This is a genomic window from Pseudomonas paraeruginosa (assembly GCF_003025345.2).
GTDB classification, from domain to species: domain Bacteria; phylum Pseudomonadota; class Gammaproteobacteria; order Pseudomonadales; family Pseudomonadaceae; genus Pseudomonas; species Pseudomonas paraeruginosa.
The window spans coordinates 1,235,535-1,291,567 of sequence record NZ_CP020560.1 but is presented as its reverse complement, the minus strand read 5'-3'; the positions used below and the strand labels follow the sequence as shown (position 1 = coordinate 1,291,567).

The window sequence follows — 56,033 nt, the reverse complement described above, 5'->3', positions numbered from 1 at the left end:
CGCCAGCGCCAGCAGGCCGAGGCCCAGCGCCAGGCGCTGACCCGCGACGGCCGGCGCATCGAAGTCGGCGCCAACGTCGCCTCGCCGCAGGAGGCCGCCGAAGCCTTCGCCAACGGTGCCGACGGGGTCGGCCTGCTACGCACCGAGTTCCTCTTCCTCGAGCGCCGCGCCGCGCCCGACGAAGAGGAGCAGCGCTGCGCCTACCAGGAGGTCCTGGACGCCATGGGCGAGCGCAAGGCGATCATCCGCACCATCGATGTCGGCGGCGACAAGCAGCTCGACTACCTGCCGCTGCCCGCCGAGGAAAACCCGGCGCTGGGCCTGCGCGGCATCCGCCTGGGCCAGGCGCGCCCGGAACTGCTCGACCAGCAGCTGCGCGCGCTGCTGCGGGTCGAACCGCTGCAGCGCTGCCGGATCCTGCTGCCGATGGTCAGCGAGGTCGACGAACTGCTCGCCATCCGCCAGCGCATCGGCGAACTGGCCGCGCAACTGGGCATCGCGCGCCTGCCCGAACTCGGCGTGATGATCGAGGTGCCTTCCGCCGCCCTGCTCGCCGACCAGTTGGCCGAGCACGCCGACTTCCTCTCGATCGGCACCAACGACCTGTCGCAGTACGCCCTGGCCATGGATCGCTGCCATGCCGGCCTCGCCGACCGCATCGACGCCCTGCACCCGGCGCTGCTCCGACTGATCGACCAGGCCTGCACCGGCGCCGCCCGTCACGGACGCTGGGTCGGCGTCTGCGGGGCGCTGGCCTCGGACCCGCTGGCGACGCCGGTGCTGGTCGGCCTCGGCGTCGAGGAGCTTTCCGTGGGACCGGGCCTGGTCGGCGAGATCAAGGCGCGGGTGCGCCAGCTCGACGCCTCCGACTGCCGGCACAAGGCCCGCTCGCTGCTGGAGCTGGGCAGCGCCCGGGCGGTGCGCGCAGCCTGCCTGCAACACTGGCCGCTGGCCTGACAAGAACAACCGGAGACCCCGCCATGCCCCCGTTCCTGATCGAAAGCCTGCAACGCCTGGGCCGCGCCCTGATGCTGCCGATCGCGATCCTGCCGATCGCCGGCCTGCTGCTGCGCCTGGGCGATGTCGACCTGCTCGACATTCCACTGGTGCATGACGCCGGCAAGGCGATCTTCGCCAACCTGGCGCTGATCTTCGCCATCGGCATCGCGGTCGGCTTCGCCCGCGACAACAACGGCACCGCCGGCCTCGCCGGGGCCATCGGCTACCTGGTGATGATCTCGGTGCTCAAGGTGATCGATCCGGGCATCGAAATGGGTGTGCTTTCCGGGATCATCAGCGGCCTGGTGGCTGGCGCCCTGTACAACCGCTTCAAGGACGTGAAGCTGCCCGAATACCTGGCGTTCTTCGGCGGGCGCCGCTTCGTGCCGATCGCCACGGGGATCAGCGCGGTGTGCCTGGGCCTGCTGTTCGGGGTGGTCTGGCCCCCCCTGCAACAGGGCATCAATGGCCTCGGCCAGCTGATGCTGGAGAGCGGCAGCCTTGGCGCCTTTGCCTTCGGCGTCCTGAACCGCCTGCTGATCGTCACCGGCCTGCACCACATCCTCAACAACCTGGTGTGGTTCGTCTTCGGCAGCTTCACCGACCCGGAAACCGGGCGCGTCGTCACCGGCGACCTGGCGCGCTACTTCGCCGGCGATCCGAAGGGCGGCCAGTTCATGGCCGGGATGTTCCCGGTGATGATGTTCGGCCTGCCCGCCGCCTGCCTGGCGATGTACCGCAACGCCCGCCCGGAGCGGCGCAAGCTGATCGGCGGGCTGCTCCTGTCGATGGCCCTGACCGCCTTCCTCACCGGCGTCACCGAACCGGTGGAGTTCGCCTTCATGTTCCTCGCGCCGCTGCTCTACCTGCTGCACGCGCTGCTCACCGGCCTGTCCATGGCCCTTACCGACCTGCTCGATATCCGCCTCGGCTTCACCTTCTCCGGCGGCGCCATCGACCTGGCGCTGGGCTGGGGCCGCTCGACCCACGGCTGGATGCTCTGGCCGCTGGGCCTGCTCTACGCCGGCATCTATTACCTGGTGTTCGACTTCTGCATCCGCCGCTTCAACCTGAAGACGCCGGGCCGCGAGGATGACGCGAGCGGCGAGGCGAGCGACAACGCCGAGGCCGAGCGCGCCCCGGCGTTCATCCGCGCCCTGGGTGGCGCGGCCAACCTCGAAGTGGTGGACGCCTGCACCACCCGCCTGCGCCTGCGCCTGGTGGATCGCGACAAGGCCTCGGACGCCCAGCTCAAGGCCCTCGGCGCGATGGCCGTGGTGCGCCCGGGCAAGGCCGGCAGCCTGCAGGTGGTGGTGGGCCCGCAGGCCGACAGCATCGCCGACGAGATCCGCCGCGCCCTGCCGTTCGCCACCCAGCCGGGCGAAGTGCAACAGGCGCGGGACAACCCCGGCGCGACCGAGGAGACCCCGCCGCAGGCCGCCGTCGACGCCACGGAAGCCCAGGCCTGGCTCGGCGCCCTGGGCGGTGCCGACAACCTGCGAGAAGTGCAGAGCATCGCCCTGACCCGCCTGCGGGTCAGCGTGGCGGACGAGCGCAAGCTGGCCAGCGAACAGTTGCGGACCCTAGGTGGCCAGGGCATCAGCTCGCTCGCCGGCGGTATCTGCCATATCCTGGTGGGCCCGCGCGCCGCGGCCCTGAGCCAGGCCCTGCAACCGCTGCTGCGGCGCTGACGGCAGGAGGGATGAACCTCGGTCAATCGGCGGATAACCGCTAAGCGGTTATTCGCGCCACGCACAGCCCCAGGTCGGGCTCTCCCCGTGAGGCGGATAACGAAAAGGGCGGCCACTGGCCGCCCTTCTTGCTTGTCCGAGGAAAGCTCAGAAGACCATGTCGGTCAGGCGCCAGACCTCGTAGGCCGGGGTCTCGTACGGATGCGCCGCCTTCAGCGCCTTGACGCTGGCGTGGATCAGTTCGTCGGCCACCACCAGCTCCACCTTCCACTCCGCCACGTGCTCGACCTGACCGACCTGGCCCAGGTAGGGACGGCTACCGTCCAGGGGGCGGAACTGGCCCTGGCCAAGGGACTGCCAGCAGCAACTGTCGTACGCCCCGATGCGCCCGCCACCCGCGGCGAACACCGCTTGCTTGACGACATCCAGATGGCTTTCAGGCACATAGAAACACAGCTTGTACATCGTTTTCTCCGCACGAATCGAATGCTGCACGAGGGCGGTCGGTGGTTGCGCGACTACCGGCGCCAAATGATGGCATTCTGCCTTGTCATGGTGAATATTTGACGCTGCCTTTACGACAGATAAGCGCAACATTTGTTCGCCCGTCACAACACCTTCGTGCGCGCTATCACAGATTTGCGTTCAGCCGCGGAACCGCCGCCATTTGCCCGTCAGCCCACTGGCGGACGGCGCGTGGCTGCCGTCGCAATACGGCAGGTCGGCGGAGCGCCCGCAACGGCACAACAGCAGCAGGCGCTCGCGAGTCGCGTGGAGCGTCAGGCCGTTGCGGCAATCGGCGGGACAATCGGGAAGCGAAGGCGAAGCCCCGCAGGTACAGAGCCGCAAGGTGTCGCCGGGGGAGACCCGGCGAACCTCGGGAAGAAGCTCGGGCGACGAGTCGGATGCGTCATCGCCCGCCATGCCGGATCAGTCCACCCAGACCCGGGCGTTGCGGAACATGCGCAGCCAGCCGCCGTCTTCCTGCCAGTCGTCCGGACGCCAGGAGTTCTGCACGGCGCGGAACACCCGCTCGGGGTGCGGCATCATGATGGTGACCCGGCCGTCGCGGCTGCTCAGGCCGGTGATGCCGCGCGGCGAGCCGTTGGGGTTGGCCGGGTAGGCTTCGGTGACCTTGCCGTGGTTGTCGACGAAGCGCAGCGACACGCAGCCGGACAGGTCGGCCTCCAGCAGCGCCTCTTCCGACTCGAATTCCGCATGGCCCTCGCCATGGGCGATGGCGATCGGCAGGCGCGACCCGGCCATGCCCTGTAGGAAGATCGACGACGATTCCTGTACCTGGACCATCGCCACCCGCGCCTCGAACTGCTCGGAGCGGTTGCGCACGAAGTGCGGCCAGAACTCGGTGCCGGGAATCAGCTCGTGCAGGTTGGACATCATCTGGCAGCCGTTACAGACGCCAAGGGCGAAGCTGTCCTTGCGCTCGAAGAAGGCTTGGAAGCCATCGCGGGCGCGGGTGTTGAACAGGATCGACTTGGCCCAGCCCTCGCCGGCGCCGAGCACGTCGCCATAGGAGAAGCCACCGCAGGCCACCAGGCCCTTGAAAGCCTCCAGGTCGACCCGGCCGGCGAGGATGTCGCTCATGTGCACGTCGATCGCGGCGAAGCCGGCGCGATCGAAGGCTGCGGCCATCTCCACCTGGCCGTTGACGCCCTGCTCGCGAAGGATCGCCACCTGCGGCCGCACGCCCTTCCTGATGTAGGGCGCGGCGATGTCCTGGTTGACGTCGAAGCTGAGCTTGGTCGACAGGCCAGGGTTGTCTTCGTCCAGCAAGGCGTCGAATTCCTGCTCGGCGCAGTCGGCATTGTCGCGCAGGCGCTGGATCTGGTAGCTGGTTTCGCTCCAGATGCGCTGCAGGATGCGGCGCTGGGCGCTGTAGACGGTCTCACCGTTGTAGTTCAGGTTGATCTCGTAGCCGTTCACCGGCTGGCCGATCACCGCCACGCAGTCGTCGAGGCCGGCGGCGCTGAACTGCGCGAGGACTTCCGGGGTGGCGCCTTCGCGGACCTGGATCACCGCGCCCAGCTCCTCGCTGAACAGCACGGCCGCCAATTCCTCGCGGCTATCGGCCAGGGCATCGAGGTTCAGCTCGACGCCGCAGTGACCGGCGAAGGCCATCTCCAGCACGCTGGTGATCAGGCCGCCGTCGGAACGGTCGTGGTAGGCGAGGATGTGGCCGTCGGCATTCAGGCCCTGGATCACCGCGAAGAAGGCTTTCAGGTCCTCGGCGTCGTCGACGTCCGGCACGGCGCGGCCGAGCTTGCCGTGGACCTGGGCCAGGATCGAGCCGCCGAGGCGGTTCTTGCCGCGGCCCAGGTCGATCAGGATCAGGTCGGTCTCGCCCTTGTCCAGGCGCAGTTGCGGGGTCAGGCTCTGGCGCACGTCGGCGACCGGGGCGAAACCGGTGACGATCAGCGACACCGGCGAGGTGACGCTCTTGTCTTCGGCGCCGTCCTGCCAACGGGTCTTCATGGACATCGAGTCCTTGCCCACCGGAATGGTGATGCCCAGCTCCGGGCACAGTTCCATGCCCACCGCCTTGACCGTGTCGTACAGGCGCGCGTCCTCGCCGGGGTGGCCGGCGGCGGCCATCCAGTTGGCGGACAGCTTGATGTCGGACAGCTTGGCGATGCGCGCGGCGGCCAGGTTGGTGACCGTCTCGCCGATGGCCATGCGCCCGGAAGCCGGGGCGTCGAGCAGCGCCAGCGGGGTGCGCTCGCCCATCGCCATGGCCTCGCCGGTATAGACGTCGAAGCTGGTCGCGGTGACGGCGCAGTCGGCCACCGGCACCTGCCAGGGGCCGACCATCTGGTCGCGGGCCACCAGGCCGGTGATGGTGCGATCGCCGATGGTGATCAGGAAGCTCTTGCTGGCCACGGCGGGATGGCGCAGGACGCGTTCGACGCTGTCCTGCAGTTCCAGCCCGGCGGCGTCGAAGTCGTCACCCAGTTCGGCCTCGCGGGTCACCGCGCGGTGCATGCGCGGCGCCTTGCCGAGCAGGACTTCCAGCGGCATGTCCACCGGCTTGTTGCCGAAATGGCTGTCGGCGACGGTCAGCTGGCGCTGCTCGATGGCCTCGCCGACCACCGCGAACGGGCAACGCTCGCGCTCGCAGATGGCCTTGAAGGTCTCGAAATCGGCGGCGTCCACCGACAGCACGTAGCGCTCCTGCGATTCGTTGCACCAGATTTCCAGCGGGCTCATGCCCGGCTCGTCGTTGGGCACCGCGCGCAGTTCGAAGCGGCCGCCACGACCACCGTCGTTGATCAGTTCCGGCAGGGCGTTGGACAGGCCACCGGCGCCAACGTCGTGGATGAAGCTGATCGGGTTGCGCTCGCCGAGCTGCCAGCAGCGGTCGATCACTTCCTGGCAGCGCCGCTCCATTTCCGGGTTGTCGCGCTGCACCGAGGCGAAGTCGAGGTCGGCGGAGCTGGCGCCGGTGGCCATCGACGAGGCGGCGCCGCCGCCCAGGCCGATCAGCATGGCCGGGCCACCGAGGACGATGAGCTTGGCGCCGACGCTGATCTCGCCCTTCTGCACATGCTCGTCGCGGATGTTGCCCATGCCGCCGGCGAGCATGATCGGCTTGTGATAGCCGCGCACTTCCTCGCCACGCGGGGTCTCGATCTTCTGCTCGAAGGTACGGAAGTAGCCGGTCAGCGCCGGACGGCCGAATTCGTTGTTGAACGCCGCGCCGCCCAACGGGCCTTCGATCATGATGTCCAGAGCGGTGACGATGCGCTCGGGCTTGCCGTAGGGAACTTCCCAGGGCTGTTCGAAACCGGGGATCTGCAGGTTGGATACGGTGAAGCCGGTCAGGCCGGCCTTCGGCTTGGCGCCGCGGCCGGTCGCGCCCTCGTCGCGGATCTCGCCGCCGGAGCCGGTGGAGGCGCCGGGGAACGGCGCGATGGCGGTCGGGTGGTTGTGCGTCTCCACCTTCATCAGGATCTGCACCGGCTCGCGGTTGGCGGCGTATTCGCGGGTCGCGGGATCGGGGAAGAAGCGTCCGGCGACATGCCCGACGATGACCGCGGCGTTGTCCTTGTACGCGGACAGCACGCCTTCGCGGTTCATCTCGTAGGTGTTCTTGATCATGCCGAACAGGCTCTTGTCCTGGGCCTGGCCGTCGATGTCCCAACTGGCGTTGAAGATCTTGTGGCGGCAGTGCTCGGAGTTGGCCTGGGCGAACATCATCAGTTCGACGTCGTGGGGATTGCGGCCCAGGTCGGCGAAGCTCTTGAGCAGGTAGTCGATCTCGTCCTCGGCCAGCGCCAGGCCCAGTTCGACGTTGGCCTTCTCCAGCGCGGCGCGGCCGCCGCCCAGCACGTCGATGGCGGTCAGCGGGCGCGGCTGGGCATGGCTGAACAGCTCGGCGGCGCCTTCCAGGCGCTCCAGCACCAGTTGGGTCATGCGGTCGTGCAGGCGTGCGGCGACCGCCTGGACGTCGCTCTCGGAGAGTTCGCCCTGCACATAATAGGCAATGCCCCGCTCCAGTCGCTCGATCTTCGCCAGGCCGCAGTTGCGGGCGATGTCGGAGGCCTTGCTCGACCACGGCGAGATGGTGCCGAAGCGCGGCACCACCAGGAACAGCCGGCCGGAGGGTTCCTGCACCGGTACGCTCGGGCCGTATTCCAGCAGCCGCGCCAGCACCTGCTCCTCGTCGGCGGTGAGCGCGCCGGTGACGTCGGCGAAATGCGCGAACTCAGCGTACAGCCCGGTGACGGCGGGCACGTGCTGGGTCAGTTGCTCGAGCAGTTTGCCGTGGCGGAAAGCGGAAAGGGCGGGAGCGCCGCGCAGGATCAGCATTGTCGGAACAGCCTCTGGAGACGGGAAGGTGTGGGGGCCGGCCGGGCCGGCCCGCAGAGGCCGTGCATTCTACCGTAAAGCGCCGTCGGCGGCACCCGCGCCGACGGCTATCGCGCGGCGCTCCATCGGATCCGTGGCGGCCCGCTTCGAAATACTTCGAGAGCGACACCGCAGCGTTCCGCGACGGGGCCTGCGAAGCGGCGGACGAACGGTATCCCGGCGTTAGCAGAGAAGGTTCCGGCTGTCGAGATATGGCGCCGTCTCGCCTTTGCGTATACTGCGCCGATGTTTGCCCTGACCGCGTACCGCTTACGTTGCGCCGCCTGGCTGTTGGCGACCGGCATCTTTCTGCTGCTTGCGGGCTGTAGCGAGGCGAAAGCCCCTACCGCCCTGGAGCGCGTGCAGAAGGAGGGGGTGCTGCGCGTGGTCACCCGCAACAGCCCGGCCACCTACTTCCAGGACCGCAACGGCGAAACCGGCTTCGAGTACGAACTGGCCAAGCGCTTCGCCGAGCGCCTGGGCGTCGAGCTGAAGATCGAGACCGCCGACAACCTCGACGACCTCTACGCCCAGCTCTCCCGCGCAGGCGGCCCGGCCCTCGCCGCCGCCGGCCTGACCCCGGGCCGCCAGGACGACGCCAGCGTGCGCTACTCGCACACCTACCTCGACGTCACTCCCCAGGTCATCTACCGCAACGGCCAGCAGCGCCCGACCCGTCCCGAAGACCTGGTCGGCAAGCGCATCATGGTGCTCAAGGGCAGCAGCCACGCGGCACAGCTCGCCGAGCTGAAGAAGCAGTATCCCGAATTGAAGTACGACGAGTCCGATGCCGTCGAGGTGGTCGACCTGCTGCGCATGGTCGACGTCGGCGACATCGACCTGACCCTGGTCGACTCCAACGAACTGGCGATGAACCAGGTGTATTTCCCCAACGTCCGGGTCGCCTTCGACTTCGGTGAAGCCCGCGGCCTGGCCTGGGCACTGCCGGGCGGCGACGACGACAGCCTGATGAACGAAGTCAACGCGTTCCTCGACCAGGCCAAGAAGGAAGGCCTGCTGCAGCGCCTCAAGGACCGCTATTACGGGCACGTCGACGTGCTCGGCTACGTCGGTGCCTACACCTTCGCCCAGCACCTGCAGCAACGCCTGCCGCGCTACGAAAGCCATTTCAAGCAGAGCGGCAAGCAACTGGACACCGACTGGCGCCTGCTCGCCGCCATCGGCTACCAGGAGTCACTGTGGCAGCCCAGCGCCACCTCGAAGACCGGCGTGCGCGGCCTGATGATGCTGACCAACCGCACCGCCCAGGCGATGGGGGTGTCCAACCGGCTCGACCCGAAGCAGAGCATCCAGGGCGGCAGCAAGTATTTCGTGCAGATCCGCAGCGAACTGCCCGAGAGCATCAGGGAGCCGGACCGCAGCTGGTTCGCCCTGGCCGCCTACAACATCGGCGGCGCGCACCTGGAAGACGCGCGCAAGATGGCCGAGAAGGAAGGCCTCAACCCGAACAAGTGGCTGGACGTGAAGAAGATGCTGCCGCGCCTGGCACAGAAGCGCTGGTACGCCAAGACCCGCTACGGCTATGCCCGTGGCGGCGAAACCGTGCACTTCGTGCAGAACGTGCGGCGCTACTACGACATCCTTACCTGGGTGACCCAGCCGCAGATGGAAGGCAGCCAGATCGCCGAGAGCGGGTTGCACCTGCCCGGCGTGAACAAGACCCGCCCGGACGACGACGAAGGCGACGGCAAGCTGTAGCTTCCGCCGCCCCCTTCCTCAATACGCCTGTTCTTCGCCCGCCAGCCAGGCGGCGTGCTCGCGCACGTCGGTCGGCCAGCCGCCGATCCGTTCGAGAAAGCCCTGGCGATCGCCGGCGAACAAGGCCCGCGTCGCTTCCTCGAAGCCCGGCAGGTCGCCGGCCATAGCGCTCATGAAATGATAGGCACGCTCCTGCGCCTGCCGTGCCCGCCCGGACTGGCTGCGGCGCGCCTCCTCGACCAGCTTGCGCAGCGCCACCGAGGCGCCCCCGGGTTGTGCGGCGAGCCATTCCCAGTGGCGCGGCAGCAAGGTCACCTCGCGCGCCACCACGCCCAGCTTCGGCCGCCCGCGCCCGCGCGGCGCGGCCTCCTCCGCCGGTTGCCGCTCGCCTGCGACGACCAGGCGCGCCAGCAGGTCCTCGCTGGAACCGCGGATATCGAGATCGACGGAGCGGCCGGTGGCATTGTCGAACACCAGCAGCGGCCCGGCAGCACCGCCGGCGACCGCTTGCTTCAAGGCCAGCGCGACCTCCGGCAGCGCCGCCGTCAGCAGCCGGCGGGTGCCGTCGAAGCAAGTGAAGGATTGGATGGATGGATCATTGGCCATGACAGGCTCCCATGGATGAAACGCCCAAATAATACCCGGATATAAATAGAACGACAATATTACCCGGATAAAATAAATCCCATGAAAAAAGGCCGCCCAATGGCGGCCTCTTCCGGCGGCGATGACCTACCAGCCGGCCGGCAGCAGGTTCATGGCGCTGCAGATGGCGTAGGCCGCGCTGGCCAGGTAGATCATCACGATCACCACCTGGATCGCCGGGTGGGCGATCCAGCCGCATTTCCAGGCCGGCTCGAAGTCTCCGCTCCGGCGCGCCGAGCGCAGCATCAGGATCGGCATGATCGACAGGATCACCCCACTGAAGGCGCCGGCGAAGTACAGCGCGTTGACGAAACCGACCAGCCCGCTGTAGGCCAGGACGAAGGGCGGCAGCGCGACGATCGCCAGCACCAGCAGGCGGGTCTTCGGCCGGCTCTCCGGGCCAAGCTTGTGGAACTTGTCGAAGATATTGGTCAGGAAGCTGCCACCCAGGCCCCAGTAGGAAGTGAGCATGGCGCACAGGGCGAAGGTGTTGGCGGTGAAGAAGGCCCATTCGCCGAGCGCCTTGCCCCAGGCCAGGGTGGCGACTTCGGACTGGTTCTCCAGGCCGGTGAGGGCGATCACCGAGAGCGGTACGACGCTGAGCAGGACGAAGGTGCTCAGCATCCCGGTGACCACCGCCTTCGGCAGGCGCTCCGGGGCATGGCTGAAGCCGCGGGCCATCTCCGGGACGATGTACTGGGCGGAGAAGCAGAACACCGCGATGTTGAATACCGGGACCATGTAGATCCAGTCGCCGTCGAGCAGGCGGGCGAACTCGGTGTTGTCGTTGAGCAGGGTGGCCGCCACCAGGATCAGGATCATGCTGACCATGCCGATGCTGATGAACTTCTCGCCCTTGCCGATGGCGCTCAGGCCCAGGTACAGCACGCCGGCGGCCGGAATGAAGAACAGCACGCTGCCCAGGGCCGGGCTGATGCCGAAGAAGGCGCTGAGAATCTTGCCGCTGCCGCTCATGTAGGCGATCAGCGCGCCGATGCTGTTGACCGCCACCGACAGGAAGATCGCCCAGGCGCCGAAGGAACCGACATAACGTTGGGCGAGGCCGCTCAACTGGTTGTGGGTGCGCGTGCGCAGCGCGGTTTCCGAGACGTAGAGCATGGAAATGGTGGTGAACAGGCCGGCCACCGCCAGCCACAGCAGCAACGGCATGAAGCCGGCCTTGCGGCTGGCGTAGGCCATGGACAGCACGCCTGCGCCGATGTTGGTTCCGACGATCATCGCCACCGCCTCGAGGAAGGTCAGGCGCTTGACCTCCAGCCCCGAGGAATCGACGGCTTGCGCCCCGGCGTGATCCTGATACGACTGGACCCGGGTATCACTCATGACAAAACTCCCTGCATTTCGAATTGGCATTGTGCGGGAGGCGGCCAGGACCGCCGTACCGATGGCCTTCTTCGAGGACAATGCAGGACCGGGAATCGCGGACGCCTCCGGACCGGCCGCGCTTTTTCGACTGCGCGGTCCGGCGGGGGTATCCGCAGGCGGGCTCGCTCTCACCTGAAGCCATGCCTGCGGGCCGCTTGCTCAAGCGGCCGTGCAAAATATCACACAATTCGACAGAGGAAGCGCACGGCGACTACGACTTTACGCCTATGCCGATCGTCTGAAATATCCGGATAAATAATTGATTCAGAAGCCTTTTGGAAGAAAGAAAAGGCGCGACCGGGCGCTTTAACGTTTCAGCCGATTCGTTCGAAAAGAGAAACGCCGTCAGTCTTCGCGAGGCTTCTTCGCCGCTTCGCGCCGCGCGCGGAAGAACGCCGAAAGCGCCTGGCTGCACTCCTCGGCCAGCACGCCGCCCTCGACCATGACCCTGTGGTTGAGATGCTCCTGCTCGAAGAATCGCCCACGACTTTCCACTGCGCCCGACTTGGGTTCGAGCGTGCCGTAAACCAGGCGCTGGATGCGCGCATGGACCAGCAGCCCGGAACACATGCCGCACGGCTCGAGCGTCACATAGAGGGTGCTGCCCGGCAGCCGGTAGTTGCCCGCCTCGGCCGCGGCCATGCGGATCGCCACCATTTCGGCGTGGGCGCTGGGATCGTGGCTGCTGATCGGCTGGTTGAAGCCGCGACCGATGATCTCGCCCTCGCGCACCAGCACCGCGCCCACCGGCACCTCGCCGAGGGCCGCGGCCTTTTCCGCCTCCGCCAGGGCCTCGCGCATGAAATGCGGGTCCCGGCTGCGATCGATGATCGGACGCACGCCTTTTACCGTCGGGTAGCCCTTGCCGTTGCTGATCAGCTTAGTCACCCGCACCAGGCCTCGCCGACCGCGATGGTCCCCATCAGGCCGGTCTCCATATGGTCGATGACGTGGCAGTGGAACATCCACAGGCCCGGATTGTCCGCCACCAGCGCGACGCGGGCGGTCTCGTTCTTGCCCAGCAGGTAGGTGTCGGTGAAGTACGGGACGATCTCCCGACGGTCCGAATCCAGCACCTTGAAGGCCATTCCATGCAGGTGGATCGGGTGCTGGTACTGCGCCATGTTGCGCAGTTCGAAGATGTAGCTCTGGCCTTCCTTCAGCTTGGCCAGCGGCGGCGCGTTGTGCTTGTGCTCCTCGCCACCTTCCCAGGCCTTGCCGTTGATCTGCCAGAACGACGGATAGGGTTTCTTGCCGCTGGTATCGGACATCGCCCCGACCCACTCGAAACGGAAACCGATCTTCTCGGCATTGGCCAGGTCCGGCTCGCTCACCGGATTCGCCGGCAACGGCTTCGGCCAGTCGCCGGCGGGAGCCTCGGCGCTGGCCACGCTGCGGATCGTCGCCAGGCGTACCGGCCCGTCGCGCAGGGACAGCTCGGTGCCCACCTCCGGCACCTTCAGCGCCAGTTCCAGGCGCATGCCGGGGCCGATCCAGTACTGCCCCTCGAACCCGCGCGGCTCCACCGGATGGCCATCGATGGCGTAGATCCTCGCCTCGCCATTAGGCAGGTTGAGACGGTAGGTGACGGTATTGTCGACGTTCAGCAGGCGCACCCGGACGATCTGCCCGGCCGGCAGGTCGATGGTCGGCACATGCTTGCCGTTGATCGTCGAATAACGCCCACGGGTGCCTTCGCGCGCGGCCTGGCGCGGCACGCTGAAGGGGGTGAAGGCGCCCTGCTCGTCCACGTGCCAGGTCTTCAGGCAGAGAATCTTCTCGTGGCGGAACCCGGTGGGTTCGCGCTCCTCGATGATCAGCGGGCCGACCAGCCCGCGGCCGAGCTGCTCGCTGCTCATCAGGTGCGGGTGGTACCAGTAGCTGCCGGCGTCCGGGGTCCTGAACTGGTAGATGAAACTCTCGCCCGGCTGCACCGGCGGTTGGGAAATGTACGGCACGCCGTCCATTTCGATCGGCAGGCGGATGCCGTGCCAGTGGATGGTGGTCGGCTCGTCCAGCCTGTTGGTGAAGCGTACCCGCAGCCACTCGCCCTGCTTCGCCCGCAGCTCGACGCCGGGGCACTGGCCGCCGTAGGCCAGCGCCGGGCTGGTGAAGCCGGGGACGATCTCCAGGTCCAACGGCGCGGCGATCAGTTCGTAGTCGTATTCCTGCGCCACCTGCGGACGCGCCAGCCAGAGGCGCGCGCCGCCGGCGCCGAGGCCGACCACCGCCAGCCCGGCGAGGCCGCCGAGCACTTGTCTACGGGTAAATGTCATGGAGCCTTCACCTTCGCGGGTACTACGGCTGGGAAATGATAGATTTTCTCATTTCCCAGCCGACAAGGCGAGCCATCGCTCCATGCAACTGCCGCTTTGCTGATCCGGAGCAAACGAAAAGGGCAGCCGAAGCTGCCCTTTACTCTGTCATCGGCGCGATCCGATCATTCCCACTCGATAGTCGCCGGCGGCTTGCTCGACACGTCGTAGGTGACCCGGGAGATACCGGCGATCTCGTTGATGATGCGGTTCGAGACCTTTTCCAGTAGCTCGTAGGGCAGGTGCGCCCAGCGCGCGGTCATGAAGTCGATGGTTTCCACCGCGCGCAGGGCGACGACCCAGGCATAGCGGCGGCCGTCGCCGACCACGCCGACCGATTTCACCGGCTGGAACACCACGAACGCCTGGCTGGTCTTGTGGTACCAGTCGAAGGCACGCAGTTCCTCGATGAAGATATGGTCGGCCTGGCGCAGCAGGTCGGCGTATTCCTTCTTCACTTCGCCGAGGATGCGCACGCCCAGGCCCGGGCCGGGGAACGGGTGGCGGTAGACCATGTCGTAGGGCAGGCCCAGCTCCAGGCCGATCTTACGCACTTCGTCCTTGAACAGCTCGCGCAGCGGCTCGACCAGTTCGAACTGCATGTCCTCGGGCAGGCCGCCGACGTTGTGGTGCGACTTGATCACATGGGCCTTGCCGGTCTTGGCGCCGGCCGACTCGATCACGTCGGGGTAGATGGTGCCCTGGGCGAGGAACTTCACGTCCTGCAGCTTGGTGGCTTCTTCGTCGAAGACTTCGATGAAGGTGCGGCCGATGATCTTGCGCTTCTCTTCCGGGTCGGCGACGCCGGCCAGGCGACCGAGGAACTTGTCCTCGGCGTTGGCGCGGATCACCTTCACGCCCATGTTCTCGGCGAACATGGCCATCACCTGGTCGCCTTCGTGCAGGCGCAGCAAGCCGTTGTCGACGAACACGCAGGTCAGTTGGTCGCCGATGGCCTTGTGCAGCAGCGCGGCGACCACCGAGGAGTCCACGCCGCCGGAGAGGCCGAGCAGGACCTTGGACGAACCGACCTGGGCGCGCACGGTGGCGATGGCGTCCTCGACGATGTTCGATGGGGTCCACAGCGCGGCGCAGCCGCAGATGTCGAGGACGAAGCGCGAGAGAATGCGCAGGCCCTGCTTGGTGTGGGTGACTTCCGGATGGAACTGCACGCCGTAGTAGGCGCGGGCATCGTCGGCCATGGCGGCGATCGGGCAGCTCGGGGTGCTGGCCAGGATGTGGAAGCCGGCCGGCATCTCGGTGACCTTGTCGCCGTGACTCATCCACACGTCGAGGCCGAGCACGCCGTCGTCGTCCACGTGGTCCTCGATACCGTCCAGCAGGCGTGCCTTGCCGACCACGTCGACGCGGGCGTAGCCGAACTCGCGCAGGTCGGAGCCCTGCACCTTGCCGCCCATCTGCTCGGCCATGGTCTGCATGCCGTAGCAGATGCCGAACAGCGGCACCTTCAGGTCGAACACCGCCTGCGGCGCGCGCGGGCTGTCGGCTTCGTGCACCGACTCGGGACCGCCGGCGAGGATGATGCCGCGCGGGGCGAAGGCGATGATCGCCTCGTCGCTCATGTCGAAGGGATGGATTTCGCAGTACACGCCGATCTCGCGCACGCGGCGGGCGATCAGCTGGGTGTACTGGGAGCCGAAATCGAGGATCAGGATACGGTGGGCGTGAATGTCTTGGGACATGGCCATCTCTCGCTACGGAATTCGAAAACGACACGGGGCTGAATCGAACAGCCCCGTGCAGCACTCATTTCAATCAGCCTCAACCAACCCGGTAGTTGGGGGCTTCCTTGGTGATCTGGACGTCGTGGACATGGGATTCGGCCATGCCCGCGCCGGTGATCCGGACGAACTGCGGCTGCGTGCGCATCTGCTGGATGTCGGCGCTGCCGGTGTAGCCCATGGCGGCGCGCAGGCCGCCCATCAACTGGTGGACGATGGCGGACAGGGCGCCCTTGTACGGCACGCGGCCCTCGATGCCTTCCGGCACCAGCTTCTCGGCGCCGGCGGAGGCATCCTGGAAGTAGCGGTCGGACGAGCCCTGGGAGCCGGACATGGCGCCCAGCGAACCCATGCCGCGGTAGGACTTGTAGGAACGGCCCTGGAACAGCTCGATCTCGCCCGGCGCTTCCTCGGTACCGGCGAACATCGAACCCATCATCACGCAGTAGGCGCCAGCGACCATGGCCTTGGCCAGGTCGCCGGAGAAGCGGATGCCACCGTCGGCGATCAGCGGTACGCCGGTGCCTTCGAGGGCGGCGGCGACGTTGGCGATGGCGGAGATCTGCGGCACGCCGACACCGGCGACGATGCGGGTGGTGCAGATCGAGCCCGGGCCGATGCCGACCTTGACCGCGTCGGCACCGGCCTCGGCGAGAGCCTTGGCGGCCTCGGCGGTGGCGATGTTGCCGCCGATCACCTGGACGTCCGGGAAGGTCTGCTTGACCCAGCGCACGCGCTCGATCACGCCCTTGGAGTGGCCGTGGGCGGTGTCCACCACCACCACGTCGACCCCGGCGGCGACCAGCGCGGCGACGCGCTCGCCGGTATCGGCGCCGGTACCGACGGCGGCGCCGACGCGCAGGCGGCCCTGCTCGTCCTTGGACGCCAGCGGGTAGGTCTTGGCCTTCTCGATGTCACGGAAGGTCACCAGGCCGCGCAGGTAGAAGTTCTCGTCGACCACCAGCATCTTCTCGATGCGGTTCTCGTAGAGCTTGGCCTTCATTTCTTCCAGCGGGGTGCCTTCGCGGGCGGTGACCAGCTTGTCCTTCGGGGTCATGATCGCGGCGACGGTATCGCCGGCGTTCGGCTTCACCCGCAGGTCGCGACCGGTGACGATACCGACCAGTTCGCCCTGCTCCACCACTGGGAAGCCGGAGAAGCCGTACTCGCGGGCCATCTGCAGCAGTTCGATGATCTTGGTGGAAGGGGTGACGGTGACCGGGTCGCGGACGATGGCGGTCTCGTGCTTCTTGACCTTGCGGACTTCCGCGGCCTGCTGCTCGATGCCCATGTTCTTGTGGATGATGCCGATGCCGCCTTCCTGGGCCATGGCGATGGCCAGGCGGGCTTCGGTCACGGTATCCATCGCGGCGGATACCAGCGGGATGTTCAGTTCGATGCCGCGGGTCAGGCGAGTTTTCAAACTCACGTCCTTGGGCAGGACTTCGGAATAACCGGGGATCAGAAGGACGTCGTCGAAAGTCAGGGCTTCTTGACTGATTCGCAGCATGGCGGGCGCTCCCAGACGGGAAAAATGGAAGCGCGACATTATACCCAGCCACGGGCTTGCGCTCAACGCAGTTGATCGCCGAAAACGGCGGATGGGCAAATATCTTGCAAGGCCAACCCGGGACCACGCCGCGCCTGTTCTATCCCGCATCTGCAGGATGGCGGCGCGGCGGCGGATGACCGGATACTGCGGATGTCACCCTGCGACCGCCGATCCGACGGGACGCCGGTTCCAAAAACTATAAAAAGTGGGACGGGGAGAGAATGAAAGGGAGCACTGACCCGCATTCGTCATCCGCAGCCTTGCTCGCGGCATTCAGCGCCGCCGTGCTGGACATCAACCGGCTGGCGCGCGACAAGACCCTGGAGCGCTTCCACCGCACCGCGTTGGAACGTCTGCAGCGACTGGTGCCGTTCCAGCGCGCCTGGTGGGGCCGCGCGGCGCTGCTCGATGGCGTGCCGGTGGAGCACAGCGCGCACCTGTTCAACCTCGAAAAGCACTATATCGAGGACTGGAAGTCGATCAGCCACGACGACATCACCGTCGGCCTGGTGCACGCCCGCCCGGGCACCGCCGTGGCCGTCGACATGCAGGCCACCGCCGGACTACGCTGGCTTGGCGCGCGTCACCACATCGGTGAATTGCTCTGCGTGATCCACGTCGATCCGATCACCCGCCTCAGCGACCATGTCGCCCTCTATCGCACGCCCGGCGGCCCGCCCTTCGCGGAACAGGAAAAACTGCTCCTCGGGCAACTCTCGGCGCACCTGGCCGCGGCCGTCTCGGCCAACCAGATCCGTACCCTGGTGGCCCTGCGCGAATCCCTCGAACGCCAGGCACTGGCCATGGCGGTATGCGACCGCTACGGCGTGCTGCATTGTGCCGAACGCGGCTTCGTCGACCTGCTGCTCGGCGCCTGGCCGGGCTGGACCGGCCCGCAGATGCCGGAGCCGACCAGCCCGCAAGGCTACCGCGACGGGCGGCTGGTAATCGAATCGCTGCCGGTCGGCGACCTCTACCTGCTCACCGCGCGGCAACCGAGCGCGATCGAACAGTTGAGCAATCGCGAAGGCGACGTCGCCCTGTTGTTCAGCGAAGGCAAGACCTACAAGCAGATCGCCCGCGACCTCGGCCTGGCACCGAACACCGTGCGCCATCACATACGCACCATCTATTCCAAGCTCGGCGTCAACGACAAGGCGAGCATCGCTCACCTGCTGCACCAGTTCCCGCCTGGCTGACAGCCCTCCACCCTGCCATCACCGCTTCGACCGCCCCGCCAAGGGCGGCTTGGGCGCCCTTTCGCCTGCGAAAAGGCGCAACCACCACCGGCGCGACGAACGCCGGGCAGACAACGACCGGGGAGACCGACACATGACCCACCGCACCGCCTCGATGGCCGCACCGCCCGCCAGCGCCCTCGCGCTGCTCGGCATCCAGCTCCTGCTGGGCGCCGAGGCCGGCGCCGCCGACCTCAACGCCCGCGATTTCTTCGGCGCCCCGGCGGGCACCACGCTCGGCGTGCTCTACCTGCCGGCGACCCGCGCCCATGAGTTCCACGGGCCGGCCGATCGCAACGGCAAGGCCGAACTGAAGACCAACGCGGTGGCCTACCGCCAGGTGTTCTTCAGCGACCTCTGCGGCCCCCTCTGCACGCCGCAGTTCATCATTCCCTTCGTCGATATCGATGCGCGCCTGCCCGGCACCGCCGGGCATACCGGCGAGACCGGTTTCGGCGATCCCCAGGTCGGCGGCACCCTGTTTTTCGTCAACGACCCGGAACGGCGCCGCTACAGCGGCCTGCTGACCCTGATCACCCTGCCGCTGGGCGAGTACCACGCGAAGAACCCCGATGTCTCGCCCGGCGCCAACCGCTGGGGCGCCACCTTCGTCTACAACTACACCCGGGGCATCGGCCGCGACTGGGTGCTGGAAGCCAACCTGGAAGCGCAGTTCTACGCGAAGAACGACGACTACTTCGGCAGCGACCTGGAACAGGAACCGCTGTATCGCCTGCAGGCCTTCGCCTCCTACGACTTCAGCCAGAGCACCTACGGCGCCCTCAAGCTGGTGCACGCCGATGGCGGCGAACTGAAGCTGCAGGGCCATACCCTCGACGACACCCACCAGCGCTACACCCAGCTCGGCTTCGAGCTCGGCCACTGGCTGGACCGGCGCAACGGCCTGATGTTCGGTCTCTCGCGCAACGTCGCCACCGACAATGCTTTCCATGGCAGCCAGGCCCTGTTGCGCCTGGTCCATGTGTTCTGAGGAGGCGCAGCCATGAACGCTTCCGACAAGACCCTCGCCAGCGCCTCTCCGGTGTCCGGCAACCTCGCGCTGCTCGCGGCCATCGTGGTGTTCGCCGCGATAACCCCGACCATCCTGATGACCGCCCCCGCCGTCGCCGCGCAACTGGCGGCCCAGTGGCAACTGAGCCCGGCGCGGGTCGGCGACCTGTTTTCGGTGGAGCTGGGCGCCATGAGCCTGGCGACGCTGCCGGCCTTCCATTGGCTGCAACGCGTCGATTGGCGCCACGCGGCGCTGCTCGCCGGCCTGCTGTTCATCGCCGCCAACCTGGCCTCGGCACTGGCCGGCAGCTACCCGCTGCTGCTCGCCCTGCGTTTCTGCAGCGCCCTCGCCGGCGGCTCGCTGATGATCCTCTGCCTGTCCAGCGCCGCCAGCACCGCCACCCCGAGCCGGGTCTACGGGCTCTGGGTGATGGGCCAACTGGTGGTCGGCGCCGTCGGCCTGGCGCTGCTGCCGGCGCTGTTCGAACGCTTCGGCCTGGCCGCCTGCTACCTGTTGCTGGCTGGCCTGATGGGCCTCGCCCTGCCGTTGTCGCGGGCCTTCCCCAGTGGCAGCCCACCGGCGGAAGCCGGCACCAGTGCCGGCGCGACTCACTCGCGACTGCGGGTCGGGCTGGGCATCCTCGCCGTGCTCACCTTCTATATCAGCCTCAGCGGTGTCTGGACCTTCATCGGCTCCATCGCCGAAGGCGCGGGGATCGGAGCCGGCGCCAGCGGCGAGGTACTCGCCGTCGCCACTCTGATGGGCATCGCCGGGGCGGCCTGCGCCTCCTTCATCGGCAACCGCCTGCCGCGCGACCTGATGCTGCTCGGCGGCTACCTGGCGATGGCCGCGGCGATCCTCCTGCTGATCGGCCAGCCGCCGCTGGCGCGCTTCGCCCTGGCCGCGCTGCTGTTCAAGTTCACCTGGACCTTCGCCCTGCCGTTCATCCTCGCCTGCCTCGCCGACCTGGACCGCTCCGGCCGCCTGATGAACGCCTCCAACCTGGTCATCGGCGGCGGGCTGGCCATCGGCCCGGCGCTGGCCGGACGACTCATCGAAAGCAGCGGCGGTTTCCTCCCGCTGCTGCCGATCGCCGCCGGCCTGGCCGGCCTCTCGTTGCTGCTGGCCCTGGCCTGCCGGCCACGCTGAAACCCTCTCCCGAACCACGGATATCCACCATGAGCCGACGTACCGCTTTCTTCTTCGACGAACTCTGCCTCTGGCACGCCGCCGGCCCGCACGCGCTGACCCTGCCGGTCGGCGGCTGGGTGCAACCGCCCGCCGCCGCCGGACACGCCGAATCACCGGAAACCAAGCGCCGGCTGAAAAGCCTGCTCGACGTGTCCGGCCTGACCGCCCGCCTGCAACTGCGCAGCGCGCCGCCGGCGAGCGACGAGGACCTGCTGCGCGTGCATCCGGCGCACTACCTGGAACGCTTCAAGGCGTTGAGCGACGCTGGCGGCGGCAGCCTCGGCCAGGACGCGCCGATCGGCCCGGGCAGCTACGAAATCGCCCGACTCTCCGCCGGCCTGGCCATCGCCGCGCTGGATGCGGTGCTCGCCGGCGAAGCGGACAACGCCTATGCGCTGTCGCGGCCGCCAGGTCACCACTGCCTGCCGGACCAGGCGATGGGCTTCTGCTTCTTCGCCAACATCGCCGTGGCCATCGAGGCGGCCAAGGCTCGCCACGGCGTCGAGCGGGTCGCGGTACTGGACTGGGACGTGCACCACGGCAACGGCACCCAGGCGATCTACTACCGGCGCGACGACGTGTTGAGCATTTCCCTGCACCAGGACGGCTGCTTCCCGCCTGGCTACAGCGGCGCCGAAGACATCGGCGAGGATCGCGGTCGCGGCTTCAACCTCAACGTCCCGCTGCTTCCCGGCGGCGGACACGATGCCTACATGCAGGCCATGCAACGCATCGTGTTGCCGGCGCTGGAGCGCTTCCGCCCGCAATTGATCGTGGTCGCCAGTGGCTTCGACGCCAACGCGGTGGACCCGCTGGCGCGCATGCAATTGCACAGCGACAGCTTCCGGGCGCTGACCGCGATGGTCCGCGACGCGGCCGAGCGGCATGCAGGCGGACGCCTGGTGGTGGTCCACGAAGGCGGCTACTCGGAAGCCTACGTGCCGTTCTGCGGGCTGGCGGTGATCGAAGAACTCAGCGGCGTGCGCAGCGCGGTGCGCGACCCGCTGCGCGACTTCATCGAGCTGCAGCAGCCCGGCGCGGCGTTCCGCGACTTCCAGCGCCAGCGCCTCGAAGAACTGGCCACACAGTTCGGCCTGTGCCCGGCACAGCCGCTTCAGGCGGCCAGGTAGCGCCCGACCAGCGCCAGGCCGCTGCACAGCACCAGCCAGGTGACCAGGCGGACGAAGGCTTCACGCGACAGACGCAGGGTCACCCGGCGACCGATCCACAGGCCCAGCGCCATGCCCGGCAGCAGGCAGGCGGCGAGCAGCCAGGGCTCGCGCGCGGCATACAGCCCGGCGAGCAGGAACAGCCCCAGGCGGACGAAGGTGCTACAACCGATCAGCGCGCTCTGGGTGGCGCGCATCTGCTCCTTGCTCGCCAGGCGTCCGTTCAGGTACAGCGAATAGAGGAAGCCGCCGCTGCCGAACAACGCGCCGAACAGCCCGCCGAAGACACCGAAGGGCAACGCCCAGGTCGCCCGCCAGCGCGGCTGGCCACGTGGCTGGAGGAACAGCGCGTAGAGCGCATGGAGACTGACGAACACGCCGAGGGCCAGCATCAGCAGCTCCGCGCGTAGCGCCAGAAGTCCGTACCCCCCCAGCGCGCAGCCCAGCAGCATGCAGGGCAGCAGACGCTTGAGCTCAGTGACGGCGACCTGCCGCCGCGCCGGCAGCCAGTTGCCGAACGATGCGCTGAAATCCAGCAGGACCAGCAGCGGAATGATCTGCGACAGCGGCAGCACTCCGGCCAGTAACGGGCCGGCAACCAGCGCGGTGCCGAAGCCGGCGATGCCGAACACCACATAGGCGAGGACGATGGCCAGTTCGACCAGCAGCCATTGCCACAGGTTGAACGGCAGGGCGGCGAACAGGACTGACGGATCGAGCGAGGACATGGCGGCTCCCGGAACGACGACCCGCGCACTCTAGCGAGCGCAACGGCGCGCCAGCCAATACAATCCGAGCCCTGTAGCCATCTCGAAAAGGCATGGGAAGTCTTCCGATGATCTCTTTGCGGCAACTCCATTATTTCGTCGAAATCGTCGAAACCGGCGGCTTCAGCCGTGCCGCCGAACGCCTGTTCGTCGCCCAGTCGGCGCTCAGCCGGCAGGTGCGTGAACTGGAGGACAGCATCGGCACCCCACTGCTGCGCCGCGGTCCGCGCCAGGTCGAGCTGACCCCGGCCGGCCGCGCCTTCCTGCCCCGCGCGCAGCGCCTGCTCGGCGACCTGGAAGCCGCCCGGCGCCTGGCCCGCGAGGTCGGCGAAGGCGGCCATGGCCTGCTGCGCCTGGGGCATTCCAGCTCGGTGCCGCTGGTGGACGGCCTGCAAGCGGCGCTGCGCGGCTACCTCGCGGCGCAGAGTGGCGTCCGCCTGGAACTGACCCAGCAATCCTCCGAGCAGCAGCTCGCCGATCTCGCCGAAGGCCGCCTGGACGTCGGCCTGCTGCGCCTGCCGGTGCTGCGCCAGCATCCCCGGCTGCACCTGCGCGCCCTGTACCGCGAGCCGTTGCTCCTGGCTCTCGCCGCCGGCCATCCGCTGGCCCGCCGTGAAACCCCCGTGGCCCTGGCCGCCCTGGCCGGAGAAACCTTCGTCTCCATTCCCCACCTGCAACGCGGCGGCCTCAGCTATCGCGCCGCCGAACTCTGCCTCGGCGCCGGTTTCTACCCACGCCCGGCGCGCGCGCTGTCGCGCAAGACCAGCCAGTTGCAACTGATCGAGGCCGGCTTCGGCGTCGCCCTGGTGCCCGCCTCGATGCGCGCCATCGCTCCGCCCGCCGTGCGCTTCCTGCCCCTGGCCGAGGCCGAGGCATACAGCGAGGTGGCGCTGGCCTGGCGACGCGACGATAGCCCCCTGGTGGAAGGCTTCGTCGAATATTTCCTGGAGAATCTGCCGAACGAAGCCAAGGATTGATCGCACATCGCGGTGCGCCGCCTTATCATGCCGCCCATGCGTAACGATCCCTTCCAACGGCTCGGCCTCGATCGCGAGGTGCTGACCGTCAGCCAACTGAACCAGCGCGCCCGCCTGCTGCTGGAAGACGTGTTCCCGCAGGTGTGGGTCGAGGGCGAACTGTCCAACCTCGCCCGACCGGCCTCCGGACATGTCTACTTCACCCTCAAGGACAGCAACGCGCAGATTCGCTGCGCGCTGTTCCGGCAGAACGCCCAGCGCGTACGCCAGGCCTTGCGCGACGGCCTGGCGGTCAAGGTGCGCGGAAAGATCTCGCTGTTCGAGGGACGCGGCGACTACCAGTTGATCGCCGATACCGTCGAGCCGGCCGGCGACGGCGCCCTGCGCCTGGCCTTCGAGGCATTGAAGGAAAAACTCGCCGGCGAAGGCCTGTTCGCCAGCGAACGCAAGCGTCCGCTGCCCGCCCATCCGCGTCGCATCGGTATCGTCAGTTCGCCCAGCGGGGCGGTGATCCGCGACATCATCAGCGTGTTCCGCCGCCGCGCGCCGCAGGTCGAGCTGACCCTGGTGCCCACCGCCGTGCAGGGCCGCGAGGCCGTCGCGCAGATCGTCCGCGCCCTGCAACTGGCCGACCGGCAAGGCTTCGACGCGCTGATCCTGGCCCGTGGCGGCGGTTCCCTGGAAGACCTCTGGTGCTTCAACGAAGAAGCGGTGGCGCGCGCCGTGGCAGCCTGCGCCACGCCGATCGTCAGCGCGGTCGGCCACGAGACCGACGTATCGATCAGCGACTTCGTCGCCGACGTGCGCGCACCGACTCCCTCGGCCGCCGCCGAACTGCTGGCGCCCAACGCCGGCGACCTGCAGCAGCGTCTCGACGGCCTGCGCCGACGCCTGGTGCTGCGCATGCGCGACCAGTTGCTGCGCGAACGCCTGCGCCTGGAAGGCGTCGCCCGCCGCCTGCGCCATCCCGGCGAACGCCTGCGCCAGCAGGCGCAGCGCCTGGACGACCTGGACATGCGCCTGCGCCGTGCCTTCGAGCGCCAGCTGGCGGTCCGCCACGAACGCCTGGTCCGCCTGGAGACGCGCCTCGCCGCGCAGCATCCGGGCCGTACCCTGGCGCTGCTCCGGCAGAAGCTCGACAGCCTCGCCGCGCGCCTGCCGCGCGCCGCCCGCGAGGTACTGAAGGATCGTCGCCGGCGCCTCGAAGGACTGGCGCAGACGCTCAACGTGGTCAGCCCGCTGGCGACCCTGGGCCGCGGCTACAGCATCCTCCTCGACGAGCGTGGCCGGGCGATCCGCGATGCCGGCCAGGCCCAGCCGGGACAGCGCCTGAAGGCGCGCCTGGCGGAAGGCGAACTGGAGGTGCGGGTCGAGGACAACCACCGGACCCCGGTCACCCTGTCGCTGCTGGACTGAGCCGCGATGATCCGCCTCAGCCAACGGGCCCTGGCCTACCTCAACGAGGTGATCCACCACGGCTCTCTACGCCGCGCCGCCCAGCACCTGAACATCGACCCCTCGGCCATCAGCCGGCAGCTCGCCAGCCTGGAGGAACATCTCGGCGTGCGCCTCCTGCAACGCACGCCGCAGGGCGTGGCGCCTACCGAGGCCGGCGAGCTGCTGGTGGCGCACTACCGCCAGCAACGGGCCAATGAAGAGGGCGTGCTGTCGCGTCTGTCGGCCCTGCAGGGGCTGCGCCAGGGCAAGGTGCGCCTGGCGGTCGGCGAAGGTTTCATCGCCGACCTGATCTCCCAGCCATTGCAGAGTTTCATCCTGCGCTACCCCGGCATCGAGCTGGAAGTGCGCATGGCCGGGGCCAACGAAGGCGTGGCGCTGGTCAAGGAAGACGCCGTCGACCTGGCGCTGGTCTACGCCCCGGTCGAGGACGGCGAGCTGGAAGTGCACGTCGACACCCGCCAGCCCCTCGACCTGATCATCCCCGCCAACCATGCCCTCGCCGGACACCGCGGCGCGGTGCCGATGCGCGCGCTGCGCAACGAGTCGCTGGCGTTGATCCACAACAGCACCGGCATGGGCCAACTGGCGGTGATCGCCGCGCAACTGGAGCGCATCGAGCTAAGGCCGAAGCTGCGCACCAACTCGGTGGCGGTGCTGACCAATTTCGTCAAGTCCGGCATCGGCGTGGCCTTCATGCCGGAACTGACGGTCAGCCACGAGATCGAGGCCGGGCACATCCGTTGCCTGCCGCTGGCCCATCCGGCGCTGCGCGACGCCCGCGCGCGGATCGTCAGCCACAAGGGCCGCGAGCTGACCGTGGCGGCGATCGCCTGCCTGGAGCACCTGCGCCGGGGCATGCGCTTCTTCAGTGGCGACGCGCCCGGCCTCGCGCAGCGCTGAGGCGTTGTCTTTTTCGCATCACGTCCGGACTTGAATAGTCAACGAGACAACGGCTAGCGTTGCTTCGCTTTCGTGCGAGCACCCGGCCCCGCGCCCCGACAAGAAGTGCCGCCGATCCCTCGACCGTTCGGACTGCCATAAGGAAAACAACATGCACACGAATCCGCGCCGCGGCCTCGCCCGCCGCTTCGCCGCCGGACTGCTGGCCGCCGCCCTGGGCCTGGGCGGCAGCCTCGCCCAGGCCGCCACTACCCTCAACCTGAGCTATAACGGCGCCGCCGACAGCGAGAAGAACCTGGTGCACCTGTTCGCCAGCAACCTCAAGCGCCTGGCCGAGGAAAAGAGCGGTGGCGACCTGCAGTTCAAGCTCTACCCCAACAGCATGCTCGGCGAAGAGGAGCAGCGCATGGAACAGGTGATGACCGGCCCCGGGCTGAACATCGCCTCTTTCGCCGGGATCGCCCCGCTGTTCCCGGAGATCTACGTCAGCGCCACGCCCTTCATGTTCAAGGACGCCGCCGCGGCCCACGCCTTCTTCGACCGCGGCAGCTACTGGCAGGCCGCCCGCGAGGCCTTCCGCGAGCGCACCGGCACCGAACTGCTGGCGGTGGTCGAGGAAGGCGGCTTCCTCAACTTCACCAACGGCAAGAAGCCGATCCACAGCCCGGCGGACTTCCAGGGCCTGCGCTTCCGCGCCATGGATCCCAGCCAGGTGGCGCTCTACGAAGCCTTCGGCGCCTCCGGCACGCCGATCCCCTGGACCGAGTTGTACATGGGCCTGCGCACCGGCGTCGCCGACGGCCAGATGAACCCGACCTCCTACATCATCCTCGGCAGCCTCTACCAGGTGCAGAAGTACCTGACCCTGGCCAACATCCAGTACTCCGACCAGTTCCTGGTGGCCAACGGCGATCTGCTCGCCGGTCTCCCCGCCAAGGACCGCCAGGCCCTGCTCGACGCCGCCGCCGAAGCCACCCGACTGAACCGCGAGGCGGTCGCCGCCCAGCAGGAACGCGACCTGGCGTTCCTCAAGGAAAAGGGCATGCAGATCATCCAGCCGTCCGCCGATGACCTCGCCGCCTTCCGCGCGAAAGGCCAGCCGTCCTACCTGGCCTGGCTGAAGACCCAGGACATCGAGCCACGCTGGACCGAGATGGCCTTCCGCGACGCCGGTCTCGCCACCGCCCCCTGACCTTCGCGCGTTGCCCCCGACGGCCGTCGCCGTCGGCCGGGCGCGCCTGTCCGACTTTCCGGAGTACCTCCCATGCCGTCATTGCTCAAGGGCATGCGCGCCGCGTTGCTGAACCTCGCCACGCTGCTGTTGCTGCTCGACCTGGCCCTGCTCATCTACGGGGTGTTCGCCCGCTACCTGCTCGGCAGTTCGCCGATCTGGATGGACGAACTGGCCCGCTACCTCATCATCGGCGCCGTGATGCTGGCGCTCGGCGCGGTGTGGATGGAAGGCGGACACATGCGCGTCAACCTGCTGGAACAGCATCTGCCGCCGCGTCTGGCGCAGGCGCTGAGGCTCTACCAGTGGCTGCTGGCGCTGGCCTTCTTCGCCTTCGCCGCCTGGTTCAGCACCCGCTACGCGCTGAACGCCGGGCGCTTCCGCAGCCTCGGTCTGGGCGTCAGCCGCACCTGGCCGTTGCTCAGCCTGCCGCTCGGCTTCGGCCTGCTGACCCTCATGCTATTGCTCCAGGGCCCCTGGCCGCGGCAGCCGGCCAGCACCACCGTCGAGGGAGGGTCGCAGGCATGATGGCCATCGCCATGATCGCGGCCTTCGTGGTCAACCTCCTGCTCGGCCTGCCGCTGTTCCTCTGCCTGCTGCTCACCGCGCTGGTGGGGTTCCTCTTCGTCGACCCGGCGCTGTTCGCCAACACCCTGCCGCAACGCTTCTTCGGCGGCATGGACATCTTCTCGCTGATGGCGATCCCGCTGTTCGTGCTGGCCGGCAACCTGATGAACCATTCCGGCATGACCCCGCGCCTGATGCGCCTGGCCAACGCCCTGGTCGGCCACTTCCGTGGCGGCCTCGGCCACGTCAACGTGGTCGCCGGGGTGTTCTTCGCCGGGGTCAACGGCTCCGCCGCGGCCGACGCCTCGGCGCTCAGCACCCTGCTGGTGCCGGCGATGGAGAAGGAAGGCTACTCGCGGCGCTTCGCCGCCGGGCTGACCGCCGGCAGCTCGCTGATCGGCCCGATCATCCCGCCAAGCATCTTCATGATCCTCTATTCCTCGCTGACCAACACCTCGGTAGGCGAGCTGTTCCTCGCCGGGGTGATCCCCGGCCTGCTGCTGGCCGCCGCCTTCATGCTGCTGAACGCGCTGTACGCCTACCGCAACGGGCTGCAGGCACGCCACGCGGCGCCGGCCTGGGGCGAGATTCTGGCGGCGCTGTCCGGTGCCCTGACCGCGCTCATCGCGCCGGTGATCATCGTCGCCGGGATCGTCCTCGGCCTGGTCACGCCCACCGAGTCGGGCGCCCTGATCGCTCTCTACGTGGCGCTGGTCGGCCTGCTCCAGCGCCAGCTGAGCCTGGCCGGGCTGTGGAACTCGCTGCGCGAGACGGTACGCCTGACCACCGCCATCTACGTGATCATCGCCGCCGCCTCGGTGGTCAACTGGCTGCTCAACTACGCCCAGGTCGCCAGCGAGTTCGCCCGGTTGCTGGAGCCGTTCGGCCACTCGCCGACCCTGATGCTGTTCATCATCAGCGCGGTCATCTTCATCTGCGGCATGCTCATGGAAGAGGTCTCGGTGCTGATGCTGCTGACGCCGATCGTCGCCCCGGTGGCGCTGGCCGCCGGCGTCGATCCGGTACACCTCGGGCTGATCTTCACCCTGAACATCACCATCGCCCTGATCACCCCGCCGATGGGGGCCTGCCTGTTCATCGTGGCGACCATCAGCCGCCTCGATATCCTGGAAATGTTCAAGGGTATCTGGCCGTTCATCCTGGTCGCCCTGGGGGTGCTGTCGCTGCTGATCCTGTTCCCGTCCCTGACCCTGTGGCTGCCACGCCTGCTCAATTGACGCCATGACCGACTTCACCCAAGCCATCCCCGTTCTCCCGGAGCCCGACTGGCACGCCGTGGCCGGCATCCCCATCGTCGATGCCGGCACGCCGCTGGAAGCGCTCGGGCTGAGCCGCGACTTCAGCGTCTGGCCGGCCTACCACAAGCTCGGCATTCCTCACGCGATCCCGGAATGCCACGCTCGCGGCGAGGTCTTCGAGCGTCTCCTGCGGGTCGCCGCCGGCCTCCCCGATGGCGTGCGCCTGGTGGTGCTGGACGCCTGGCGCCCGTTCGCCGTGCAGCAGTATCTCTACGACAGTCTGTCCAGCGCCCTCTCCGCGCACTACCCGGAGGCAGGCGAGGCAGAGCTGGAACGGCTCACCCGCCAGTTCGTCTCGCCGCCGAGCAGCCGCCGCGAAGCGCCCAGCCCGCATCTCACCGGCGGCGCGGTGGACGTCACCCTGTGCGACGCCCAGGGCCGCTGGCTGGACATGGGCAGCGCCTTCGACGAGGCGGTACCGGCGTCCTACAGCGCCTACTTCGAGCAGATCGCGCAGCCCGACGCGCGCCAGCGTCGAGTCCGCGATCATCGTCGCCTGCTCTACCACGCGATGCTCGACGCCGGTTTCAGCAATCTGCCCAGCGAATGGTGGCACTACGATTACGGCGACCAGCTCTGGGCCTGGCACACCGGCGCGGCGCAGGCGCTGTTCGGCCCCGCGCAGTTGCAGGCGATGGACGCGCTCTGGCGCCAGCAGTTGCAGAAGCGCCCTCCCGCGGACTAGGAAGCGAAGGTGCGCCGATAACCCAGCGGCGGCACGCCGAACGCAGCGGAAAACCGCTGGCGCAACGATACCGCCGAACCGAAGCCGGCCAGCTCGGCGATCGCCTGCACCGAATGCTCCGTGGTCTCCAGCAGGCGCTGGGCCAGGGCCAGGCGCTCGGCCTGGAGCCACTGGCTGACGGTGGTGCCGGTGAGCTGGCGGAAGTGCCGGGTGAAGGTCCGCCGGCTCATCAGCACCCGCCGCGCCAGGCTGTCCAGGCTGTGCGGCTGGTCGAGGTTCTGCCGCAGCCACACCAGCAGCTCGCCGAGACGGCCGTCCTGGGCGCTGTCCGGCAGCGGCTGCTCGATGAACTGGGCCTGGCCGCCCTGCCGATGCGGCGCCACCACCAGGCGCCGGGCCAGGTGGTTGGTGGTCTGCGCGCCGAGGCGCTGGCGCACCAGGTGCAGGCAGCAGTCGATGCCGGCGACGGTGCCTGCCGAGGTCAGCAGGCCGTCGTCCTCGATGTACAGCACGTCGGGCTCCACCCGCACCGCGGGGAAACGCGCAGCGAAATCGTCCGCCCACATCCAGTGGGTGGTGGCCCGGCGGCCGTCGAGCAAACCGGCCTCGGCCAGCACGAAGGCCCCCAGGCACAGACCCACCAGTTGCGCGCCGCGTGCACGGGCCGCGTTCAGCGCCTCGAGCAGCGCTTGTGGCGGACGCTCGTGTGGATCGCGCCAGCTCGGCACGATCACGGTCTGCGCCTCGGCCAGCGCTTCCAGCCCGGCCTCGGCTTCGATGGTGAACCCCACCGTGGTTCGCAGCCGGCCCGGCTCGGCGGCGCAGACACGCAGGTCGAAGGCCTGCGCGCAGGGGTCGTAGCACTCCTGGCCGAACACCAGGCAGGGCACCGACAGGTGGAACGGACTGATGCGGTCGAAGGCCACCACGGCCACGGACTGGCGGGGCATGCGCACCTCGGCGGTAACGAAGAGTTGGCCCGATTCTAGCGAAAGTTGTCTCCCAGGCCACTCACCCGCCACGCCGCGCCGGGACGAGAATCTTCCTCACCCACTCGGGAGGAAACCCCATGTCCGCACCACAACCCAAACGCGCCCTGCTGGTCATCGACGTGCAGAACGAATACGTCAGCGGCAACCTGCGCATCGAATACCCCGCGATCCAGTCGTCGCTGCAACGCATCGGCGCCGCCATGGACGGCGCCCACGCGGCGGGCATCCCGATCGTCGTGGTGCAGCACCTGGCGCCGGCGGATTCGCCGCTGTTCGCCCGCGGCAGCGAGCAGGCCGAGCTGCATGAAGTGGTCGCCTCGCGGCCCTACCAGCACAAGGTGGAGAAGGAACTGGCCAGTTCCTTCGTCGGCACCGGGCTGGCCGATTGGCTGCGCGAACGCGACATCGACACCCTCGCCGTGGTCGGCTACATGACCCAGCACTGCGACGACTCGACCATCCGCCAGGCGATCCACGAAGGCTGGCAGGTGGAATACCTGCACGACGCCAGCGGCTCGGTGCCCTATCGCAACCGCGCCGGCCAGGCCAGCGCGGAAGAGATCCACCGGATCTTCGGCATCGTCCTGCAGTCGTCCTTCGCCGCGGTCCTCAGCACCGACGAATGGCTGGAAACCCTCGCCGGCCGGCACCTGCCGGAGCGCGACAACATCTACGCCTCCAACCAGCGCGCCCTGGCCAACCGCTGAAACGGCGCCGCCCCACGCCTGCGGGGCGGCGGCCGCTCAACCGGCCAGCGAGCCGCGCGCCGGCAACGGCTTCCAGCCCGGGAACTCGCGCAGCCGCGGGTCGGGCACCGCGCAATAGGCGAATGTCCAGTTCGGCACCGGCAGGTCCAGGCGCTCCAGCGGCACGCGCGTGCCGGCGCCGGCCTGCGGCGCCTTCCAGTCCTGGGTGATATGCGCGCCGCCCTGGCTGGCCAGAAGGATGCCGCGGTTGGCGCTGGTGTCGTCCACCGTCCAGCGCGCGGCGGAGGCGTCCATCAGCACCTCCAGGTGCTCGTCGGTCACCTTGGCGCCGAACGGCGACTGCAACAGCCAGCAGTACAGGCGCAGATGCATCGCCCAGTTCCAGGCGGCCTTCTGCTCGGCCGCCCATTGCAGGAAGCCGCGCAGGATGGTCAGGCCATCCGGCGGATCGATCTTCAGCAGTTCCGGGCAGAGATCGTAGAGGTGGTGCCAGGCGCTGCTCAGGCGCTTGTTGAGCTGGTCCGGACGCAGCGTGGAATGCTTCGGCGGCAGGCCGGGGGCCACCACCAGGCCGGTCTGTGCCGGCAAGGGAGATCTGTTGCTGTTCATGCTCTGAACCTCGCACGCAAAGGCGGGGCGCCAGGCGCCCCTGCTCGACACGGCGCTCAGTGGCCGTGCTGCTCGTGCCCGCCCTGTTCGGCCGGCGCCTTGGACTCGACGACGATTTCCACCGGCACTTCGCCGGCCTTGCGGAAATGCAGCGTCAGCGGGAAGCGCTCGCCGGCCACCAGTGGCTGCTTCAGGCCCATCAGCATCAGGTGGTAGCCGCCGGGGGCGAAGCGCAGGTCCTTGCCTGGCGCGACGTCGACGCTGTCGACTTTCTGCATGCTCATCATGCCGTTCCTGTGCACATGCTCGTGCACCTCGGCGGACGCCGCGCGCGGGGTATCGGCGCCGACCAGGGTGTCGTTTTCCTTGCCGTGGTTCTGCACCACGAAATACGCCGCGCCGTTCGGCGAGGTCGGCGGCAGGGCCAGCGCCCAGGGGTGTTCGATGTGCAGCTGGCCAGCATTGTATTCGTGGGCCTGGGCGACGGCGGAAACGGCCAGCAGGGCGACGGCTGCGAAGAAGGATGTGCGCATGGGGACTCTCCAGTAGCGTATGGCCGGTCCTTTTCCGTCGGACCGGCGATTCCATGTAGGGATGTTGGAACAGGACGCCGCGACGCACCCCGGCCTCCAGGTTCAGGTTGCCGGGTGCATGGGCCTGGGCATCAGGCGACGGGAGAGGCGCGCGGATTGGCGAGGCGCCAGTAGCGCTGGGGTGGCAGGTCGGTGGCGGAGAAGGCGATACGGGCCGGGCTGGCCAGCGGCGCCAGCGGCAAAGCCGGCCAGGAGGCGACCAGTCCGGGCGTGCCGGCGGCGCCGGCGCAGCAGCAGAGGTGCGGGGCCAGGCTTTCGTGGTCGTCGGGAAGATCGATGTCCTTGAGCGCGGCGCTCAGCTTCAGGCGCAGCAGCGAGTCGGACGAGGTGCTGCAGAAGCCGCCGAGCAGCAACGAGGCGCGCTCCTGCGTCGTCAGCGCCTGCGAAAGCGGCACCACGAACAGGTTCATCAGCACGGCCAGGCTGGCCAGCCAGGCCACGGGGCGCCGTGACAGGGGCATCGTCGGTTCTCCGGAGAATGGGCCCTTTATGCCTGAGCACGGGGCAAAAGTAAAAACGCCGGGCGCGACAGAGTGCCGCAGGTGAAAACGTTTGCAACCCTTGCGGGCTTTCCCCCGCCGCGCTCTTCCGCCAGCATAGACGGCTTTGCCGCCCGACGAGTCGAGAAGCCGATGCCCCGCACCCTAGCCTTCGTTTCCACGCTGTTGCTCGCCGCCTTCTGCGCCCTGCCCGCCCAGGCCGACAGCTTCATCATGCGCCTGCTGAACAAGCCGGTGCCCGGCGGGGTGGCGGTGCTCGACCTCGGCGAGGAAGGCCCGCCGCCGCGGGCGTTCTACCAGGGCAAGCCGGTGCTGGTGGTGCGCGAGGAAGGCCGGCGCTGGATCGCCGTGGTCGGCATCCCACTGACCGCCAAGCCCGGCCCGCAGAAGCTGGAAGTGCGGGCGGCGACCGGCAACCACGAGGAAAGCTTCAGCGTCGGCAGCAAGCACTACCGCGAGCAGCGCATCACCCTGAAGAACAAGCGCCAGGTCAACCCGCTGCCGGAAGACCTCAAGCGCATCGAGCGCGAGCTCGCCGAACAGACCGCCGCCTACCGCCGCTTCAGTCCCGGCCTGCCCAGCAACCTGATGCTCGACAGGCCGGTCGACGGTCCGCTCTCCAGCCCCTTCGGCCTGCGCCGCTTCTTCAACGGCGAAGAGCGCAACCCGCATTCCGGTCTAGACTTCGCGGTACCGGCCGGTACGCCGATCAAGGCGCCGGCGGCCGGCAAGGTGATCCTCATCGGCGACTACTTCTTCAACGGCAAGACGGTGTTCGTCGACCACGGCCAGGGCTTCATCAGCATGTTCTGCCACCTATCGAAGATCGACGTGAAGCTCGGCCAGCAGATGCCGCGCGGCGGCGTCGTCGGCAAGGTCGGCGCCACCGGGCGGGCGACCGGGCCGCACATGCACTGGAACGTCAGCCTGAACGACGTGCGGGTCGACCCGGCGATCTTCATCGGCGCCTTCCAGCCCTGAGCGTTGAGCAACGCGGCGCCGACTGAGGTCAGAAGGAACAGGGGGCGCGTCGATGCGCTCCTTTCATGACCAAGGGAGACACCGCATGACTCACCCGCTTCGCCTGCTCTGGCTGTGCTCGGCACTGTTCGTGGTCCTCGGCCTGGGCTTCGTCTTCTTCCCCGGCCCGCTCGCCTCCCTGCTCACCAGCGGCGAACCGCTCACCCCCGCCGCCCTCACCGACCTGCGCGCCAGCTACGGCGGCACCAGCCTCGGCGTCGGCCTGCTGCTCGGCTATGCCGCGCTACGCCCGAAATACCTGGTGCTCGGCCTGCTCGCCGCCCTGGCGGTGATCGCCAGCAGCGGCGCGGCGCGCCTCTACGGGGTGCTGATCGATGCCTCGCCGGCGCTGGCCACCTTCTTCTGGCTGGCCGCCGAGGCGGTGCTCTGCGTGCTGTTGCTGGCGGCGCTGTGGAAGACCCGCCAGCTCGACCTCGACTGAGCGCCGCGCAGCAGGTCTCAGGCCAGGACCCGGCGAACCGCCGGCAGCCGCGACAGCACCAGCCAGTCCAGCGCCCAGACCAGCAGGAGCGAGGCCCCCACCAGCGGGAAGGCCACGCTCAGCGCCAGCATGATGGCGATGCCGGTCTTCCAGCGCGGCAGCTCGTGGCGCAACGGCGGCACGCCAAGGCGCCCGGCCGGCTTGCGCTTCCACCAGATCCACAGGCCGCTCGCCGAGCTGAGCAGGATCGCCAGGCAGGCCGCGAGCATCAGCAACTGGTTGGCCAGGCCGAAGAACTTGCCTTCGTGCAGCACCACGCCCATCTGCACGCTCCTCGCCACCGCGTTGTAGTCCTGCCAACGCACGTCGGCGAGGACCTTGCCGCTGTACTGGTCGATGTGCAGGGTGGCGTCGTGGCGCGGATCGTCGGGGAACACGGAAATCGTGTAGACCCCCTCCATCCCGCTCGGCAGGGCGATCCCGTAGCCCGCCGCCACGCCGCGCTCGCGGGCGATATCCACCACCCTTTGCAGAGGGATGCCCGCCGGCATCGGCATGTCCATCGGCATCTCGCGCCCGGCCTGGGCGGAGTGCCCGCGATGCTCGGCATGGGCGTCGGCCGCCGGCGGCTGCGAGCGCGGCAGCGGAGTGTTCTCCAGCGGCCAGGGCACCTGCTGGCGCGACGCGCTGTTGAGGCTACCGGCCTGCATGTCGGAGGTTGGCACATCGTTCCACATCGCCGCCGGGAAGCGGTTCCAGACATCGGCGAACTGCTTGCCCCAGTAGCCGGTCCAGGTCATCCCGCTGAGCAGCATGAACAGCAACAGCAGGCTGCCCCAGAAACCGGCGACCACATGTAAATCGCGCCACAGCGGTCGTCCGCGCAGGTGCAGGCGCGGCCAGAGCAGCGCGCTCGCCGCCCGGCCGCGCGGCCACCACAGATAAAGACCGGAGACCACCAGGACGATGCCCCAGCCGGCGGCCAGCTCGATCAGCCGGTCGCCGACGGTCCCGACCATCAGCTCGCCGTGCAGCGCCCGGGCCACCGCCTGGAGATTCAGTTGCGCATCCTGGCGGCCGAGCTCGCGTCCACTGTAGGGGTCGACGAACAGGTTCCACTGCCTGCCCTCTTCGCCGATCACGAATTGCGCGCTGCGCCCCGCCTCGCTCGGCGGCAGGTACTGGCTGACGGCGGCCTGCGGGTGCGCCTGGCGCACCCCGGCGAGCAACTGGTCGGCGCTGCGCATCTGCGCGCCGGCCTCGACGCGCAGCAATTGCGGGTAGAGCAGCGCATCCAGCTGCGGCTTGAACAGGTAGACGATTCCGGTCAGCGCCAGCAGGATCATGAAGGGCGCGACGAACAGGCCGGCGTAGAAATGCCAGCGCCAGGCCAGCGCGTAGAAGTCACGGCCGTTCTTTTCGTTGGGTTGCATGGATCACCTCATCGGAGCACACAGGCAAGGCGGGCCCCGCTGGGCGGGGCCTCGTTCAAGGTTCAGAAGCTGAAGTCGACCTTGGTCCAGAAGGTCCGGCCCGGCTCGGGAACCGTTTCGTTGGCGGAGAAACCGAAGCCGGCGTCGCCGGCCTTGTTCAGGTGCTCGGTGTAATCCTTGTCGAACAGGTTATCGACGCCGGCGCTCAGCTTGACGTTACGCGTCACCCGGTAGGCGCCGTTGAGCGAGAAGACGCCGAAGCCGGCGCTCTTGTCGAAGTCCTTGCCAACCACGTTGCCCTGGTCGCGGGCGACGCGGTTCTGCGGCGCGACCACCCGCCACAGGCTGCCGGCGCTCCAGTCGCCCTCCTCGTAGGTCAGGCCGAAGCGCGCCTCCAGCGGCGGGATCTGCGGCAGGGCGCGCCCGTCCGAACTGTTCTTGCCCCAGGCATAGGCCAGGCTGGCGTCGGTCTTCCAGTTGCCGGTCAACTGATAGGACGCACCGAGTTCGCCGCCCATGATCCGCGCGTCGACGTTGGTCGCCTGGGTCGAGGAGCCCATCATGCCCTCGCGATAGCTGAACAGGATGAAGTCCTGGACCACCCCGACGTAGCCGGAGGCCCAGGCCTGCAGCTTGTCGCCGTTGTACTGGAGGCCGAAGTCGAGCTGGGTGGTCTTTTCCGGCTTGATCTTGTCGAAGGCATTGACCGACCCGTTCGGCCCGCGCTTGGGCGAGAACAGCTCCCAGTAGTCGGGGAAGCGCTCGGCATGGCCGAGGCCGGCGTAGAGGGTGGTCGGCGAGTCGGCGAGGTCGTGCTCGTAGCGCACGAAGCCGCTGGGCAGGGTATCGGCGCGGGTATCGCCGGCCGTCGGGTTGGCCATGGCGTGGCCCATGTGTCCGGACTTGAGGGTCTGCCGGTAGTCCTTGACCGAGGCGCGGTCCAGGCGCAGCCCGCCGATCAGCCGGTCGCGCTCGGCGGCGAACCAGGTCAGTTCGCCGAAGGCCCCGTAGTTGTGGAACACCGCGTCCTTGCTCCAGGGGAACTGGTCGGCGTCGGTGTAGTAGTCGGTCATCATGTCGTAACTGGAGCCGCGCGCGCGATGTTCGTTGCGCATGGCGTCGACCCCGCCGACCAGCTTGAAATCGTCCCAGCGCCAGGTGGCCGCCAGGCGACCGCCGAGGGTGCGCCGGTCCACCTGGGACGCCATCGGCATCGGCATCATGCCGGACGGGTCGGGAGTGCGCAGGCGGAAGTTGTCCATGATGTGGTCGGCGTAGTTGTAGTAGACCTGCGCCTCGACCTTCTCCAGCACATCGCTGATGTTCGACTTGACGAAGCGCAGGCCCAGGCTCTCGCGCTTGAACTGCGAACCGTCCATGCCGCGCCCGGCGTAGCGTGCCTCGCCGTCGCCCTTGCCGGCGGTGAGCTCGATCAGGGTGTCCTCGTCGGGAGTCCAGCCGACCGCGACGTCGCCGTTCCACTTCTTCCAGCGCGACGGTACGGTATTTCCTGCGCCGTCCTCGTAATCGTCGGCCTGCGCGTGGTTGCCGGTGAAACGCACGTAGCCGAGCCGGTTGCCGGCGGCGGCGTCCAGCACCTTGTCGAAGCGGCCGTTGGAACCGGCCAGCAGGCTGGCGTTGACCCGCGAGCCGAGTTCGCCGAAGCGCTCCGGCTCACGCTCGAAGAGGATCGTCCCGGCCGACGCGCCCGGCCCCCAGAGCACCGTCTGCGGGCCCTTGATCACGGTGAGCTTGTCGTAGGTTTCCGGCGAGATGTAGGAGGTCGGCGCGTCCATCCGGTTCGGACAGGCGCCGAGCATCATGCCGCCGTTGGTGAGGATGTTCAGGCGCGAGCCGAACATACCGCGCAGTACCGGGTCGCCGTTGCTGCCGCCGTTGCGGATCACGGCGAAACCGGGAATGGTCTTCAGGTAATCGGCCCCATCGCTGGCCGGCACCGGCTGACGCGGTTCCTTGGGGTTGGTGACGATGGTCAGCGGCGAACTCTGGGCGACTCCGGTGACCACGCTGGGCGCCAGCTCCACGGCGTGATCCTGGTGCTGGGAGTGCTCCTCGGCCAGGACCGCCGACGGAGTCAGGGCCAGGCCGCACAGTGCGGCGAAGGCTCCCGCCCAGCGGCGGCGTTGTGCGAGACGGGCAGGGTCGAAGCTGAAAGCGGCGGTCGGGCAGGCGTTGCCGACCGCTCGTTGTTGAGTAGACATACGGTTTTCCATGATCTGTGTGACTTCCGCCCCGCCCCACGGCGAACAGGCGCGCGGCCAGGCTCGCGTCACCGGCGCGGCGAAGACGCGCCAGTGCCCCCAGGAACGGCGGCTATCGGATTGAAAGAGGTCAGGCGATCAGGAACGGCGGCGCGCGGGTGCGGGCGCCGGGAAACACCGGCGAGGCGACGAACGCCTCGCTGAGGAGGGCGACGACGGGCACCGCCGCGAAGGGCACGCAGAACAGCGCCAGGCTGGCGTCTTCGGTGAGCGGCGGGCTGTGGAACAGCAGGCTGCAATAACCGCACTTCTCCCAGAGCACGTCGCTGGCCAGGCGATTGCCGTCGCCCATCCCCGGCATGCCTGCGTGAAGGGCGGCGGAACGCTGGACGTCGGAACAATGCTCCCCGGCAGCGCCGTCCATGCCCTCGTGGGACATGCCTTCGTGGCCCATCGCCGCGCCCATCGGCATCGGATGGTCCATCGGCATCGACTGGGAGATCAGCGGGCCGACGAAGATCATCAGCATGGCGAACAACCCCAGCCATGCACCGATGCCTTGTCGTTTCAGAGTGGTCGCCACCCGCGACTCCCGCCGTCTTGAATGAGGCCCGCAGCGTATCCGGCCGGGCGGCCGCTCGCGCTAGGTCGTGTCCGAAAAGAGAAGTATGTGCCTGCCGTTATACGCTCCCGGCACAGGGAGCGAAATGATCGCACAAGGTCGGCCCGTCCTGCTGCGGCATGGGGCCGCAGAATTCTCGCTTGCGGAACACAGGCTGGCGGCGCAATCGGGACGAAGCTTTCACTTACGGCGAAGAATAAAAAGCTAAAAAAGCACTACAAATAGGAAATTCTACTAATTTTCCTTTAATGCTTGCCATTCAAATGCAGGCTCACTAGTGTGGTACGCATGAAAACGCCGCACACCCTCATTCTGCTCCGCCAACACGCCTGCCTGTGCCTGGTCAGCCCGCGACTGCGTGGCTGAGCGACGCTTCCCCTCCCCTCGTCATTGCGTTCGCCTGGCCACGCCGCCCGGGTATCGATTCCAAAGGATTAGCCCCATGAGCATGTTGAAAGACCCTTCGCAGAAATACCGTCCGTTCCCGGCCATCAATCTGCCCGACCGCACCTGGCCGTCGAAGACCATCACCGAAGTGCCGATCTGGTGCAGCTCCGACCTGCGCGACGGCAACCAGTCGCTGATCGAGCCGATGGACGCGGCGAAGAAGATGCGCTTCTTCAAGACCCTGGTGCAGGTCGGCCTGAAGCAGATCGAAGTGGCCTTCCCGTCGGCCTCGGACACCGACTTCAACTTCGTCCGCGAGCTGATCGAAGGCAACCACATCCCCGACGACGTCACCATCCAGGTGCTGACCCAGGCCCGCGAGGACCTGATCACCCGCACCTTCGAATCCCTGCGCGGGGCGAAGAAGGCCATCGTCCACGTCTACAACGCCACCGCGCCGTCGTTCCGCCGCATCGTTTTCAACCAGGACAAGCAGGGCGTCGTCGACATCGCCACCAACGCCGCCAAGCTGATCAGGAAGCTGGCCGCCGAGCAACCGGACACCCAGTGGTCGTTCCAGTACTCGCCGGAAATCTTCAGCTCCACCGAGCTGGAGTTCTCGGTCGAGGTCTGCAACGCGGTGATCGACGTCTGGCAGCCGACCCCGGAGCACAAGATCATCCTCAACCTGCCGGCCACCGTGGAGTGCGCCACGCCGAACGTCTACGCCGACCAGATCGAGTGGTTCGGCCGCCACGTCAACCGGCGTGACAGCGTGATCATCAGCCTGCACACCCACAACGACCGCGGCACCGGCGTGGCCGCCACCGAGCTGGGCCTGATGGCCGGCGCCGACCGCGTCGAAGGCTGCCTGTTCGGCAACGGCGAGCGCACCGGCAACGTCGACCTGGTGACCCTGGCGCTGAACATGTATACCCAGGGCCTGCACCCGCAACTGGACTTCTCCGACATCGACGCCGTGCGCAAGGTGGTCGAGGAATGCAACCAGCTGCCGGTCCACCCGCGCCACCCGTACGTCGGCGACCTGGTCCACACCGCCTTCTCCGGCTCGCACCAGGACGCCATCCGCAAGGGCTTCGCCCAGCAGAAGGAAGACGCGATCTGGGAGGTGCCCTACCTGCCGATCGACCCGGCCGACATCGGCCGCGACTACGAGGCGGTGATCCGGGTCAACAGCCAGTCCGGCAAGGGCGGCATCACCTTCCTGCTCGAGCAGGAATACGGCATCAGCCTGCCGCGCCGCATGCAGATCGAGTTCAGCCAGGTGGTACAGGGCGAGACCGACCGTCTCGGCCTGGAGATGACCGCCCAGCAGATCTACTCCCTGCTGGAGAACGAGTACCTGAAGGCGACCTCGCCCTATGCCCTGACCAGCCATCGCCTGCAGGAAGAGAACGGCACCAGCGCCGTCGACCTGGAAGTCACCTTCGACGGCGAGAAGCAGCACTGGCGCGGGATCGGCAAGGGCCCGCTGGAAGCCCTGGTCGCCGCCCTGCCGGTCAAGGCGGAGATCATGGACTACCACGAGCACGCCATCGGCGCCGGCGCCAACGCCAGGGCCGCGGCCTACATCGAGATCCGTCTCGAAGGCCAGCGCCCGCTGCACGGCATCGGCATCGACGAGAACATCACCACCGCCAGCTTCCGCGCCCTGTTCAGCGCACTGAACCGCGCGGTGACCCAGGCCGAGGCCAAGGCGGCCTGAGCCAGGGATGGGAATGAAAAAAGGGAGCCAATGGCTCCCTTTTTTCATGGATGCGACGTCATTCGTCGTCGCCGCTGGCGCTGACCGCTCCCAGGCACCTGAGCAGATGCGCGCCCCCGGTGCCCGCGATGCGCCAGGTGTCACCATCGGCCTGCGGCTCGGCTTCCATCACGGCGTTGTAGGAAAAACGCCAGTCGCGACGAGTGCGTCCATCCAGGCTTTCCACCGCCAGCACCCACTCCTCGCTGGCGAACGCCTGGTCGGCCTCCGCGGCCAGGTCCGCCTGGTCCAGCAGCGCCTCGTTGAGTTCGAAGCGCCAGGCATGCAGGCCGTCGATCTCGAGCATGTCGGCGGTTTCCAGTTCATCGAGCAGGTAACGTTCTGTGGTCATGGTCAGTCATCGCTGAAAAGAAGCCATGATACGGCAAAGCGGCGGTGCCTCAGGCCACCAGCATCACCACCGGCACCATCACCAGCAGGACCGCCAGCATGAACAGCAGGGCGATGCCGGCCGCCCTCCAGTTGGAAATGAAGCTGCCGCCGGCGGCCTTGTGGCTCTCCAGCGCCGGGCCGAAGGCCGACCTGGCGTAGTAGACCATGCCGATGATCTGCGCCACCGCGAAGCCGGTGGAGGGGATGTTCTCCGGCAATATCGCGCCCAGTACCAGCAGCAGGACGAACAGGCCGACGGCGACCAGCCAGGCGCGTCCGACCTCCTGCCCGCGGCCGAGGCGCCTCAGGTTCACCGCGGTCAGGAAGGCGCCAGCCAGGGGGGTGCCGATGAAAGTGCCCAGGCCGATGGCGGAAAGCCTGTACAGCGGCTCGCCCTGGGTTGCGCCCGGCTCGTCCAGGCGGGCTTCCGGCGGACGGAACGGGTTCTCGGTATCGCTGCTCATATGCGTGTGCTCCCTGCGGATCTTTACTGAAGCTTTACCAGGGCCGGCATTGGAAAATCCCGGCGACCGGCAGAGTCTATAGGACGCTGCGCGCCAGCTGAACATTCCGCGCCCGCCGGCAGTCACAGCAAGACGTGCGAACGAAAGCGCCCACACAGGACCGCACACAGGAGGGATGACGCATGAGCACACGCAAACTCGGCAACTCCGGGCTGGAAATCCCGGCCCTGGTATTCGGCGGCAACGTCTTCGGCTGGACCGCCGACGAAAGCACCTCCTTCAGGCTGCTGGACGCCCTGCTCGATGCCGGGCTGAACTGCATCGATACCGCCGACGTGTATTCGCGCTGGGTTCCCGGACACCAGGGTGGCGAATCGGAGAGTATCATCGGCAAATGGCTGAAACGCACCGGCAAGCGCGACCGGGTAGTGATCGCGAGCAAGGTCGGGATGGACATGGGCAACGGCCACAAGGGCCTCTCCGCGGCCTATATCGAACAGGCCCTGGAGGCTTCCCTGCGGCGCCTGCAGACCGACTACCTGGACCTCTACCAGTCGCATGCCGACGATCCACACACCGAACTGGAGGAAACCCTCTCCACCTACGGCGAGCTGATCAAGAAAGGCAAGGTTCGGGTCATCGGCGCCTCCAACCACGACGCCCGGCGCCTGATCCAGGCACGCCAGGTCAGCGCCCGGCTGAACCTGCCCAGCTACCAGAGCCTGCAGCCCGAGTACAACCTGTACGACCGCGCCGACTACGAAACCAACCTGGAGCCGACAGTGGAAGAACTCGGCCTTGGCGTGATCAGCTACTACTCGCTGGCCAGCGGTTTCCTCAGTGGCAAGTACCGCAGCGAAGCCGACACCGCGGGTCGTGCCCGCGGCGAGAAAGTCCGGGGTTACCTGAACGAGCGCGGCGTGGCGATCCTCGCGGCGCTCGATGAAGTGGCCGAGCAGTACAACGCCAATCCGACCCAGGTCGCCCTGGCCTGGCTGATCGCCCGCCCCACCGTCACCGCGCCGATTGCCAGCGCCACCAGCCTGGAACAGCTGGACGACCTGATCGCCGCCACCCGCCTGCGGCTCGACGAGCAGGCGATCCACCGCCTGGACAGCGCCAGCGCCTATTGACGGAGCACGGCGTCGAGGTGTCGCACAGGCGGATAACCGCAGCGCGGTTATCCGCCGGAACCCTCGAATGACGGCCGCGTGATCTCAGCTGAAGCGCGCCAGCACCGAACCGATATCCAGGTCGCCCTGCGGCGCCTGGCCATCCGGCGTCAGCTTGTTGACCAGTTCCGGCAGCAGGCTGCTCAGGTGCTCGGCCGCTTCGCCCTGGCTGACCCCGGCGGAGTCCGCCAGTTGTTGCAACTGGCCGTCGCCGAAGGCGCGGGAAATGTCCGCCGCCGACACCGCCTGGTTCGGCCCACCGCCGATCCAGGAATTCAGGGCATCGCCCAGGCCTGCGTTCTGGAGCACCTGGAACAACCCGCCGAGTCCGCCCAGGGAGCCGGCCTCCACCCCCGGCGCCTGCCCGGCACCGCCCGCGGCGCCACCGAGCAGATCGCCGAGGACGCCGCCCAGTCCACCGCTCGCAGCACCGCCGCCGGCGCCGCCAAGGATGCTGCCCAGCGAACCGAGCAGACCACCGCCATCGCCACCGCCCTGTGCCGCACCGCCCTGGCGTGACATCAGCATGGTCACCAGCCCGATCAACAGGGCCACTTTCGGATCGCGTGCACCTCCCTGTCCTTCAGAGCCACCCAGCGCCGAACCGAGAATCGAATCGAGCAGTCCCATTTGGTCTTCCTCCTGATCTGATGCCCACGGCGTATCGCCGCGGGATACGGGTAACTCCAGGCCCGGCGACGCGCCATCATGCACGGCGCCGGGTCATGGCCTCGGACATCGAGCGGAACAGGACGTTCCGGCATTCAAGGGTGGATTTCGAAGCGATCCGCATCCATGTAGGCCGGGAAGCGCTGGCGATAGGCCGCCAACGCCGCCGCGTCCAGCCGGACGCGGAACACGCCGTCGGCGTCCGCCGCGTTGAACAGGCTGTCGCCCTGGAAATCCAGGGCCTGGCTATCTCCAGCGTAGCGCAAGGCGTTGCCGTCTCCGCCGATACGATTCACCGCCACCACGTAGCAGAGGTTCTCGATCGCCCGCGCCGGCAGCAGGCGGTTCCAGTGCAGTCGACGAGGCGCGGGCCAGTTGGCGGTGTAGAGCAACAGGTCGGTGTCGTGCGGGTCGCGGCTCCATACCGGGAAGCGCAGGTCGTAGCAGATCAGCGGGCGCACCCGCCAGCCCTTGAGTTCGAACAGCTCCTGGCGCTCGCCGGGACTGTAGTGCTCATGCTCGCCGGCCATGCGGAACAGATGGCGCTTATCGTAGTGCAGCACCTCGCCGTCCGGACGCGCCCAGAGCAGACGGTTGCGGTGGCTGCCATCGGCGAGCTGGACGATCAGGCTGCCGGTGACCACCGCGCCGAGGCGGCGGGCCTGCTCCCGCAGCCAGGCGTGGGTCGGCCCCTGCTCGGGCTCGGCCTGCTCTGCCGAAGCCATGCTGAAACCGGTGGTGAACATTTCCGGGAGAATCACCAGGTCGGCGCCGGCGGCGCTTTCCAGCAGGGCGGTGAAATGCTCGCGGTTGGCCTGGGCATCGTGCCAGGCCAGGGAGGATTGGACCAGGGCGACGTCCAGGTCCGGCAGCACCGTCAGATCGCGCATAGCTTTTCCGCTGCCTGACGCAGCGTCTCCTCGCGTTTGGCGTAACAGAAGCGGACCAGGCGCAGGGCGTCCGGCGCCTTTTCATAAAACACCGAAACCGGGATCGCCGCCACTCCGTGTTCACGGGTCAGCCATTCGGCCATGGCGACGTCGTCCAGGTCCGGGCGGATCGCCGAATAGTCCACGCACTGGAAATAGGTGCCCGGCGCACGACTGAAACGGAAACGCGAGCCCTGCAGGAGGTCGCAGAACAGGTCCCGCTTGGCCTGGTAGAAGCCTGGCAACTGCCCCAGGTGCTCGGGATGGGCGGCCATGTAGTCGGCCAGCGCCCACTGCAACGGCGTGACCCCGCAGAAGTTGACGTACTGGTGGACCTTGCGCAGCTCCGCGCCGAGCGCCGGCGGCGCGACCACGTAGCCGGTCTTCCAGCCGGTGACGTGGTAGGTCTTGCCGAACGAGCTGACCACGAAGGAACGCGGATACAACTCGTCGTGGGACAGCACGCTGGTATGGGCGACGCCGTCGAACACCAGGTGCTCGTAGACCTCGTCGCTGATCAGGTAGATATCCCGGTCGCGGATCAGCGCCGCCAGGCGGTCCAGTTCCTCGCGGCTGATCAGCGCACCGCTGGGATTGTGCGGGGTGTTGATGATGACCAGCCGGGTACGCGGCCCGATGGCCTCGGCCATGCGCTGCCAGTCGATGGAGAAGTCCGGCAGCGCCAGCGGCACGTGCACGCAACGCCCGCCGGCGAGCTGCACCGACGGTTCGTAGCTGTCGTAGGACGGGTCGAGCACCACCACTTCGTCACCCGGATGGACCAACGCCTGGATCGCGCTGAAGATCGCCTCGGTCGCGCCCGGCGTGATGGTCACCTCGCTGTCGGCACTCACCCGACGCCCATAGAGCTGCTCGATCTTCTTCGCCACCTGCTCGCGCAGCGCCGGCAGGCCGGCCATCGGCGCGTACTGGTTGTGCCCGGCGGCGATATGCCGGCCTACCGCCTCGCGCAACTCCGGCGGACCGTCGAAATCGGGAAAGCCCTGGGAGAGGTTGATCGCGCCGCACTCGGCGGCCAGTTGCGACATGCGGGTGAAGATGGTGGTGCCGACATTCGGCAGCTTGCTCTGAATCATCGGGACTTCCTGCTGGGACTCGCCGGACGATAGCCCGGCCAGACGGGTGGCAGGGCAGGATAGCCGATCCGGAAGCGACGCTGCAGGGGCACGGCTTGGAAAAAAGCGCGCCCGCCGCAGGTCACGGGGGAATATGCGCCGGACCATGGCGCAGGACGAACAGCCGCCTCGCGATAATCCGCCGTCACGCCAGGGTACCGGCGGGGAACACCGGCAGCGCTATCCGCCCTACGGAGCGCAGCCAGAGCCAATGAAAAAAGCCCGACGGGATATCCATCGGGCTCTTCTTCAGCGAACGGCGCATCGCGCTCAGCGGCGCTTGTCCTTCTTCTTCTTCTCGGCCTTCTTGTGGTGCGACATCAGCCGGCGCTTCTTGTTGACCTGGCGCGCGGTCAGCGAGTTCTTCTTGCCCTCGTAGGGGTTCTCGCCGCCCTTGTATTCGATGCGGATCGGCGTACCGACCAACTTCAATACCCGCCGGTAGGTCTTCTCCAGGTAGCGCGTATAGGCCTTGGGCACCGCATCCACCTGGTTGCCATGGATCACGATCAGCGGCGGGTTGGCGCCGCCCAGGTGGGCGTAGCGCAGCTTGATCCGACGACCGTTGACCATCGGCGGCTGGTGTACCTGCACGGCGTCCTCGAGGATGCTGGTCAGGCGGCTGGTCGGCCAGCGGGTCACCGCCGAGCGGAAGGACTCCTGCACCGACTTGTAGAGGTGGCCGACGCCGGTACCGTGCAGCGCCGAGATGAAGTGGATGTCGGCGAAGTCGACGAACAGCAGGCGTCGCTCCAGCTCGGTCTTCACGTAGTCGCGCTCGGCCGCCTCCATGCCGTCCCACTTGTTCAGGGCGATCACCAGGGCGCGGCCGGTCTCGAGGACGAAGCCGAGCAGGTTGAGGTCGTGCTCGACCACCCCTTCGCGGGCGTCCATGACGAAGATCACCACGTTGGCATCCTGGATCGCCTGGAGGGTCTTCACCACCGAGAATTTTTCCACCGCCTCGAAGATCTTGCCGCGGCGACGCACGCCGGCGGTATCGATCAGGGTGTACTTCTCCTCGTTGCGCTCGAACGGGATGTAGATGCTGTCGCGGGTGGTGCCGGCCTGGTCGTAGACGATCACCCGCTCTTCGCCGAGCATGCGATTGACCAGAGTCGACTTGCCGACGTTGGGCCGGCCGATGATGGCGATCTTGATCCCGTCCTTCTCGCTGGGACCGGGAATCCGGGTCGGTTCCTCGCCTTCGGCGACCTCTTCGCTCGCCGGCTCGCCCTCGCCTTCTTCCTCCGCGTTGTCCTTGGGGAAGATCCCCAGGGCTTCCTGCAGCATATGGTTGATGCCGCGACCGTGGGCGGCGGCGATCGGCAGCGCGTCGCCCAGGCCCAGCGGGCTGAACTCGGCGCGGGCGAGGTCCGGGTCGATGGTGTCGACCTTGTTGGCGATCAGGAAGCTGCGCTTGTTCCGCTTGCGCAGGTGCTCGGCGATCATCTGGTCGGCGGCGGTCATCCCGGCGCGCGAGTCGACCAGGAACAGCACCGCGTCGGCTTCCTCGATGGCCTGCAGCGATTGCTCGGCCATCTTCGCATCGATGCCTTCCTCATCACCGGAGATACCCCCGGTATCGATGACAATGTAGGTGCGCCCCTGCCAGCGCGCCTCGCCGTACTGGCGGTCGCGGGTCAGGCCGGCGTACTCCGCCACGATGGCGTCGCGCGACTTGGTCAGGCGGTTGAACAGAGTGGACTTGCCGACGTTCGGACGACCCACCAGGGCAATAACGGGAACCATGCGGCTCTCCACGAGAATTCAGAAAACACAAAGGCCGCTGACGTCGGACGGCAGCGGCCGGACACTTGAAACCCAGTCTAGCGGATGGTGTAGGCGACGAGCTTGCCACCGTTGCCGAACACGTACATCCAGCTACCGACCACCAGCGGGCGAACCCGCACGCCGTCGCTGTCGACCCGCTCGCGACCGACGAAGCGACCGTCCACCTGGCTCAGCAGATGCACGTAGCCTTCCAGATCGCCGACCACCACGTTGCTGGAGAACACCGCCGGAGCCGACAGTTGCCGACGCGCCAGGGCGTCGTTGTTCCACAGCGAGGAGGCGCCGCGCGCATCCAGTCCTTCCACCGAACCGCTGGCCTGGCTCACGTAGATGTTGCCGAAGCCCTCGGCGACGCCGACGTAGCTGGAGGCCTCGCGTTGCCAGAGCAGGCGGCCGCTGTTCACATCCAGCGCCGCGGCGCGGCCCTGGTAGCTGACCACGTAGAGGGTGTCGCCGGACAGCAGGAGGCCGCCGTCGATGTCCACCACGCGATCCAGTTCGGAACGGCCCTGGGGGATCGCCACGCGCTGCTCCCAGATCGGCAAGCCACGCTGTACGTCGACCGCCACCACCTTGCCGCTGGCCAGGCCAGCCAGGGCCATGTTGCCGGCGATCAGCGGCGCGCCGGTGCCGCGCAGGGTCAGCACCGGCACGCTGCTTTCGTAGATCCAGCGCTGGTCGCCGCTGGCGGCGTCGAGGCCGATCAGCTTGTCGTCCTGGGTCTGCACCACCACCACGTCGCCGTTGGTGGCCGGCGCGGACAGCACTTCGCTGTTGACCCGCTTGGTCCATTTCTTCTTGCCGGTGGCCTCGTCGAGGGCGATCACGTCGCCGCGCAGGGTGCCCACCAGCACCAGGCCGTAGCCGACGCCGACTCCGCCGGAAACCGGACGCTCGAGGTCCTTCTTCCAGAGCACATCGCCGGTCTCGCGCTGGATCGCCATCACCCGCCCTTCGGCGGAAGCGGCGTAGATGGTGGAACCGTCCACCGCCGGCTCGAGCAGGTTGTAGAGGTCACCCTGGCCGTCACCGACCGAGCGGCTCCACTGCTTGCTCAGAACGACTTCCTCTTTGAAGTCGGTCAGCTCGGCGGGCGGGAGTTCCTTCTTGCTGTTGCTGCTGCAACCCACGACCGCAAGGGCCAGGGCGAGCAGCGCCGCGTGTTTCCATTGCACCATCTCAGGCCTCTCCCTTGGACAGGTCGTCGAGCTTGATCTGCAGGGCGTCGCCGGCACCGTCTTCGGGCAGCGACTGCTTGGCTTTCTCGTAGGCCGCGCGCGCCTCGTCGGTGCGCTTGAGCTGCACCAGCAGGTCGCCCTTGAGCTCCTCGCGGGTGGAGACGTAGGCCTTGTCGGCATCGCCTTCGAGCAGCTTCAGGCCTTCCTCGACCTTGCCCTGGGCCGCCAGGACACGGGCCAGGCGCTGCCGCGCCAGTTCGCCGAGGGTGGCGTCGGCCGGCTTGTCCATGACCGCCTTCAGCTCGGCAACGGCGTCATCCAGCTTGCCGCTGTCGACCGCGACCTTGGCCACGAACAGGCTGCCGTACTGGGCGTAGTGGGTACCGCCGAACTCGCTCTTCAGCTTGCCGGCCAGTTCCGCCACTTTCGCGGTGTCCGGCTGGCCAGCCGGGTTCAGCGCGGTTTCGATCAGTTGCTGGTAGACGATCGAGGCGCCCTGCGCCTGGTTGGTCTGGTACTTCTGCCAGGCCTGCCAGCCGAATACCACTGCCAGCGCGAGGATGCCGCCGGTGACCAGCGGCTTGCCGTTGCGCTGCCACCAGTCCTTGATCTGCGCCAGGTCTTCGTCTTCGGTACGCGATGTCACCCCAATCACTCCTATTCTTTATGTTCTCAAGCCTGTGCCAGACAGGCTGCCAGGTGCTCGGGCAGAGCGTCCCAGGCAATGCTTTGTTGCTCGCCCTCGTCACGCAGGGGCTTGAAACCTACCACGCGATTGGCCACCTCGTCCTCCCCGAGGATCAGGGCGTAGCGCGCGCCGCTCTTGTCGGCCTTTTTGAACTGGCTCTTGAAGCTGCCGGCGCCGGCGTTGACCAGCAGGCGTATGCCGGGAATCGAGCTGCGCAGCTGTTCGGCCAGGGCCAGGGCGGCCAGCTCCGCCGGTTCGCCGAAGGCACAGACGTACAGGTCGGCCGGACGGTTCAGTTCCGCCGGGATCACGTCGAGAGTCTCCAGCAGCAGCACCAGGCGCTCCACCCCCATGGCGAAACCGACGCCCGGGGTCGGCTTGCCGCCGAACTGGCTGACCAGCCCGTCGTAGCGGCCGCCGCCACAAACGGTGCCCTGGGCACCGAGCTTGTCGGTGACCCACTCGAACGCCGTGCGGCAGTAGTAGTCGAGGCCGCGCACCAGCTTCTGGTTGATCTCGTAGCGCAGGCCGACCGCATCCAGGCGGGCCTTGAGACCCTCGAAGTGGGCGATCGACTCTTCGTCGAGGTAGTCGTGCAGGGTCGGCGCACCGACCAGCAGAGCCTGGGTGCTCTCCACCTTGCTGTCGAGGATCCGCAGCGGGTTGGTGGTCATGCGCCGCTGGCTGTCCTCGTCGAGCTGCTCGAAGCGCTCCTGCAGGTAGGCCACCAGGGCCTCGCGATAGCGTGCGCGGGCCTCGCTGGAACCCAGGGTGTTGAGCTGCAGGGTCACCGCGTCGGCCATGCCGAGCTTCTGCCACAGGCGCCAGGTGAGGATGACCAGTTCGGCGTCGATGTCCGGGCCGGGCAGGTTGAAGACTTCCACGCCAATCTGGTGGAACTGCCGGTAGCGGCCTTTCTGCGGCTTCTCGTAGCGGAACATGGGCCCGGTGTACCACAGCTTCTGTACCTGGCCACCGCCACTCAGGCCGTGTTCGAGCACGGCGCGCACGCAACCGGCGGTGCCTTCGGGGCGCATGGTCAGGGATTCGCCGTTGCGGTCGAGGAAGGTATACATCTCCTTGTCGACCACGTCGGTGCCTTCGCCGATACCGCGGGCGAAGAGCTCGGTGAATTCGAGGATGGGCAGGCGGATCTCGCTGTAGCCGTAACCGTCCAGCAGGCCGGCGAAGGTGCGTTCCAGATAGCGCCAGGCCGGAGTCTGCTCCGGCAGGATGTCGTTCATGCCACGGATGGCTTGCAGGGACTTGCTCACGTAGGGTCCTTAAACGCTGGTCAGCCGCGGGCGATCAGGCTCGCATCGGCCTCGGCCTTCTCGGCCGCCTTCTGGCGGATCAGCCGTTCCAGCTCGTCCACCAGGTTGTCGTTGGTCAGTTTCTGCGACGGCTTGCCGTCGATGTACACCAGGTTCGGGGTGCCGCCGGTGAGGCCGACGTGGGCCTCCTTGGCCTCGCCCGGACCGTTGACGACGCAACCGATCACGGCCACGTCCATCGGTACCAGCAGGTCTTCCAGGCGCCCCTCCAGCTCGTTCATGGTCTTCACCACGTCGAAGTTCTGTCGTGAGCAGCTCGGGCAGGCGATGAAATTGATGCCACGGGAGCGCAGGTGAAGGGACTTGAGGATGTCGAAACCGACCTTGATCTCCTCCACCGGGTCGGCCGCCAGGGAAATCCGGATGGTGTCGCCGATCCCTTCGGCCAACAGCATGCCCAGGCCCACCGCGGACTTCACGGTGCCGGAACGCAGGCCACCGGCCTCGGTGATGCCCAGGTGCAGGGGTTGCTCGATCTGCCTGGCCAGCAGGCGATAGGCGGCGACGGCCATGAACACGTCGGAGGCCTTGACGCTGACCTTGAAGTTCTGGAAATCCAGCTTGTCGAGATGATCGACATGGCGCATGGCCGATTCGAGCAGGGCTTCCGGCGTGGGTTCGCCGTATTTCTTCTGCAGGTCCTTTTCCAGCGACCCGGCGTTGACGCCGATACGGATCGGGATGTTGCGTTCGCGCGCGGCGTCGACCACCGCCTTGACCCGGTCCTCGCGACCGATATTGCCTGGGTTGATGCGCAGGCAGTCCACGCCCAGCTCCGCAACGCGCAGGGCGATGCGGTAGTCGAAGTGGATGTCCGCCACCAGCGGCACGTTGACCTGCTGCTTGATCTTGCCGAACGCCTCGGCAGCGTCCATGTCCGGCACCGAGACCCGCACGATGTCCGCGCCGGCATCTTCCAGGCGACGGATCTGCGCCACGGTGGCGGCGACGTCGCAGGTCTCGGTGTTGGTCATGCTCTGCACGGCGATCGGCGCGTCGCCGCCCACCGGGACATTGCCGACCCAGATTTTCCGGGACTTGCGACGAGTGATCGGAGAAGCGCTATGAATGCTCATTGTCCTACCTTCAGACGGGCCGTCTCGCCGCGGACGAAGGGCGTCACGTCCACCGGCTGACCGTTGTAGCTGACCTGCGCGCCACGGGCGAAGCCGAGACGCAGCTCCAGCGGAGCCTTGCCAGCCAGCTCCAGGCTGTCGCCCTTGCGCTTCAGCGCGCTGACCAGGACCTTGCCATTGGCGTCGGTGACCTGGGTCCAGCAGTCGGCGACGAACTGTACCTTAACCACGCCCTGGCCTTCACCGGCCACCACCGGAGCCACGGCGGGCTCGCCCGGCGCGGCGGGCGCCGCCGGGCTGGCCGTGAGCGGGGCGCCGGGTGCTGCATCGGGAGCGCTGGCGGCTGGAGCGGCAGGCGCGGTGGCAGGTTGCTGCGGCGCGGCGGCGGAACCCTGCTGGGCCGGGGCGGCGGGAACCTGGCCACCCTCGGTCGCGGCCGGCGGCGTACCTTCGGCCTGCGCGGCGATTTCCGGGGAGACCTCGACGGGCGGCTGCCCGCCCTCCTTCTGCGCCTCGGCCACCGCCTGGTCTTCAGGCTCGTCCAGGGTATGGATCTCGGTGGTGCCGTCGGCGCTCTCCACCTCGACATGCTCGAGGCTGAGGCCGGCGGTTTCCGGGTTGCGCGTGGAGTGCTCCTGCCACCAGAAGTAACCGAAGCCGATCAGCAGCGCGAGCAGCAGCAGGCTGACGATGCGCAGCACGTTGCGCGACAGGCGCACCGGTTCGGCGACCCGGCCCAGGCTCTGCACGGTGCTGCCGCTGGCGTTGGTGCCGGTGAAATGATCGAAGCTGTTGACCAGTTCGGCCTGGTCGAGACCCATGAGCTTGGCGTAGGCGCGGATGTAGCCTCGCGAGAAGGTGTGCCCCGGCAACTTGTCGAACGCCCCGTTCTCCAGCTGGCGCAACGAATTCTCGGTCAGGTTCAGCTGCCCGGCCACCTGCGACAGCGACAGGCCCTTCTGCTCGCGCGCCTGGCGCAAGGTTTCCCCGGGATTCTGACGGGAAGCGGTGGCTACGACTTCGGGCTGCGGCGCTTTCATCATTTTTCCGCCTGGAATTCCTTGTATTCGGGAGAGCCTGGGTACAGGCGTTTCAATTGCAGGCCGTAACTGGCTGCCGTGTCGCGATCCTCGAAGACCTTCGCGAGACGGATACCCAGCAGCAGGCTACGGGCATTCTGCCCGCCGCCCTGGGCAAAGAGATCATAGTACTGGCGAGCCGGCACGTACTCGCGCTCCCTGTAGAGCAGGTCGGCCATTTCCAGCGCGACGCGGGGCTGGTTGCGGTTCAGGCGCAGGGACTTCTCGAAGTACTCCTTGGCCTGTGCCGGCCTCTTCAGTTGCAGGGAAACCAGGCCGAGGTTTTCGAACACCCGCGAGCGTTCGGGATACAGGTTGTCCTGGCTGGCCTCGACGAAGCGCTGGTAGGCCTCCTCGTAGCGTTTCTGCTCGTAAAGGAAACCACCGTAGTTGTTCAGGATGCGGGCGTTGCGGCTGTCGCCGGCGAGCGCCTTGCGGTATTCCTCGTCGGCCAGCCGGGGTTCCATCTCGGTCTGGAACACCACCGCCAGCGCGGCGTGCGCATCGACGCTGGAGGGGTCGATCTCCAGGGCCTTGCGCAGCGGCACCTTGGCCTGCTCGGTACTGCCGCGCTGCAGATAGCCCAGGCCGAGCTGGATGTAGGCGTCGCGCGCCTCGTCACGGCCCTTGTCGGTCTTCAGGGGATTCTGATCTCCGCTCGTCACGCAGCCCGTCAGCCCGATTGCCAACAGGAACACCAGCGCGGCGCGTACAGTCATCGGAACCCTCCTCTCAATCAATTTCGATTCGCCGCCGACTCGGACTCGGCCAACTGGCGGACGGCAATGTAACGCTCGCTCCGGCGGGTGCGGTCCATGACCTGGCCGACCAACTGGCCGCAGGCCGCGTCGATGTCGTCGCCACGGGTGGTACGGACGGTCACGTTGAAGCCGCCCTTGTGCAGCAGGTCCTGGAAACGCCGGATGGCATTGTTGCTCGGACGCTCGTAGCCGGAGTGCGGGAATGGATTAAACGGAATCAGGTTGATCTTGCAAGGCGTGTCTTTCAGCAATGCGATCATCTGCTCAGCATGCTCGGGCTGATCGTTCACATCCTTGAGCAGGGTGTACTCGACGGTCAGCACGCGCTTCTCGCCGAGACGGGAAATATAGCGGCGGCAAGCGTCCAGCAGCATCGTCAGCGGATACTTCTTGTTGATCGGCACCAGCCTGTTGCGCAGCTCGTCGTTCGGCGCGTGCAGCGACAGCGCAAGGGAAACGTCGATCACCTCGCCGAGCTTGTCGATCATCGGCACCACGCCGGAGGTGGACAGGGTCACCTTGCGCTTGGAAATGCCATAGCCGAGGTCGTCCATCATGATGTTCATGGCGGCGACCACGTTGTCGAAGTTCAGCAGCGGCTCGCCCATGCCCATCATCACCACGTTGGTGATGGCACGATCGATCTTGGCCGGGACGGTGCCGAACGACTTGTTGGCGATCCACACCTGGCCGATCACCTCGGCGGCGCTCAGGTCGCTGTTGAAGCCCTGCTTGCCGGTGGAGCAGAAACTGCAGTCCAGGGCGCAGCCCGCCTGGGAGGAAACGCACAGCGTGCCGCGTCCGCCCTGGGGAATGTACACGGTCTCGACACAACTGCCGGACGCTACCCGGACCACCCACTTGCGGGTGCCGTCGGCGGAGATGTCCTGGCTGACGATCTCGGGACCGCGGATCTCGGCGGAGGCCTTGAGCTTTTCGCGCAAGGCCTTGCCGACGTTGGTCATGGCGTCGAAGTCATCGACGCCAAAGTGGTGAATCCACTTCATGACCTGACCGGCACGGAAGCGCTTCTCGCCGATGGACTCGAAGAACTGTTCCAGTTGCGGCTGGGTCAGGCCCAGCAGGTTCACTTTGCCGGTGGCGGTCGTCATGGCTTCACCCTCACCTGCGGTCGATCAGCGAATGCGCTCGCAGACTTCGGTAGCCGCGAAGAAGTAGGCGATTTCGCGAGCGGCAGAAGCCTCGGAGTCGGAACCGTGGACCGCGTTCTCGTCGATGGAAACGGCGAAGTCGGCGCGGATGGTGCCGGCGTCGGCCTTCTTCGGATCGGTGGCGCCCATCAGCTCGCGGTTCTTGGCGATGGCGTCCTCACCTTCCAGGACCTGGACTACAACCGGACCGGAAGTCATGAAGGAAACCAGGTCCTTGAAGAACGGACGCTCTTTGTGCTCGGCGTAGAAACCACCGGCTTCGCGCTCGGACAGCTGAACCATCTTCGCCGCGACGACGCGCAGGCCGGCTTTTTCGAAGCGGGTCAGGATTTCGCCGATCACGTTCTTGGAGACGGCGTCCGGCTTGATGATGGACAGGGTGCGTTGCAGTGCCATTGGAAAAACTCCGAAACAAGGTTGTCTAGCTTGGGCGGCCCCGCCAGCGGGGCGGGACGCCGTGATTCGTTCAGGACGCTGACGAAAACGGCCCGAAAGGGCCGGAGTCAGCGTGGCTGTGCCTGGCCCCAGGCCAGACATGCCAGGCCTGGAACGCGCTCGCGGGCGATCTCAGGCCTTACCTAAAATAAAACCCGCGAATTATACGCGGGTTCCCGGCAAATGCGTAGGGCAGGCCTATGGCTAGTCCCGCTCCTCGATCCAGGCGGCCTGGATCGCCTCCAGGACCTTCTCCCCGCTACGCTGTGGATCGTCGGAAAACTCCGGCAGTTCCACTACCCAGCGCCGCAGATCGACGAAGTTCACGTAGCGCGGGTCGACATCCGGCTTGCTTTCGTCGAGCTGGATGGCGATCTCCAGCACATCGGTCCATTTCAGGCTCATCGCGCGCTCCTTCTTTCCAGCAGGCTCAGTGGCCTTCGGACACCTGGTTGATGGTGTACCTGGGGATCTCGACCACCAGGTCCTTCTCCGCCACGACCGCCTGGCAGGACAGACGCGAGTCGGGCTCCAGGCCCCAGGCCTTGTCGAGCATGTCGTCCTCGAGTTCGTCGGAGGGCTCCATGGAATTGAAGCCCTCGCGGACGATCACGTGGCAGGTGGTGCAGGCGCAGGACTTCTCGCAGGCATGCTCGATCTCGATGCCATTGCGCAGCGCGGCATCCAGGATGGTTTCGCCGGGCTGGGCCTCGAATACCGCACCTTCGGGGCAGTGCTCGGCGTGGGGCAGAATCACGATCTGCGGCATCTCGCTCATTCCTCGATTTCGTTGAGCCGGCGTCCGGAGAGAGCGGCCTTGACGGTCGCATCCATCCGCCGCGCGGCGAAAGCATCGGTTACCTGGGACAGGCGCTTGATCTGGTTCTCGATGGCCGCGGTATCGCTACCGCCGGCCAGTTCACGCAAGCTGTCCATCTGCGCCGCGATGGCCAGGCGCTCCTCTTCGTCCAGGAGGCGTTCGCCGTCGGCGTCCAGCGCCGACTGCACGGCCTCCAGCAGCCGTTGCGCCTC

General features: G+C 67.5%; 53 protein-coding genes (2 of these 53 cut by a window edge). 19 read left to right on the top strand and 34 right to left on the bottom strand.

Translation table 11 applies throughout. From position 1 onward, the window contains the following. Positions 1-957, top strand: partial view of a phosphoenolpyruvate--protein phosphotransferase gene (ptsP, locus tag B7D75_RS06285; protein ID WP_107113849.1) — the end only. The gene continues 1,569 nt to the left of window position 1, outside the view; 957 of the gene's 2,526 nt are visible here — the last part of the coding sequence; its start codon lies off the left edge, out of view; it ends in the stop codon at positions 955-957. Between the two features lie 23 nt (positions 958-980). Beyond that, positions 981-2,690, top strand: coding sequence for an N-acetylglucosamine-specific PTS transporter subunit IIBC (gene nagE, locus B7D75_RS06280; RefSeq protein ID WP_034081148.1), 1,710 nt, complete (start codon positions 981-983; stop codon positions 2,688-2,690). Between the two features lie 147 nt (positions 2,691-2,837). On the opposite strand, the gene B7D75_RS06275 is transcribed toward nagE, so the two are convergent. The 3 genes from B7D75_RS06275 to purL form a co-directional block, all read right to left on the bottom strand. After that, positions 2,838-3,155, bottom strand: a complete 318-nt coding sequence (locus B7D75_RS06275) for a Nif3-like dinuclear metal center hexameric protein (RefSeq protein ID WP_003156963.1) — start codon at positions 3,153-3,155, stop codon at positions 2,838-2,840. A 180-nt stretch (positions 3,156-3,335) separates the two neighbouring features. Further along, positions 3,336-3,614 (bottom strand): CDGSH iron-sulfur domain-containing protein, encoded by a 279-nt coding sequence (locus B7D75_RS06270; protein WP_107113848.1) that lies wholly within the window; start codon positions 3,612-3,614, stop codon positions 3,336-3,338. Between the two features lie 6 nt (positions 3,615-3,620). Then, on the bottom strand, positions 3,621-7,517 hold the full coding sequence (gene purL / locus B7D75_RS06265) for a phosphoribosylformylglycinamidine synthase (protein ID WP_107113847.1): 3,897 nt from the start codon (positions 7,515-7,517) through the stop codon (positions 3,621-3,623). A 285-nt stretch (positions 7,518-7,802) separates the two neighbouring features. Here purL and mltF point away from each other — a divergent pair, with 285 nt between their 5' ends. Then, positions 7,803-9,275 (top strand): membrane-bound lytic murein transglycosylase MltF, encoded by a 1,473-nt coding sequence (gene mltF / locus B7D75_RS06260; protein WP_012074597.1) that lies wholly within the window; start codon positions 7,803-7,805, stop codon positions 9,273-9,275. An 18-nt stretch (positions 9,276-9,293) separates the two neighbouring features. On the opposite strand, the gene B7D75_RS06255 is transcribed toward mltF, so the two are convergent. The 6 genes from B7D75_RS06255 to guaB all read right to left on the bottom strand — a co-directional run bounded on the left by B7D75_RS06255 (position 9,294) and on the right by guaB (position 16,873). Further along, a complete protein-coding gene (locus B7D75_RS06255; RefSeq protein WP_034081150.1) occupies positions 9,294-9,881 on the bottom strand; it encodes a DUF2239 family protein in 588 nt (195 codons plus the stop codon). A 126-nt stretch (positions 9,882-10,007) separates the two neighbouring features. Continuing rightward, entirely contained in the window at positions 10,008-11,264 is a 1,257-nt protein-coding gene (locus B7D75_RS06250; RefSeq protein WP_034081152.1) for an aromatic amino acid transport family protein, read from the bottom strand. Between the two features lie 387 nt (positions 11,265-11,651). Continuing rightward, positions 11,652-12,200, bottom strand: a complete 549-nt coding sequence (gene tadA / locus B7D75_RS06240) for a tRNA adenosine(34) deaminase TadA (RefSeq protein ID WP_012074593.1) — start codon at positions 12,198-12,200, stop codon at positions 11,652-11,654. Next, the gene (locus tag B7D75_RS06235; RefSeq protein ID WP_107113846.1) at positions 12,191-13,582 is read right to left on the bottom strand and encodes a multicopper oxidase family protein; all 1,392 of its coding nucleotides are present in this window, start codon (positions 13,580-13,582) and stop codon (positions 12,191-12,193) included. Before B7D75_RS06235 ends, tadA begins: the two co-directional genes overlap by 10 nt. A 164-nt stretch (positions 13,583-13,746) precedes the next feature. Then, positions 13,747-15,324, bottom strand: coding sequence for a glutamine-hydrolyzing GMP synthase (gene guaA, locus B7D75_RS06230; protein WP_024915449.1), 1,578 nt, complete (start codon positions 15,322-15,324; stop codon positions 13,747-13,749). Positions 15,325-15,403: 79 nt separating this feature from the next. Continuing rightward, complete coding sequence (gene guaB / locus B7D75_RS06225) at positions 15,404-16,873, bottom strand: IMP dehydrogenase (protein WP_003092702.1); 1,470 nt, start codon at positions 16,871-16,873, stop codon at positions 15,404-15,406. A gap of 263 nt (positions 16,874-17,136) precedes the next feature. Between guaB and B7D75_RS06220 the strand changes: the two genes are divergently transcribed. From B7D75_RS06220 to B7D75_RS06205, 4 genes are all read left to right on the top strand, one after another. Then, positions 17,137-18,114 (top strand): helix-turn-helix transcriptional regulator, encoded by a 978-nt coding sequence (locus B7D75_RS06220; RefSeq protein ID WP_012074590.1) that lies wholly within the window; start codon positions 17,137-17,139, stop codon positions 18,112-18,114. Positions 18,115-18,247: 133 nt separating this feature from the next. Then, positions 18,248-19,144, top strand: a complete 897-nt coding sequence (locus B7D75_RS06215; protein WP_034081157.1) for a transporter — start codon at positions 18,248-18,250, stop codon at positions 19,142-19,144. A 12-nt stretch (positions 19,145-19,156) separates the two neighbouring features. Then, a complete protein-coding gene (locus tag B7D75_RS06210; RefSeq protein ID WP_034081159.1) occupies positions 19,157-20,314 on the top strand; it encodes an MFS transporter in 1,158 nt (385 codons plus the stop codon). A 29-nt stretch (positions 20,315-20,343) separates the two neighbouring features. Beyond that, positions 20,344-21,486 (top strand): class II histone deacetylase, encoded by a 1,143-nt coding sequence (locus B7D75_RS06205; protein WP_058163331.1) that lies wholly within the window; start codon positions 20,344-20,346, stop codon positions 21,484-21,486. On the opposite strand, the gene B7D75_RS06200 is transcribed toward B7D75_RS06205, so the two are convergent. Next, complete coding sequence (locus tag B7D75_RS06200; RefSeq protein WP_107113845.1) at positions 21,471-22,253, bottom strand: sulfite exporter TauE/SafE family protein; 783 nt, start codon at positions 22,251-22,253, stop codon at positions 21,471-21,473. The genes B7D75_RS06205 and B7D75_RS06200 overlap by 16 nt on opposite strands. Positions 22,254-22,360: 107 nt before the next feature. Between B7D75_RS06200 and B7D75_RS06195 the strand changes: the two genes are divergently transcribed. The 7 genes from B7D75_RS06195 to B7D75_RS06165 all read left to right on the top strand — a co-directional run bounded on the left by B7D75_RS06195 (position 22,361) and on the right by B7D75_RS06165 (position 29,429). Further along, complete coding sequence (locus B7D75_RS06195) at positions 22,361-23,269, top strand: LysR family transcriptional regulator (protein WP_107113844.1); 909 nt, start codon at positions 22,361-22,363, stop codon at positions 23,267-23,269. 36 nt (positions 23,270-23,305) lie between these two features. Then, complete coding sequence (gene xseA, locus B7D75_RS06190; protein WP_034081232.1) at positions 23,306-24,685, top strand: exodeoxyribonuclease VII large subunit; 1,380 nt, start codon at positions 23,306-23,308, stop codon at positions 24,683-24,685. A gap of 6 nt (positions 24,686-24,691) precedes the next feature. After that, on the top strand, positions 24,692-25,627 hold the full coding sequence (locus B7D75_RS06185) for a LysR family transcriptional regulator (protein ID WP_034081163.1): 936 nt from the start codon (positions 24,692-24,694) through the stop codon (positions 25,625-25,627). A gap of 151 nt (positions 25,628-25,778) precedes the next feature. After that, positions 25,779-26,819: a TRAP transporter substrate-binding protein gene (locus B7D75_RS06180; RefSeq protein ID WP_034081164.1), complete on the top strand. Its 1,041-nt coding sequence runs from the start codon at positions 25,779-25,781 to the stop codon at positions 26,817-26,819. A 72-nt stretch (positions 26,820-26,891) separates the two neighbouring features. Beyond that, positions 26,892-27,386 carry a TRAP transporter small permease gene (locus tag B7D75_RS06175; protein WP_034000010.1) on the top strand — a complete coding sequence of 165 codons (495 nt, stop codon included), beginning with the start codon at positions 26,892-26,894 and terminating at the stop codon, positions 27,384-27,386. After that, complete coding sequence (locus tag B7D75_RS06170) at positions 27,383-28,663, top strand: TRAP transporter large permease (protein ID WP_012074580.1); 1,281 nt, start codon at positions 27,383-27,385, stop codon at positions 28,661-28,663. The genes B7D75_RS06175 and B7D75_RS06170 overlap by 4 nt, the downstream gene beginning before the upstream one ends. A 4-nt stretch (positions 28,664-28,667) precedes the next feature. Then, positions 28,668-29,429 (top strand): M15 family metallopeptidase, encoded by a 762-nt coding sequence (locus tag B7D75_RS06165; RefSeq protein ID WP_012074579.1) that lies wholly within the window; start codon positions 28,668-28,670, stop codon positions 29,427-29,429. Here B7D75_RS06165 and B7D75_RS06160 read toward each other — a convergent pair. After that, a complete protein-coding gene (locus B7D75_RS06160) occupies positions 29,426-30,379 on the bottom strand; it encodes a GlxA family transcriptional regulator (RefSeq protein ID WP_043100940.1) in 954 nt (317 codons plus the stop codon). The genes B7D75_RS06165 and B7D75_RS06160 overlap by 4 nt on opposite strands. A gap of 119 nt (positions 30,380-30,498) precedes the next feature. Here B7D75_RS06160 and B7D75_RS06155 point away from each other — a divergent pair, with 119 nt between their 5' ends. Beyond that, positions 30,499-31,128, top strand: a complete 630-nt coding sequence (locus B7D75_RS06155; protein ID WP_043100942.1) for a cysteine hydrolase family protein — start codon at positions 30,499-30,501, stop codon at positions 31,126-31,128. 36 nt (positions 31,129-31,164) lie between these two features. On the opposite strand, the gene B7D75_RS06150 is transcribed toward B7D75_RS06155, so the two are convergent. The 3 genes from B7D75_RS06150 to B7D75_RS06140 form a co-directional block, all read right to left on the bottom strand. Further along, positions 31,165-31,737 (bottom strand): putative natural product biosynthesis protein, encoded by a 573-nt coding sequence (locus B7D75_RS06150; RefSeq protein ID WP_033997020.1) that lies wholly within the window; start codon positions 31,735-31,737, stop codon positions 31,165-31,167. A gap of 56 nt (positions 31,738-31,793) precedes the next feature. Then, the gene (locus tag B7D75_RS06145) at positions 31,794-32,270 is read right to left on the bottom strand and encodes a copper chaperone PCu(A)C (protein WP_033997021.1); all 477 of its coding nucleotides are present in this window, start codon (positions 32,268-32,270) and stop codon (positions 31,794-31,796) included. Between the two features lie 131 nt (positions 32,271-32,401). After that, positions 32,402-32,791: a DUF2946 family protein gene (locus B7D75_RS06140; RefSeq protein ID WP_003154167.1), complete on the bottom strand. Its 390-nt coding sequence runs from the start codon at positions 32,789-32,791 to the stop codon at positions 32,402-32,404. 171 nt (positions 32,792-32,962) lie between these two features. On the opposite strand from B7D75_RS06140, the gene B7D75_RS06135 reads away from it, so the two are divergent. Beyond that, entirely contained in the window at positions 32,963-33,811 is an 849-nt protein-coding gene (locus B7D75_RS06135; RefSeq protein WP_107113843.1) for a M23 family metallopeptidase, read from the top strand. Positions 33,812-33,896: 85 nt separating this feature from the next. After that, the gene (locus B7D75_RS06130; protein ID WP_012074572.1) at positions 33,897-34,292 is read left to right on the top strand and encodes a DUF4345 domain-containing protein; all 396 of its coding nucleotides are present in this window, start codon (positions 33,897-33,899) and stop codon (positions 34,290-34,292) included. A 17-nt stretch (positions 34,293-34,309) separates the two neighbouring features. On the opposite strand, the gene B7D75_RS06125 is transcribed toward B7D75_RS06130, so the two are convergent. The 3 genes from B7D75_RS06125 to B7D75_RS06115 all read right to left on the bottom strand — a co-directional run bounded on the left by B7D75_RS06125 (position 34,310) and on the right by B7D75_RS06115 (position 38,476). Next, positions 34,310-35,725, bottom strand: a complete 1,416-nt coding sequence (locus B7D75_RS06125) for a PepSY-associated TM helix domain-containing protein (protein WP_058129822.1) — start codon at positions 35,723-35,725, stop codon at positions 34,310-34,312. Between the two features lie 62 nt (positions 35,726-35,787). Continuing rightward, complete coding sequence (locus B7D75_RS06120; RefSeq protein ID WP_107113842.1) at positions 35,788-37,959, bottom strand: TonB-dependent copper receptor; 2,172 nt, start codon at positions 37,957-37,959, stop codon at positions 35,788-35,790. Positions 37,960-38,077: 118 nt separating this feature from the next. After that, entirely contained in the window at positions 38,078-38,476 is a 399-nt protein-coding gene (locus tag B7D75_RS06115; protein ID WP_185269353.1) for a DUF2946 domain-containing protein, read from the bottom strand. 535 nt (positions 38,477-39,011) lie between these two features. Between B7D75_RS06115 and leuA the strand changes: the two genes are divergently transcribed. Next, on the top strand, positions 39,012-40,682 hold the full coding sequence (gene leuA, locus B7D75_RS06105; protein WP_034081183.1) for a 2-isopropylmalate synthase: 1,671 nt from the start codon (positions 39,012-39,014) through the stop codon (positions 40,680-40,682). 58 nt (positions 40,683-40,740) lie between these two features. Here leuA and B7D75_RS06100 read toward each other — a convergent pair whose 3' ends face one another. Together B7D75_RS06100 and B7D75_RS06095 are read right to left on the bottom strand one after the other, a co-directional pair. Next, positions 40,741-41,073 carry a DUF5629 family protein gene (locus B7D75_RS06100; RefSeq protein ID WP_034081184.1) on the bottom strand — a complete coding sequence of 111 codons (333 nt, stop codon included), beginning with the start codon at positions 41,071-41,073 and terminating at the stop codon, positions 40,741-40,743. 49 nt (positions 41,074-41,122) lie between these two features. Continuing rightward, complete coding sequence (locus B7D75_RS06095) at positions 41,123-41,578, bottom strand: hypothetical protein (RefSeq protein WP_003154177.1); 456 nt, start codon at positions 41,576-41,578, stop codon at positions 41,123-41,125. Positions 41,579-41,760: 182 nt separating this feature from the next. On the opposite strand from B7D75_RS06095, the gene B7D75_RS06090 reads away from it, so the two are divergent. Beyond that, on the top strand, positions 41,761-42,711 hold the full coding sequence (locus tag B7D75_RS06090; protein WP_003154179.1) for an aldo/keto reductase: 951 nt from the start codon (positions 41,761-41,763) through the stop codon (positions 42,709-42,711). A gap of 84 nt (positions 42,712-42,795) precedes the next feature. Here B7D75_RS06090 and B7D75_RS06085 read toward each other — a convergent pair whose 3' ends face one another. The 15 genes from B7D75_RS06085 to hscA all read right to left on the bottom strand — a co-directional run. Next, positions 42,796-43,380, bottom strand: coding sequence for a YidB family protein (locus B7D75_RS06085; RefSeq protein WP_107113840.1), 585 nt, complete (start codon positions 43,378-43,380; stop codon positions 42,796-42,798). A gap of 134 nt (positions 43,381-43,514) precedes the next feature. Beyond that, positions 43,515-44,309 (bottom strand): amidohydrolase, encoded by a 795-nt coding sequence (locus B7D75_RS06080; RefSeq protein ID WP_107113839.1) that lies wholly within the window; start codon positions 44,307-44,309, stop codon positions 43,515-43,517. Continuing rightward, positions 44,297-45,445, bottom strand: coding sequence for a pyridoxal phosphate-dependent aminotransferase (locus tag B7D75_RS06075; protein ID WP_012074565.1), 1,149 nt, complete (start codon positions 45,443-45,445; stop codon positions 44,297-44,299). The genes B7D75_RS06080 and B7D75_RS06075 overlap by 13 nt, the downstream gene beginning before the upstream one ends. Before the next feature lie 309 nt (positions 45,446-45,754). Next, positions 45,755-47,236, bottom strand: coding sequence for a ribosome biogenesis GTPase Der (gene der / locus B7D75_RS06070; RefSeq protein ID WP_003092786.1), 1,482 nt, complete (start codon positions 47,234-47,236; stop codon positions 45,755-45,757). Positions 47,237-47,313: 77 nt separating this feature from the next. Continuing rightward, entirely contained in the window at positions 47,314-48,456 is a 1,143-nt protein-coding gene (gene bamB / locus B7D75_RS06065; RefSeq protein WP_012074563.1) for an outer membrane protein assembly factor BamB, read from the bottom strand. A 1-nt stretch (position 48,457) separates the two neighbouring features. Further along, positions 48,458-49,102, bottom strand: a complete 645-nt coding sequence (locus tag B7D75_RS06060) for a YfgM family protein (RefSeq protein ID WP_003157149.1) — start codon at positions 49,100-49,102, stop codon at positions 48,458-48,460. A 26-nt stretch (positions 49,103-49,128) separates the two neighbouring features. Then, positions 49,129-50,418, bottom strand: coding sequence for a histidine--tRNA ligase (hisS, locus tag B7D75_RS06055; RefSeq protein ID WP_107113838.1), 1,290 nt, complete (start codon positions 50,416-50,418; stop codon positions 49,129-49,131). Positions 50,419-50,438: 20 nt separating this feature from the next. After that, a complete protein-coding gene (gene ispG / locus B7D75_RS06050) occupies positions 50,439-51,554 on the bottom strand; it encodes a flavodoxin-dependent (E)-4-hydroxy-3-methylbut-2-enyl-diphosphate synthase (protein ID WP_012074562.1) in 1,116 nt (371 codons plus the stop codon). After that, on the bottom strand, positions 51,551-52,597 hold the full coding sequence (locus B7D75_RS06045) for a RodZ domain-containing protein (protein WP_043100960.1): 1,047 nt from the start codon (positions 52,595-52,597) through the stop codon (positions 51,551-51,553). Before B7D75_RS06045 ends, ispG begins: the two co-directional genes overlap by 4 nt. Further along, complete coding sequence (gene pilF / locus B7D75_RS06040; protein WP_034081190.1) at positions 52,594-53,352, bottom strand: type 4a pilus biogenesis protein PilF; 759 nt, start codon at positions 53,350-53,352, stop codon at positions 52,594-52,596. The genes B7D75_RS06045 and pilF overlap by 4 nt, the downstream gene beginning before the upstream one ends. Before the next feature lie 17 nt (positions 53,353-53,369). Further along, positions 53,370-54,506, bottom strand: coding sequence for a 23S rRNA (adenine(2503)-C(2))-methyltransferase RlmN (gene rlmN / locus B7D75_RS06035; protein WP_033997033.1), 1,137 nt, complete (start codon positions 54,504-54,506; stop codon positions 53,370-53,372). A 24-nt stretch (positions 54,507-54,530) separates the two neighbouring features. Next, entirely contained in the window at positions 54,531-54,962 is a 432-nt protein-coding gene (gene ndk, locus B7D75_RS06030; RefSeq protein ID WP_003092811.1) for a nucleoside-diphosphate kinase, read from the bottom strand. A gap of 243 nt (positions 54,963-55,205) precedes the next feature. Then, entirely contained in the window at positions 55,206-55,406 is a 201-nt protein-coding gene (gene iscX / locus B7D75_RS06025; RefSeq protein ID WP_003150712.1) for a Fe-S cluster assembly protein IscX, read from the bottom strand. 25 nt (positions 55,407-55,431) lie between these two features. Continuing rightward, complete coding sequence (gene fdx / locus B7D75_RS06020; RefSeq protein WP_003150713.1) at positions 55,432-55,770, bottom strand: ISC system 2Fe-2S type ferredoxin; 339 nt, start codon at positions 55,768-55,770, stop codon at positions 55,432-55,434. A gap of 5 nt (positions 55,771-55,775) precedes the next feature. Then, on the bottom strand, positions 55,776-56,033 hold the final stretch of the coding sequence (hscA, locus tag B7D75_RS06015; protein WP_034081193.1) for a Fe-S protein assembly chaperone HscA. It continues 1,602 nt past the right edge of the window; only the last 258 of its 1,860 coding nucleotides appear in the window; its start codon lies off the right edge, out of view — the gene reads right to left on this strand; it ends in the stop codon at positions 55,776-55,778.

Excerpts from the sequence above, each read along its gene's own strand:
- B7D75_RS06165 (WP_012074579.1), top strand. The coding sequence starts at position 28,668 with ATGACCGACTTCACCCAAGCCATCCCCGTTCTCCCGGAGCCCGACTGG.
- B7D75_RS06205 (WP_058163331.1), top strand. The coding sequence starts at position 20,344 with ATGAGCCGACGTACCGCTTTCTTCTTCGACGAACTCTGCCTCTGGCAC.
- B7D75_RS06045 (WP_043100960.1), bottom strand. The coding sequence starts at position 52,597 with ATGATGAAAGCGCCGCAGCCCGAAGTCGTAGCCACCGCTTCCCGTCAG.
- guaA (WP_024915449.1), bottom strand. The coding sequence starts at position 15,324 with ATGTCCCAAGACATTCACGCCCACCGTATCCTGATCCTCGATTTCGGC.
- B7D75_RS06175 (WP_034000010.1), top strand. The coding sequence starts at position 26,892 with ATGCCGTCATTGCTCAAGGGCATGCGCGCCGCGTTGCTGAACCTCGCC.
- B7D75_RS06185 (WP_034081163.1), top strand. The coding sequence starts at position 24,692 with ATGATCCGCCTCAGCCAACGGGCCCTGGCCTACCTCAACGAGGTGATC.
- fdx (WP_003150713.1), bottom strand. The coding sequence starts at position 55,770 with ATGCCGCAGATCGTGATTCTGCCCCACGCCGAGCACTGCCCCGAAGGT.
- B7D75_RS06135 (WP_107113843.1), top strand. The coding sequence starts at position 32,963 with ATGCCCCGCACCCTAGCCTTCGTTTCCACGCTGTTGCTCGCCGCCTTC.
- B7D75_RS06170 (WP_012074580.1), top strand. The coding sequence starts at position 27,383 with ATGATGGCCATCGCCATGATCGCGGCCTTCGTGGTCAACCTCCTGCTC.
- B7D75_RS06210 (WP_034081159.1), top strand. The coding sequence starts at position 19,157 with ATGAACGCTTCCGACAAGACCCTCGCCAGCGCCTCTCCGGTGTCCGGC.
- B7D75_RS06270 (WP_107113848.1), bottom strand. The coding sequence starts at position 3,614 with ATGGCGGGCGATGACGCATCCGACTCGTCGCCCGAGCTTCTTCCCGAG.
- B7D75_RS06160 (WP_043100940.1), bottom strand. The coding sequence starts at position 30,379 with ATGCCCCGCCAGTCCGTGGCCGTGGTGGCCTTCGACCGCATCAGTCCG.
- xseA (WP_034081232.1), top strand. The coding sequence starts at position 23,306 with ATGCGTAACGATCCCTTCCAACGGCTCGGCCTCGATCGCGAGGTGCTG.
- B7D75_RS06275 (WP_003156963.1), bottom strand. The coding sequence starts at position 3,155 with ATGTACAAGCTGTGTTTCTATGTGCCTGAAAGCCATCTGGATGTCGTC.
- nagE (WP_034081148.1), top strand. The coding sequence starts at position 981 with ATGCCCCCGTTCCTGATCGAAAGCCTGCAACGCCTGGGCCGCGCCCTG.
- B7D75_RS06145 (WP_033997021.1), bottom strand. The coding sequence starts at position 32,270 with ATGCGCACATCCTTCTTCGCAGCCGTCGCCCTGCTGGCCGTTTCCGCC.
- iscX (WP_003150712.1), bottom strand. The coding sequence starts at position 55,406 with ATGAGCCTGAAATGGACCGATGTGCTGGAGATCGCCATCCAGCTCGAC.
- B7D75_RS06220 (WP_012074590.1), top strand. The coding sequence starts at position 17,137 with ATGAAAGGGAGCACTGACCCGCATTCGTCATCCGCAGCCTTGCTCGCG.
- purL (WP_107113847.1), bottom strand. The coding sequence starts at position 7,517 with ATGCTGATCCTGCGCGGCGCTCCCGCCCTTTCCGCTTTCCGCCACGGC.
- B7D75_RS06085 (WP_107113840.1), bottom strand. The coding sequence starts at position 43,380 with ATGGGACTGCTCGATTCGATTCTCGGTTCGGCGCTGGGTGGCTCTGAA.
- B7D75_RS06150 (WP_033997020.1), bottom strand. The coding sequence starts at position 31,737 with ATGAACAGCAACAGATCTCCCTTGCCGGCACAGACCGGCCTGGTGGTG.
- B7D75_RS06100 (WP_034081184.1), bottom strand. The coding sequence starts at position 41,073 with ATGACCACAGAACGTTACCTGCTCGATGAACTGGAAACCGCCGACATG.
- mltF (WP_012074597.1), top strand. The coding sequence starts at position 7,803 with ATGTTTGCCCTGACCGCGTACCGCTTACGTTGCGCCGCCTGGCTGTTG.
- guaB (WP_003092702.1), bottom strand. The coding sequence starts at position 16,873 with ATGCTGCGAATCAGTCAAGAAGCCCTGACTTTCGACGACGTCCTTCTG.
- pilF (WP_034081190.1), bottom strand. The coding sequence starts at position 53,352 with ATGACTGTACGCGCCGCGCTGGTGTTCCTGTTGGCAATCGGGCTGACG.
- B7D75_RS06180 (WP_034081164.1), top strand. The coding sequence starts at position 25,779 with ATGCACACGAATCCGCGCCGCGGCCTCGCCCGCCGCTTCGCCGCCGGA.
- B7D75_RS06080 (WP_107113839.1), bottom strand. The coding sequence starts at position 44,309 with ATGCGCGATCTGACGGTGCTGCCGGACCTGGACGTCGCCCTGGTCCAA.
- B7D75_RS06095 (WP_003154177.1), bottom strand. The coding sequence starts at position 41,578 with ATGAGCAGCGATACCGAGAACCCGTTCCGTCCGCCGGAAGCCCGCCTG.
- B7D75_RS06075 (WP_012074565.1), bottom strand. The coding sequence starts at position 45,445 with ATGATTCAGAGCAAGCTGCCGAATGTCGGCACCACCATCTTCACCCGC.
- B7D75_RS06155 (WP_043100942.1), top strand. The coding sequence starts at position 30,499 with ATGTCCGCACCACAACCCAAACGCGCCCTGCTGGTCATCGACGTGCAG.
- der (WP_003092786.1), bottom strand. The coding sequence starts at position 47,236 with ATGGTTCCCGTTATTGCCCTGGTGGGTCGTCCGAACGTCGGCAAGTCC.
- B7D75_RS06090 (WP_003154179.1), top strand. The coding sequence starts at position 41,761 with ATGAGCACACGCAAACTCGGCAACTCCGGGCTGGAAATCCCGGCCCTG.
- B7D75_RS06195 (WP_107113844.1), top strand. The coding sequence starts at position 22,361 with ATGATCTCTTTGCGGCAACTCCATTATTTCGTCGAAATCGTCGAAACC.
- B7D75_RS06215 (WP_034081157.1), top strand. The coding sequence starts at position 18,248 with ATGACCCACCGCACCGCCTCGATGGCCGCACCGCCCGCCAGCGCCCTC.
- ndk (WP_003092811.1), bottom strand. The coding sequence starts at position 54,962 with ATGGCACTGCAACGCACCCTGTCCATCATCAAGCCGGACGCCGTCTCC.
- B7D75_RS06125 (WP_058129822.1), bottom strand. The coding sequence starts at position 35,725 with ATGCAACCCAACGAAAAGAACGGCCGTGACTTCTACGCGCTGGCCTGG.
- B7D75_RS06200 (WP_107113845.1), bottom strand. The coding sequence starts at position 22,253 with ATGTCCTCGCTCGATCCGTCAGTCCTGTTCGCCGCCCTGCCGTTCAAC.
- B7D75_RS06250 (WP_034081152.1), bottom strand. The coding sequence starts at position 11,264 with ATGAGTGATACCCGGGTCCAGTCGTATCAGGATCACGCCGGGGCGCAA.
- B7D75_RS06130 (WP_012074572.1), top strand. The coding sequence starts at position 33,897 with ATGACTCACCCGCTTCGCCTGCTCTGGCTGTGCTCGGCACTGTTCGTG.
- B7D75_RS06115 (WP_185269353.1), bottom strand. The coding sequence starts at position 38,476 with ATGCTGATGATCTTCGTCGGCCCGCTGATCTCCCAGTCGATGCCGATG.
- rlmN (WP_033997033.1), bottom strand. The coding sequence starts at position 54,506 with ATGACGACCGCCACCGGCAAAGTGAACCTGCTGGGCCTGACCCAGCCG.
- ispG (WP_012074562.1), bottom strand. The coding sequence starts at position 51,554 with ATGAGCATTCATAGCGCTTCTCCGATCACTCGTCGCAAGTCCCGGAAA.
- leuA (WP_034081183.1), top strand. The coding sequence starts at position 39,012 with ATGAGCATGTTGAAAGACCCTTCGCAGAAATACCGTCCGTTCCCGGCC.
- B7D75_RS06140 (WP_003154167.1), bottom strand. The coding sequence starts at position 32,791 with ATGCCCCTGTCACGGCGCCCCGTGGCCTGGCTGGCCAGCCTGGCCGTG.
- B7D75_RS06120 (WP_107113842.1), bottom strand. The coding sequence starts at position 37,959 with ATGGAAAACCGTATGTCTACTCAACAACGAGCGGTCGGCAACGCCTGC.
- B7D75_RS06255 (WP_034081150.1), bottom strand. The coding sequence starts at position 9,881 with ATGGCCAATGATCCATCCATCCAATCCTTCACTTGCTTCGACGGCACC.
- B7D75_RS06235 (WP_107113846.1), bottom strand. The coding sequence starts at position 13,582 with ATGACATTTACCCGTAGACAAGTGCTCGGCGGCCTCGCCGGGCTGGCG.
- bamB (WP_012074563.1), bottom strand. The coding sequence starts at position 48,456 with ATGGTGCAATGGAAACACGCGGCGCTGCTCGCCCTGGCCCTTGCGGTC.